Origin of the sequence: Sphingosinicella humi (assembly GCF_003129465.1) — a bacterium.
In the GTDB taxonomy this organism is placed as follows: domain Bacteria; phylum Pseudomonadota; class Alphaproteobacteria; order Sphingomonadales; family Sphingomonadaceae; genus Allosphingosinicella; species Allosphingosinicella humi.
In genome coordinates this window covers 1146484-1202286 of record NZ_QFFF01000001.1, presented here as the reverse complement: position 1 = coordinate 1202286, position 55803 = coordinate 1146484, and the positions used below count along the sequence as shown (strand labels likewise).

55 protein-coding genes (2 of these 55 cut by a window edge) are annotated in these 55803 nt (G+C 66.7%); 23 read left to right on the top strand and 32 right to left on the bottom strand.

The genetic code is table 11. The annotated features are described in order from the left end of the window. Together DF286_RS05865 and ctrA are read right to left on the bottom strand one after the other, a co-directional pair. Positions 1–740, bottom strand: partial view of a proteasome-type protease gene (locus tag DF286_RS05865; protein ID WP_109270582.1) — the 5' portion only. It extends 46 nt beyond the left edge of the window; 740 of the gene's 786 nt are visible here — the first part of the coding sequence; it begins with the start codon at positions 738–740; its stop codon lies off the left edge, out of view. 125 nt (positions 741–865) lie between these two features. Beyond that, complete coding sequence (ctrA, locus tag DF286_RS05860; RefSeq protein WP_109270581.1) at positions 866–1567, bottom strand: response regulator transcription factor CtrA; 702 nt, start codon at positions 1565–1567, stop codon at positions 866–868. Positions 1568–1739: 172 nt separating this feature from the next. Between ctrA and DF286_RS05855 the strand changes: the two genes are divergently transcribed. From DF286_RS05855 to DF286_RS05840, 4 genes are all read left to right on the top strand, one after another. Continuing rightward, positions 1740–2414 (top strand): RluA family pseudouridine synthase, encoded by a 675-nt coding sequence (locus DF286_RS05855; protein ID WP_243444736.1) that lies wholly within the window; start codon positions 1740–1742, stop codon positions 2412–2414. Continuing rightward, positions 2401–2814, top strand: a complete 414-nt coding sequence (gene arfB, locus DF286_RS05850; protein ID WP_109272041.1) for an alternative ribosome rescue aminoacyl-tRNA hydrolase ArfB — start codon at positions 2401–2403, stop codon at positions 2812–2814. The genes DF286_RS05855 and arfB overlap by 14 nt, the downstream gene beginning before the upstream one ends. Positions 2815–2839: 25 nt before the next feature. Beyond that, the gene (locus DF286_RS05845; protein ID WP_109270580.1) at positions 2840–3349 is read left to right on the top strand and encodes a GAF domain-containing protein; all 510 of its coding nucleotides are present in this window, start codon (positions 2840–2842) and stop codon (positions 3347–3349) included. Between the two features lie 63 nt (positions 3350–3412). Continuing rightward, positions 3413–4348 (top strand): RcnB family protein, encoded by a 936-nt coding sequence (locus DF286_RS05840; protein ID WP_146193570.1) that lies wholly within the window; start codon positions 3413–3415, stop codon positions 4346–4348. Position 4349: 1 nt separating this feature from the next. Here DF286_RS05840 and DF286_RS05835 read toward each other — a convergent pair whose 3' ends face one another. Next, on the bottom strand, positions 4350–4805 hold the full coding sequence (locus DF286_RS05835; RefSeq protein ID WP_109270578.1) for a universal stress protein: 456 nt from the start codon (positions 4803–4805) through the stop codon (positions 4350–4352). 184 nt (positions 4806–4989) lie between these two features. Between DF286_RS05835 and DF286_RS05830 the strand changes: the two genes are divergently transcribed. From DF286_RS05830 to DF286_RS05805, 6 genes are all read left to right on the top strand, one after another. Further along, positions 4990–6300 carry a pyruvate dehydrogenase complex dihydrolipoamide acetyltransferase gene (locus tag DF286_RS05830; RefSeq protein WP_109270577.1) on the top strand — a complete coding sequence of 437 codons (1311 nt, stop codon included), beginning with the start codon at positions 4990–4992 and terminating at the stop codon, positions 6298–6300. Between the two features lie 104 nt (positions 6301–6404). Beyond that, on the top strand, positions 6405–6794 hold the full coding sequence (locus DF286_RS05825; protein ID WP_243444735.1) for an endonuclease domain-containing protein: 390 nt from the start codon (positions 6405–6407) through the stop codon (positions 6792–6794). Further along, positions 6787–8181: a dihydrolipoyl dehydrogenase gene (gene lpdA / locus DF286_RS05820; protein ID WP_109270575.1), complete on the top strand. Its 1395-nt coding sequence runs from the start codon at positions 6787–6789 to the stop codon at positions 8179–8181. Before DF286_RS05825 ends, lpdA begins: the two co-directional genes overlap by 8 nt. Before the next feature lie 13 nt (positions 8182–8194). Next, complete coding sequence (locus DF286_RS05815) at positions 8195–8455, top strand: hypothetical protein (protein ID WP_109270574.1); 261 nt, start codon at positions 8195–8197, stop codon at positions 8453–8455. A gap of 92 nt (positions 8456–8547) precedes the next feature. Next, positions 8548–9159 carry a DUF4142 domain-containing protein gene (locus tag DF286_RS05810; protein WP_109270573.1) on the top strand — a complete coding sequence of 204 codons (612 nt, stop codon included), beginning with the start codon at positions 8548–8550 and terminating at the stop codon, positions 9157–9159. 104 nt (positions 9160–9263) lie between these two features. Then, complete coding sequence (locus tag DF286_RS05805) at positions 9264–10532, top strand: Xaa-Pro dipeptidase (RefSeq protein WP_109270572.1); 1269 nt, start codon at positions 9264–9266, stop codon at positions 10530–10532. On the opposite strand, the gene egtD is transcribed toward DF286_RS05805, so the two are convergent. From egtD to gluQRS, 5 genes are read right to left on the bottom strand one after another with little or no spacing between them, the layout of a single operon-like run. Next, entirely contained in the window at positions 10529–11473 is a 945-nt protein-coding gene (gene egtD, locus DF286_RS05800) for an L-histidine N(alpha)-methyltransferase (RefSeq protein WP_243444734.1), read from the bottom strand. The genes DF286_RS05805 and egtD overlap by 4 nt on opposite strands. Next, positions 11473–12720, bottom strand: coding sequence for an ergothioneine biosynthesis protein EgtB (gene egtB / locus DF286_RS05795; protein ID WP_109270570.1), 1248 nt, complete (start codon positions 12718–12720; stop codon positions 11473–11475). The genes egtD and egtB overlap by 1 nt, the downstream gene beginning before the upstream one ends. A gap of 56 nt (positions 12721–12776) precedes the next feature. After that, positions 12777–13352: a cob(I)yrinic acid a,c-diamide adenosyltransferase gene (locus tag DF286_RS05790; RefSeq protein WP_109270569.1), complete on the bottom strand. Its 576-nt coding sequence runs from the start codon at positions 13350–13352 to the stop codon at positions 12777–12779. A gap of 4 nt (positions 13353–13356) precedes the next feature. Continuing rightward, the gene (locus DF286_RS05785; RefSeq protein ID WP_109270568.1) at positions 13357–13563 is read right to left on the bottom strand and encodes a twin transmembrane helix small protein; all 207 of its coding nucleotides are present in this window, start codon (positions 13561–13563) and stop codon (positions 13357–13359) included. A gap of 9 nt (positions 13564–13572) precedes the next feature. Continuing rightward, positions 13573–14442 (bottom strand): tRNA glutamyl-Q(34) synthetase GluQRS, encoded by an 870-nt coding sequence (gene gluQRS / locus DF286_RS05780; protein WP_109270567.1) that lies wholly within the window; start codon positions 14440–14442, stop codon positions 13573–13575. A gap of 186 nt (positions 14443–14628) precedes the next feature. Here gluQRS and DF286_RS05775 point away from each other — a divergent pair, with 186 nt between their 5' ends. Then, the gene (locus DF286_RS05775) at positions 14629–15195 is read left to right on the top strand and encodes an HNH endonuclease (protein WP_109270566.1); all 567 of its coding nucleotides are present in this window, start codon (positions 14629–14631) and stop codon (positions 15193–15195) included. 28 nt (positions 15196–15223) lie between these two features. On the opposite strand, the gene DF286_RS05770 is transcribed toward DF286_RS05775, so the two are convergent. Genes DF286_RS05770 through argH form a run of 5 tightly spaced genes read right to left on the bottom strand, consistent with a single transcriptional unit; the run spans position 15224 to position 18928 of the window. Next, complete coding sequence (locus tag DF286_RS05770) at positions 15224–15517, bottom strand: HNH endonuclease (protein WP_109270565.1); 294 nt, start codon at positions 15515–15517, stop codon at positions 15224–15226. Next, positions 15484–16440, bottom strand: a complete 957-nt coding sequence (locus tag DF286_RS05765; protein WP_109270564.1) for a zinc transporter ZntB — start codon at positions 16438–16440, stop codon at positions 15484–15486. The genes DF286_RS05770 and DF286_RS05765 overlap by 34 nt, the downstream gene beginning before the upstream one ends. After that, a complete protein-coding gene (gene galU, locus DF286_RS05760; protein WP_109270563.1) occupies positions 16437–17297 on the bottom strand; it encodes a UTP--glucose-1-phosphate uridylyltransferase GalU in 861 nt (286 codons plus the stop codon). Before galU ends, DF286_RS05765 begins: the two co-directional genes overlap by 4 nt. A 21-nt stretch (positions 17298–17318) precedes the next feature. Then, a complete protein-coding gene (locus DF286_RS05755) occupies positions 17319–17555 on the bottom strand; it encodes a hypothetical protein (protein ID WP_109270562.1) in 237 nt (78 codons plus the stop codon). Continuing rightward, positions 17552–18928: an argininosuccinate lyase gene (gene argH, locus DF286_RS05750; protein WP_109270561.1), complete on the bottom strand. Its 1377-nt coding sequence runs from the start codon at positions 18926–18928 to the stop codon at positions 17552–17554. Before argH ends, DF286_RS05755 begins: the two co-directional genes overlap by 4 nt. Positions 18929–18944: 16 nt before the next feature. On the opposite strand from argH, the gene DF286_RS05745 reads away from it, so the two are divergent. Together DF286_RS05745 and DF286_RS05740 are read left to right on the top strand one after the other, a co-directional pair. Continuing rightward, a complete protein-coding gene (locus tag DF286_RS05745) occupies positions 18945–19523 on the top strand; it encodes a TlpA family protein disulfide reductase (RefSeq protein WP_243444733.1) in 579 nt (192 codons plus the stop codon). Then, on the top strand, positions 19523–19951 hold the full coding sequence (locus DF286_RS05740; RefSeq protein WP_109270559.1) for a VOC family protein: 429 nt from the start codon (positions 19523–19525) through the stop codon (positions 19949–19951). Before DF286_RS05745 ends, DF286_RS05740 begins: the two co-directional genes overlap by 1 nt. Here the strand turns inward: DF286_RS05740 and DF286_RS05735 are convergent. The 3 genes from DF286_RS05735 to DF286_RS05725 all read right to left on the bottom strand — a co-directional run bounded on the left by DF286_RS05735 (position 19935) and on the right by DF286_RS05725 (position 22439). Further along, on the bottom strand, positions 19935–20861 hold the full coding sequence (locus tag DF286_RS05735) for a DMT family transporter (RefSeq protein WP_109270558.1): 927 nt from the start codon (positions 20859–20861) through the stop codon (positions 19935–19937). The two genes, DF286_RS05740 and DF286_RS05735, sit on opposite strands and share 17 nt — an antisense overlap. A gap of 82 nt (positions 20862–20943) precedes the next feature. Further along, positions 20944–21771, bottom strand: a complete 828-nt coding sequence (dapD, locus tag DF286_RS05730; RefSeq protein WP_109270557.1) for a 2,3,4,5-tetrahydropyridine-2,6-dicarboxylate N-succinyltransferase — start codon at positions 21769–21771, stop codon at positions 20944–20946. Then, on the bottom strand, positions 21768–22439 hold the full coding sequence (locus DF286_RS05725) for a pyrimidine 5'-nucleotidase (protein ID WP_109270556.1): 672 nt from the start codon (positions 22437–22439) through the stop codon (positions 21768–21770). The genes dapD and DF286_RS05725 overlap by 4 nt, the downstream gene beginning before the upstream one ends. A 109-nt stretch (positions 22440–22548) precedes the next feature. Between DF286_RS05725 and DF286_RS05720 the strand changes: the two genes are divergently transcribed. Beyond that, on the top strand, positions 22549–24825 hold the full coding sequence (locus DF286_RS05720) for a S8 family peptidase (RefSeq protein WP_109270555.1): 2277 nt from the start codon (positions 22549–22551) through the stop codon (positions 24823–24825). Here the strand turns inward: DF286_RS05720 and DF286_RS05715 are convergent, their stop codons facing one another. From DF286_RS05715 to DF286_RS05680, 8 genes are all read right to left on the bottom strand, one after another. Beyond that, a complete protein-coding gene (locus DF286_RS05715; RefSeq protein WP_109270554.1) occupies positions 24826–25185 on the bottom strand; it encodes a HesB/IscA family protein in 360 nt (119 codons plus the stop codon). A gap of 115 nt (positions 25186–25300) precedes the next feature. After that, entirely contained in the window at positions 25301–25756 is a 456-nt protein-coding gene (locus DF286_RS05710) for an SUF system Fe-S cluster assembly protein (RefSeq protein WP_109270553.1), read from the bottom strand. Next, positions 25753–26949 carry a cysteine desulfurase gene (locus DF286_RS05705; protein ID WP_109270552.1) on the bottom strand — a complete coding sequence of 399 codons (1197 nt, stop codon included), beginning with the start codon at positions 26947–26949 and terminating at the stop codon, positions 25753–25755. The genes DF286_RS05710 and DF286_RS05705 overlap by 4 nt, the downstream gene beginning before the upstream one ends. Positions 26950–27002: 53 nt before the next feature. After that, positions 27003–28142 carry a SufB/SufD family protein gene (locus tag DF286_RS05700; RefSeq protein WP_109270551.1) on the bottom strand — a complete coding sequence of 380 codons (1140 nt, stop codon included), beginning with the start codon at positions 28140–28142 and terminating at the stop codon, positions 27003–27005. Between the two features lie 40 nt (positions 28143–28182). Then, positions 28183–29019, bottom strand: a complete 837-nt coding sequence (gene sufC / locus DF286_RS05695) for a Fe-S cluster assembly ATPase SufC (protein ID WP_109272040.1) — start codon at positions 29017–29019, stop codon at positions 28183–28185. 37 nt (positions 29020–29056) lie between these two features. Further along, positions 29057–30529 carry a Fe-S cluster assembly protein SufB gene (sufB, locus tag DF286_RS05690; protein ID WP_109270550.1) on the bottom strand — a complete coding sequence of 491 codons (1473 nt, stop codon included), beginning with the start codon at positions 30527–30529 and terminating at the stop codon, positions 29057–29059. Between the two features lies 1 nt (position 30530). Beyond that, positions 30531–30938, bottom strand: a complete 408-nt coding sequence (locus DF286_RS05685) for an RrF2 family transcriptional regulator (protein WP_109270549.1) — start codon at positions 30936–30938, stop codon at positions 30531–30533. Positions 30939–31191: 253 nt separating this feature from the next. Beyond that, on the bottom strand, positions 31192–33030 hold the full coding sequence (locus DF286_RS05680) for a DUF885 domain-containing protein (protein WP_109272039.1): 1839 nt from the start codon (positions 33028–33030) through the stop codon (positions 31192–31194). A gap of 101 nt (positions 33031–33131) precedes the next feature. Between DF286_RS05680 and DF286_RS05675 the strand changes: the two genes are divergently transcribed. Continuing rightward, complete coding sequence (locus DF286_RS05675; protein WP_109272038.1) at positions 33132–34163, top strand: quinone-dependent dihydroorotate dehydrogenase; 1032 nt, start codon at positions 33132–33134, stop codon at positions 34161–34163. Position 34164: 1 nt separating this feature from the next. Here DF286_RS05675 and ggt read toward each other — a convergent pair whose 3' ends face one another. Next, positions 34165–35868, bottom strand: a complete 1704-nt coding sequence (ggt, locus tag DF286_RS05670) for a gamma-glutamyltransferase (RefSeq protein WP_109270548.1) — start codon at positions 35866–35868, stop codon at positions 34165–34167. 161 nt (positions 35869–36029) lie between these two features. Between ggt and DF286_RS05665 the strand changes: the two genes are divergently transcribed. Beyond that, entirely contained in the window at positions 36030–37823 is a 1794-nt protein-coding gene (locus tag DF286_RS05665) for an AMP-dependent synthetase/ligase (RefSeq protein ID WP_109270547.1), read from the top strand. On the opposite strand, the gene DF286_RS05660 is transcribed toward DF286_RS05665, so the two are convergent. From DF286_RS05660 to DF286_RS05650, 3 genes are read right to left on the bottom strand one after another with little or no spacing between them, the layout of a single operon-like run. After that, positions 37820–38221 (bottom strand): DUF6491 family protein, encoded by a 402-nt coding sequence (locus DF286_RS05660; RefSeq protein WP_109270546.1) that lies wholly within the window; start codon positions 38219–38221, stop codon positions 37820–37822. The two genes, DF286_RS05665 and DF286_RS05660, sit on opposite strands and share 4 nt — an antisense overlap. Before the next feature lie 49 nt (positions 38222–38270). Then, the gene (gene gloB / locus DF286_RS05655; protein WP_109270545.1) at positions 38271–38993 is read right to left on the bottom strand and encodes a hydroxyacylglutathione hydrolase; all 723 of its coding nucleotides are present in this window, start codon (positions 38991–38993) and stop codon (positions 38271–38273) included. Beyond that, positions 38987–39403: a VOC family protein gene (locus tag DF286_RS05650; RefSeq protein ID WP_109270544.1), complete on the bottom strand. Its 417-nt coding sequence runs from the start codon at positions 39401–39403 to the stop codon at positions 38987–38989. Before DF286_RS05650 ends, gloB begins: the two co-directional genes overlap by 7 nt. A gap of 92 nt (positions 39404–39495) precedes the next feature. Here DF286_RS05650 and DF286_RS05645 point away from each other — a divergent pair, with 92 nt between their 5' ends. After that, positions 39496–40197, top strand: coding sequence for an SIMPL domain-containing protein (locus DF286_RS05645; protein WP_109270543.1), 702 nt, complete (start codon positions 39496–39498; stop codon positions 40195–40197). 67 nt (positions 40198–40264) lie between these two features. On the opposite strand, the gene DF286_RS05640 is transcribed toward DF286_RS05645, so the two are convergent. Together DF286_RS05640 and DF286_RS05635 are read right to left on the bottom strand one after the other, a co-directional pair. Beyond that, on the bottom strand, positions 40265–41014 hold the full coding sequence (locus tag DF286_RS05640; protein ID WP_109270542.1) for a tetratricopeptide repeat protein: 750 nt from the start codon (positions 41012–41014) through the stop codon (positions 40265–40267). After that, positions 41011–41751 (bottom strand): alpha/beta fold hydrolase, encoded by a 741-nt coding sequence (locus tag DF286_RS05635; protein ID WP_109270541.1) that lies wholly within the window; start codon positions 41749–41751, stop codon positions 41011–41013. The genes DF286_RS05640 and DF286_RS05635 overlap by 4 nt, the downstream gene beginning before the upstream one ends. Positions 41752–41963: 212 nt before the next feature. Here DF286_RS05635 and DF286_RS05630 point away from each other — a divergent pair, with 212 nt between their 5' ends. The 5 genes from DF286_RS05630 (at position 41964) to DF286_RS05610 (ending at position 51026) form a co-directional block, all read left to right on the top strand. Further along, a complete protein-coding gene (locus DF286_RS05630; protein ID WP_109270540.1) occupies positions 41964–43178 on the top strand; it encodes an alpha/beta hydrolase in 1215 nt (404 codons plus the stop codon). A 78-nt stretch (positions 43179–43256) separates the two neighbouring features. After that, positions 43257–45257, top strand: a complete 2001-nt coding sequence (gene thrS / locus DF286_RS05625) for a threonine--tRNA ligase (RefSeq protein WP_109270539.1) — start codon at positions 43257–43259, stop codon at positions 45255–45257. 121 nt (positions 45258–45378) lie between these two features. Further along, positions 45379–45909 (top strand): translation initiation factor IF-3, encoded by a 531-nt coding sequence (gene infC / locus DF286_RS05620; protein WP_109270538.1) that lies wholly within the window; start codon positions 45379–45381, stop codon positions 45907–45909. A 282-nt stretch (positions 45910–46191) separates the two neighbouring features. Next, the gene (locus DF286_RS05615) at positions 46192–49011 is read left to right on the top strand and encodes a TonB-dependent receptor (protein WP_109270537.1); all 2820 of its coding nucleotides are present in this window, start codon (positions 46192–46194) and stop codon (positions 49009–49011) included. A gap of 176 nt (positions 49012–49187) precedes the next feature. Further along, complete coding sequence (locus tag DF286_RS05610) at positions 49188–51026, top strand: cation:proton antiporter (protein WP_170303940.1); 1839 nt, start codon at positions 49188–49190, stop codon at positions 51024–51026. On the opposite strand, the gene DF286_RS05605 is transcribed toward DF286_RS05610, so the two are convergent. Further along, positions 50993–53746 carry a [protein-PII] uridylyltransferase gene (locus tag DF286_RS05605; protein WP_109270536.1) on the bottom strand — a complete coding sequence of 918 codons (2754 nt, stop codon included), beginning with the start codon at positions 53744–53746 and terminating at the stop codon, positions 50993–50995. The two genes, DF286_RS05610 and DF286_RS05605, sit on opposite strands and share 34 nt — an antisense overlap. Before the next feature lie 79 nt (positions 53747–53825). Between DF286_RS05605 and DF286_RS05600 the strand changes: the two genes are divergently transcribed. Next, complete coding sequence (locus DF286_RS05600) at positions 53826–55010, top strand: aspartyl/asparaginyl beta-hydroxylase domain-containing protein (RefSeq protein ID WP_109270535.1); 1185 nt, start codon at positions 53826–53828, stop codon at positions 55008–55010. Here the strand turns inward: DF286_RS05600 and mutS are convergent. Beyond that, on the bottom strand, positions 54964–55803 hold the end of the coding sequence (gene mutS, locus DF286_RS05595; protein WP_243444732.1) for a DNA mismatch repair protein MutS. 1782 nt of this gene lie beyond the right edge of the window; the window shows 840 of its 2622 coding nt (coding positions 1783–2622); its start codon lies beyond the right edge, outside the window; the stop codon is at positions 54964–54966. The two genes, DF286_RS05600 and mutS, sit on opposite strands and share 47 nt — an antisense overlap.

Below are 55803 nucleotides of genomic sequence, written 5' to 3'. Positions count from 1 at the left end.
ACCATGAAGGGCGGGTCGGGAATGGTCAGGGTGGCCTGATGCAACATGCGCGCCCAGCGCAAGGACATGTCGTTGAAATATTCGTCGTCGGGCTCGATCCGGCGGGTGAGTAGCGGCAGCGATCGATCTCGCGCCATCACCACCATGTCGAGCGGCCGGGCGACGCCGAGATTGGAGCGCATGGCCGAATCGAAGGAAAGGAAGGCGATCTTCACCGCGTCGGGAAGCGGCATCTCCATATCGACGCTGCGATCGAGGATCGGCCGGCCATATTTGGTCTCGCCGATCTGGAGGAACGGCGAATCGGGCTGGCATTCGATGAAGTTGCCGGCCGCGTAGATCAGGAACAGCCGCGGCGACTCCTCGCCTATCCGACCTCCGAGCAGGAAGGAGACCGAGCTGTTGATGTGGATCGCCTCCAGGGCGGCGCCCACCTTGCGATTGATGATCTGGACCGCTTCGCCGACCAGTTGAGCGGCCCGGAACATGGAGGTGACGGCGGCAAGCCTGCGCGGCGCCTCCTCCTTATCCTCGGGTGGGAGCCCCTCCTCCAGCAAGGCGATCACCGACTGGCTGACCGAGAGGCTGCCCGAGCTCGCCGCGAAGACCTGCCGGTCCGGGCCTTCGGCGAGACAGTGCAGCTTCTTGTAGCAGGAGAAATTGTCGACGCCCGCATTGGTCCGCGTGTCGGCGATCAGCACCAGGCCGGCATCGAGCAGCATTCCGAGGCAATAGGTCATCACGCGTCCCGCTCGTCATGGCGATCGGATCACCAATGCACGAACGCGCTGGCGGCTCCCAAAAAGAAGGCCGGCCCCGTCGGGGCCGGCCGTCACAAACACTGCGATGGACACTCAGGCGGCGATCAGGCGACCTGAACCTGTTCGACCTCCTCCGGATCGCGCAACACATAGCCGCGGCCCCAGACGGTCTCGATATAATTGTCGCCGCTACAGGCGAGCGACAGCTTCTTGCGGAGCTTGCAGATGAAGACGTCGATGATCTTCAGCTCCGGCTCGTCCATCCCGCCATAGAGATGGTTCAAAAACATTTCCTTGGTGAGGGTCGTGCCCTTGCGGAGCGACAGCAGCTCCAGCATCGCATATTCCTTGCCGGTGAGGTGCACGCGGGCGCTGTCGACCTCGACCGTCTTGGCGTCGAGGTTCACGGCGAGCTTGCCGGTCTTGATCACCGACTGGCTATGCCCCTTGGAGCGGCGCACGACCGCGTGGATGCGAGCGACCAGCTCGTCGCGGTGGAAAGGCTTGGTGACATAGTCGTCGGCGCCGAAGCCCAATGCGCGAACCTTCGAATCCATCTCGCTGACGCCCGAGAGAATCAGGACCGGGGTTCCGACCTTGGCGGTGCGCAGCTTCTTCAGCACGTCGTAGCCGTGCATGTCCGGGAGGTTCAGGTCCAGGCAGATGATGTCGTAGTCATAGAGCTTGCCGAGGTCCAAGCCCTCTTCGCCCAGATCGGTCGTATAGACGTTGAAGCCTTCGGCGCTCAGCATCAGCTCGATGCTCTTGGCGGTCGTCGGCTCGTCCTCAATCAGCAGCACACGCATAGGTTTACCCCCTCGCTCGCGGCTCCGACCCAAAGGCCCATGGAACCCGGTAACCTTGGTTAACCACGCGATAAATGAAGTTAAAAGGTTAATTCGCCGTAAACGGCATTGTTTCAGGTTTCGCCGCGGCCTCCGTTGCGCCCTTGCAACAGCCGTGGCAGGGGCGGAAGCCATGCAGGACAAGGCGGCTATGTGGGACAAATATGTCCTGTTCATCGACGGCGAGGCGATCGTCATCGACAAGCCGGCGGGCCTGGCAGTCCACCCGGGCACGCGGACGCGCGAGAGCTTTGAGGATTATCTGAAGCATTTCCGCTTCGGCTTCCGGCGCGAGCCGCTCCCCGTCCACCGGCTCGACCGGGACACGTCCGGCTGCCTGCTCCTCGCCCGCAACCCCAAGGCGCACAAGCGCTTCCAGCGCGCCTTCGAGGAGAAGAAGGTGGCGAAGACCTATGTGGCAGTGCTCGACGGGGTGCCGGAGGCGAGCGAGGGCACGGTCGACATGCCGCTCGGCAAGGTGTCGAGCGCCGAGGAGGGCTGGAGGATGGTGAACGATCCTAAGGGGCGGCCTTCCCTCACCCGCTGGCGGGTGGCCGAAGTGCGGGACGGGCGGGCGGTGGTGGTCTTCACGCCCGAGACCGGGCGCACGCATCAGCTCCGAGTCCATGCGGCCGATGGGATCGGGATTCCGATCGCGGGCGATCCCGTCTATGGCGCCGGCAAAGGGCCGATGCTGCTCCATGCCCTGTCGCTGCGCGTCGAGCGCGACGGAAAGGCGCCGATCGAGGCGACCGCGCCGCTGCCGCCGACCTTCGTCAATGCCGGTTTCGGCGATGTCCAGCTCTGAACCCTTCCGCATCCCGGAAGAAGCGCTGAGCGAAAGCTTCATCGCCGCCAGCGGGCCGGGCGGGCAGAATGTCAACAAGGTCGCCACCGCCGTCCAGCTCCGCTGCGACGTGTTCAAGCTCGGCCTGTCGCCTTACGCCTATAATCGCCTGAAGGAACTGGCCGGGAGCCGCATGAACTCGGCCGGGGAGGTCGTGATCACCGCCCGCAGCTATCGCACGCAGGAGGCAAATCGCGAGGATGCCCGGGCGAGGCTGGCGGAACTGATCGCCAAGGCCCATATCCGGACCCCCAAGCGGATCAAGACCAAGGCCAGCCGCGCCGCCAAGGCGAAGCGGGTGGATGCCAAGACCAAGCGCGGCGCCGTCAAGGCCGCTCGCGCCAGGCCGAGGCTGGACTGATCCTCATCGCGTGGAGATTGGAAAAGTGTTCGATTTCAAGATCGCCGCCTCGGACAAGAGCGAGCTCTACCACCAGCTTCACGATGCGGCCGACGCGCTGACGGCCGGCGAGCCGGATCCGATCGCCAATATGGCGAACGTGGCGGCGCTTCTCTGGGAGGGGCTCCCGGACCTCAACTGGGCGGGCTTCTATCGCGCTGTCGATGGTGAGCTGGTGCTCGGGCCGTTCCAGGGCCGGCCGGCCTGCATCCGCATTCCCCTCGGCAAGGGCGTCTGCGGCACCGCCGCCGAGACCCTGGAGCCGCAATGCGTCGAGGACGTGAACGCCTTTCCCGGCCATATCGCCTGTGACAGCGCCTCCGCTTCGGAGCTGGTCGTGCCGATCGTGCATGACGGACGGCTGATCGGCGTGCTCGACCTCGACAGCCCCCGCACCGGCCGTTTCGACGCCGAGGACCTCGAAGGCTGTGTCAAAGTGGTACGGATGCTCGCGCCGCGACTGGCCGGCGCGACAAAGGCGACCGCTTCCCTTTAAAAAAGTGTAAACTGCTCCTCGCGCGCCCGCGGGGGCGGCTTCGCACAAGCAGGGGACGCGAGGATGACGAAGCTGGCGATTCTTTCCTTGGCCGCGGCCGGGCTGGCCCCGGCGAGCCTGATGGCGCAGACGGTGGCGCCGCCCGAGCCTTGGCAGGACGTTCCGGACGTGGAGCTGGAAGTCCCCGCGACTCCTCCCGTCAATCCCGTGGCCCCCCCGCGGCCTTCGCCGCCGCCGGGGGTGACGTGGCAGCGCCCGGTCGCTCCGGCGCCTATCCCGGTTCGCCCGGCGCCGACACCCGCGCCGCAGGCTCAGGTCGCTCCGCCGGCACGAGTGGCTCCGGCCCCGGCTCCGCCTGCTCCGGCGCGCGTGGTATCCGTTCCAATGCCGCCGCCAGCGGTGGCGGTGCGGACCGCGCCTCCCGCGCCCGTGGCCCCGCGGGTGCCGCGGGTCGAGCGAGGCTTCATCATGCCGCCTTATTGGATGGACCCGCAGTTCGATGTGCGCGCGTGGGACGCCTACGGCTTCGCCGCGCCCGCGCCGGACCAGCGCTGGCTACGCTATTATGACCAGGCGCTGCTGGTCGATCGCTACGGCCGTGTCATCGACGTGCGTCATGACGTCGATTGGGGCCAGCGCCGCGAAGCCTGGGCCTATGATCCGCGCGGGGTGCCGGTCTATGTCGGCGATGGCGACTTCTACCCGGACGCGGACGACTATACCTATGTCGACGGCTACGACGACGACCCCTATGACTATGTTTACGGCGGAAGCTGTGAGGCGACCTATGGTCCCGGCCCTTATCCGCCTCCTGCCTGCTTCCAGGGCGGCTATCCTCCTTATGGCTACGGCTATGGCTGGGGCGGCGTGACGATCACCGAGACGACCGTCACCACCCAGGGCTGCTGCGCCGAGCCGCAGGTGGTGGTGAAGGAATATCCCGCCAGGAAGGTTCGCCACTACAAGCGCAAGCGCGCGCCCCGGGGCGAGAAAGGCTGAGCTAGCTCAGCCGGTCGAGCGCCTCGTCGCTGAGCTGGCCGGGGACGATCACCAGCGGACAAGGCAGGCTGCCCGCCGCCGCTCCGGAGAAGTGGCTAACGAGCGGCCCCGGCGCGCCTTCCGCCGCCGCGCCGAGGACGAGCGCCGCGATATCCTCACGCTCCTTGAGCAATTGGGTGACGGCTTTCACCGAATCGCCTTGGCGGACGGTGATGGAAGGGGTGAGGCCGGCCTCCTCGACGATCGCGCCGGAGGCTTGCGCCACCATCGCCTCGGCGCGCAGCTTGGCTTCCTCCTCCATCGCCGCCTGCACGCCGCCCCATTGCGAGAACTCCTGGGGCGGAATCAGGGCCAGCAGCTCGATCCCGCCGCCGGTGCGCGCTGCCCGCCGCGCCGCATAGCGCAATGCCGCGCGCGATTCCCGCGTTTCGTCCATGACCACGAGATAGGTCCGCATCAGCCCTCCTGCGAAACGGGACGGTGCGTCATAACGGCGGATCGCGCAACCCCGCGGCTGGGTCCATCAAAGGGCAGGCTCCAGCCGACTGCCCGGCAGGCCGGCCGCCAAGGTCGGGCTTGACCCCGCGCGTCCGCTGCTGTTTGGACGGGGCGCCCCGCACAGCAGAGGAAAGCCGCTTCCCATGCCCATCGAGCTTAAGATGCCCGCCTTGTCCCCCACGATGGAGGAGGGGACGCTCGCCAAATGGCTGGTCAAGGAGGGCGACACGGTCTCTGCGGGCGATCTCCTGGCGGAGATCGAGACGGACAAGGCGACGATGGAGTTCGAGGCGGTGGATGAGGGCACGATCGCGAAAATCGTGGTGCCGGAGGGGACGGACGGCGTGAAGGTCGGCGAGGTGATCGCCGTCATCGCGGGCGAAGGTGAAGACGCCGGCGCGGCCGCACAGGCGCCGAAGGCGGCGAAAGAACCTGTTGCCAAGGAAGGCGGCGAGACGGGGGCGGGTCAGCCGGCGAAGGAAGAAGCCGCGCCAACTCCGAAGGCCGAAGCCAAGCCGGCTCCGCAAGCGGCTCCCAAGGCCGACACCGGCGATCGCGTGAAGGCGAGCCCCCTCGCCCGGCGGCTGGCCGAGCAGAAGGGCGTGGATCTTTCAAGCCTCACCGGCTCCGGCCCCGGCGGCCGGATCGTGAAGGCGGACATCGACGCCGCCACCGGCGCGCCGAAGAAGGCGGCAGCGCCCGCAGCGGCTCCCGCAGCCGCGCCGACCCCTGCAGCAGCTCCCGTCGCAGCGTTGGAGACAGAAATTCCGCACGAGGCGATCAAGCTTTCCAACATGCGTAAGACGATCGCGCGCCGCCTCACCGAGTCGAAGCAGCAGATCCCGCACATTTACCTCACCGTCGACATCCAGCTCGACGCACTGCTGAAGCTCCGGAGCGAGCTTAACGAGAGCCTCAAGGGCCGGGGCTTAAAGCTCAGCGTCAACGACATGCTGATCAAGGCGCTCGCCGTGTCGCTGATGGAAGTGCCGGAGTGCAACGTCTCCTTCGCGGGCGACCAACTCTTGAAGTTCCAGCGCGCCGACATTTCGGTCGCCGTCTCGATCCCGAACGGCCTCATCACGCCGATCATCGTCGGCGCCGACACCAAGGCCTTGTCCGCCATCGCCACCGAGATGAAGGACCTGGCCGGCCGCGCCAAGGAGGGCAAGCTCCAGCCCCACGAATATCAGGGCGGCACGGCGTCCATCTCCAACATGGGCATGTTCGGCATCAAGGCTTTCGATGCGGTGATCAACCCGCCCCAGGCGATGATCATGGCGATCGGCGCCGGCGAGAAGCGGCCGTACGTGGTGAATGACAGCCTCCAGATCGCCACCGTGATGAGCGCCACCGGCAGCTTCGACCACCGCGCCATCGACGGCGCCGACGGCGCCAAGCTGATGCAGGCGTTCAAGCGGCTGGTCGAAAATCCGCTGGGGATGCTGGCCTGATGTACGATGGAGATCCTCGCCCCTCCCCCCTCGTGGGGGAGGGGTTGGGGAGAGGGGGGCGCTCGGCTGCGCAGCGGGCGAGCGCGCTTGGCAGAGCCAAGCATATGCGGAGCCACCCCACAGATGCCGAACACAGGCTGTGGCAAATCCTTCGGGCCAAGCGGCTCGCCGGTTGGAAATTCCGGCGTCAGCCGCCGATCGGTCCCTACACGCCGGACTTCGTCTGCCACGCGGCCAAGTTGATCGTCGAAGCCGATGGAGGGCAGCATAGCGAGGAGAAGGACGGGCGCCGCGACGCCTGGCTGAAGTCTGAAGGCTTTCGCATCCTAAGGTTCTGGAACAACGACATTTTCAACAATGAAGAGGGTGTACTGACGGCGATCCTGTCTGCGCTCGAAGCGTCCGACGCGGCATCGAGCCGCGACGGCCGCACCCCTCTCCCCAACCCCTCTCCCACAAGGGGAGAGGGGCCAGATGGAGCATCTCATGCCTGACACTTACGACCTTATCGTTCTCGGCTCCGGGCCCGGGGGTTATGTGGCGGCGATCCGCGCCTCCCAGCTCGGCATGAAAGTCGCCATCGTCGAGCGCGAGAAGCTGGGCGGTATCTGCCTCAATTGGGGGTGCATTCCGACCAAGGCGCTGCTGCGCACGTCCGAGATCAACCATTATCTGACTCATGCGTCGGCCTACGGTCTCAGCGCGGAGAAGACCGGGTTCGATCTCGCGAAGATCGTCGATCGCAGCCGCAAGGTCGCCGGGCAGCTCAACATGGGCGTCAAGGGGCTCATGAAGAAGAACAAGATCGCTGTCGTCGACGGCGACGGCAAGATCACGGGCAAAGGCAAGCTGAGCGTCGTCAAGGACGGCAAGACCACGGAGGTGGCCGCCAAGCATATCATCATCGCGACCGGCGCGCGGGCGCGGGACCTGCCGTTTGCCAAGGCGGATGGGGACAAGATCTGGACCTATCGGCATGCGATGGTGCCGAAGGAGATGCCGACCAAGCTGCTCGTCATCGGCTCGGGCGCGATCGGGGTCGAGTTCGCCAGCTTCTATTCGGACATGGGCGCGGAGGTGACCATCGTCGAGATGCTCGACCGCATCCTGCCGGTGGAGGACGAGGAAGTCTCGGCCTTTATGCTCAAGGCGCTTACCAAGCAGGGCATGAAGATCCATGTCGGCGCGGGAGTGGAGAAACTGGAGGCCTCAAAGGCCGGCGTGAAGGCGTCGATCAAGGGCCAGGACGGCAAAGTCGTGCAAGACGACTTTTCCCACGCCATCGTCGCCATCGGCATCGTGCCCAACAGCGAGAATATCGGCCTCGAGGCGCTGGGCGTGAAGACGGAGCGCGGCCATATCGTCGTCGACGGCTATGCCCGCACCAATGTCGAAGGCCTCTACGCCATTGGCGACGTCACCGGCCCGCCCTGGCTGGCCCACAAGGCGAGCCATGAGGGCGTCGTCTGCGTCGAAGCCATAGCAGGCAACAAGCCGCACCCGTTCGAGACCGGGAACATCCCGGGCTGCACCTATTCCCGCCCACAGGTCGCCTCCGTCGGCCTGACCGAGGCGAAGGCGAAGGAAGCGGGGCACAAGGTGAAGGTGGGCAAGTTCCCCTTTATCGGCAATGGCAAGGCGATCGCGCTCGGCGAAGCGGAGGGCTTCATCAAGACCGTATTCGACGAGACCAGCGGCGAGCTGCTCGGCGCCCACATGGTTGGCGCGGAAGTGACCGAGCTCATCCAGGGCTACGCCATCGCGCGCCAGCTCGAGACGACCGAGGAAGACCTGATGCACACCGTCTTCCCCCACCCGACCTTGAGCGAGATGATGCACGAGAGCGTGCTCGACGCTTACGGCCGCGCGCTGCACTACTGACGGCGCAGAGGCGGTGGAGTTCGACGACCAGCTGCGCCGCTATTTCGGGACCGCGGACCTTTCCTCGGTCCCGCCCCCGGCGCTCGCGGCGGGGATCGAACGGATGCAGGTCGATCTGGGACTGGAGAAGGACCGCGGCCGCCGCTTTGCCCTATGGGCCCTGTTGCACATGTTCGGCGCCGCGCCGGACCTGGACGTGGCCTTTGAGGAGGAGGCGGACCGGGGGGCGGCGCGCAGCTTCATGGAACTGGCGGAAAAGCCACCGGAAAGCTGAACGGGCCATTTTCGGCCTCGATTTCACCCAGTCCCGCCGGAACGGCCGGTAATGCTCTCTCGTTGTCGCGTACCCATGATGGGAGAGGAAGCATGACAATCCGGATCCTGATGGCCTCCGCGGCCGTGTTGACGCTCGGAGCTTGCGACGGTGGCGGCGGGGCCAACGAAAATATTGCGACGGATACCATTGCCATCGACGACGGCAACAACATGGCGATGAACGACATGGCCATGAACGACATGGCGCCGGCCGCCGGCGTGCCCGCCTCGGGCCAGGACTATGCGGCCATGGCGGCGGCGAGCGATCTCTACGAGATCGAAGGCGCGCGGCTGGCGATGGAGAAATCGGAAAATGCCGACATCGACGCGCTCGCCGAGATGATCGTCACCGACCATGAGAAATCGACGACCGACCTCAAGACCGCGCTTGGGCAGGCGCAGCCGCCGATCACGGTCACGCCCGAGATGAACGCGGAGCAGCAGGCCAATATGGAGGCGCTGAGGGCGGCGGACGCGGCGATGTTCGACCGCACCTATCTCCAGCAGCAGGTGATGGCGCACCAGAGGGCGCTCGACATGGCGCGAGGCTATGCCCAGAGCGGCGAGGTGCCCGCGCTTCAGCAGCATGCGACGAGCGTGGTCGGGCCGATCCAGCGGCATCTGGATCGGGCGCGTCAACTGCTGGAGCAGGCGCCGCAGTAAAGCTCGTTGGCCCCGTCGCCGGGCGGAAATTGGAATCTCTCTTCCCTCGGCGGGCGGAAGGTGAAAAGAGACTCCAGCTTTCGCTGGGATGACGGGGGAAAACCATGTTTCGATATGTTGCCGCGGCGGCGCTCGCCACGCTTCCAGTTGCCGCCGAGGCCGAGACCGTGCTTGTCACCGCCGATCGGATGATCGACGTGCTGGCCGGCCGCGTCGTCGAGCAGCCGGTGATCACCATCGTCGATGGGCGGATCACGCGGGTCGACACCGGCGCGGCGGCGGCGACTCCGGAAGGGGCGAGGCGGATCGATCTGGCGGGCAAGACGATCCTGCCGGGCCTCATCGACATGCACGTCCACCTCGACAGCAACCCCGAATATGGCGGCTATTCCAGCCTGCAGTTCACGGACCTGTTCTGGCCCGTCCAAGGCGTCGGCAATGCGCGCGACATGCTGCAGGCCGGCTTCACGACGATCCGGAATGTCGGCGCGGACGGCTATTCCGACGTCGCCTACAAGCAGGCGATCGAGGAGGGGCTGATGGAGGGGCCGCGGATCGTGCCGGCGGGACATGCGCTGTCGGCAACCGGCGGGCACTGCGACCAGACCTATTTGCCGCCCTCCTTCGAGGCGGTCGGCAAGGCCGTGGGCGACGGGCCGCAGGAACTGCGGAAGCGAGTGCGGGAGCAGCGCAAATATGGCGCCGAGGTGATCAAGGTCTGCGCCACCGGCGGCGTCTTCTCGCGCAATACCGAACCAGGCCAGCAGCAGCTCTCCGAGGAGGAGCTTCGGGCGATCGCCGACGAGGCGCATCAATGGGGCCTGAAGGTCGCCGCCCACGCCCATGGCGCGGCCGGCATCAAGGCGGCGATCCGGGCCGGAATCGACACGATCGAGCATGCCTCGCTGATCGACGCCGAGGGCATCCGCCTGGCGAAGGAGCATGGCGCCTGGCTGGCGATGGACATCTTCAACACCGAATATACCCAGGCCGAGGGCGCCCGGAATGGCGTCATGGAGGATAATCTCCGCAAGGACCGCGAGATCGCCCAGATCCAGCGCGACAATTTCCGCAAGGCGCACGCGGCGGGGGCGAAGATCGTCTTTGCGACCGACGCCGGCGTGATGCCGCACGGCACCGCCGCAGGGCAGTTCCGGGTGATGACCGAATATGGAATGACCCCGATGGAGGCGATCCAGGCGGCGACCACCAGCGCAGCGCAGGCGCTGGGGCGGACCGGCGACGTCGGCGCCATCGCCGTCGGCCGCTATGGCGACATCATCGCCGTCGACGGCGATCCGCTGGCCAATATCCGCGAGCTCGAGGATGTCGACGTGGTGATCAAGGGCGGCGAGGTCGTGAAAAACGACTAAGGCGCGAACCTCGGCGCTTCGGCGACGGCCAGGATAAGGGCGAACTGGTCGGCTTCGTCGGTCCATTCCTCCACCACGCCCCAGCCGGCGGCGCGTAGGAGGAGGCGGGAGTCGCGCAGGCCGTATTTGTGGCTGTTCTCGGTGTGGATGGTGTCGCCGGCCCTGAAGGCGAAGGGCTGGCCGTCGACCGTGAACTCCACGTCGCGTACCGCCTCCAGATGCATTTCGATGCGGGCGGCCCGGTCGTTCCAGATTGCGCGGTGGCGAAAGGCGTCGACGGGGACGGTGCCGTTCAGCTCCGCGTTGATGCGGTGGAGGAGGTTCAGATTGAACTCGGCCGTGACGCCCGCCGCATCGTCATAGGCGCGGATGAGGACGTCGACGTCCTTCAGGCGATCCATGCCGATGAGGAGATAGGCGCCCGCGCCGAGCGTCTCCTTCATCACCCGCAGCAGGTCCACGGCGGTGCGGGGCACCATGTTGCCGATCGTCGAGCCGGGGAAGAAGCCAAGCTTGTCCATCCCGGCGATCTCGGCGGGAAGCGCGATCGGTTTCATGAAGTCGCCTTCCACAGGATAGATGGGAAGGGCCGGGAAACGCTGCTGCAGCGCGGCGGCGGAATCGCGGAGGAAGGCTCCCGATATGTCGATGGGAACATAGGCGGCAGGGTCGACCGCCTCCAGCAGGATCGGCGTCTTGGTCGAGGAGCCGGAGCCGAACTCGACCACCGCATCGCCCTGGCCCGCGATTCGAGCGACTTGGCGGCAATGACGCTCGATCAGAGACCGTTCGATGCGGGTGGGGTAATATTCGGGAAGCTTGGTGATCCTCTCGAACAGCTCGGACCCGCGCCGGTCGTAGAGCCAGCGGGCGGGGATCGCCGGGATGGCTGCGGCGAGGCCGGCGAGGACGTCGGCGCGGAAGGCGGGATCGGCGCTCATCAAAGATCCTTCGCCAGGCGCAGTCCCGTGAACTGCCATCGCTGATGGGGGTAGAAGAAGTTGCGGTAGCTGGCGCGGCTGTGGCCGCGCGGCGTCGCGCAGCTGGCGCCCTTCAGCACCATCTGCCCGCTCATGAACTTGCCATTATATTCGCCGACCGTGCCCTCGGCGGGGCGAAAGCCGGGATAGGGAAGAAAGGCGCTCATTGTCCATTGCCAGACGTCGCCGAACAGGCCTGACCCGCCGAGCGGGCGCACCGGCGCCGCCGCGTCGAGCTGACTGCCGGCAGCAGGATCCGCCTCGCTCGCCGCCGCCTCCCACTCCGCCTCCGTCGGCAGGCGCGCGCCGGCCCAGCGGGCAAAGGCGTCGGCCTCATAATAGCTGATGTGGCAGACCGGCTCGGCAGGATTGACGCCCCGAAGCCCATCGAGGCCAAAGCGCATCCACCCTTCGTCGGTGAGACGCCAGTAGAGCGGCGCCTCGACCCGATTGTCCTGCACCCACGCCCAGCCGTCGGAAAGCCAGTGCGCGGGCTTGGTATAGCCGCCCGCCTCGATGAATTGGAGCCACTCGCCATTGGTCACCAGCCGATCGGCCAGCGCGTGGGGATAGAGCAACAGCTCATGCCGGGGCGTTTCGCAATCGAAGGCGAAGCCGTCGCCGCCATGGCCGATTGGCACGGCGCCGCTTCGTCCTTCGATCCAGCGGACCGGCCCCGGGAGCGGCGCGGGTGACGAGGGCTTCCTTTCCCACGCCGCCGGGAGCAGCGGATTTTCAGCGAGGGCGGCGAGCATGTCGGTGAGCATCAGCTCCTGGTGCTGCTGCTCATGGTTGAGGCCGAGCTCGACGAGCTCGAGCGCGCGGGGCGAAAGCGCCGGCAGCGCCGCGTCCAGGGTCGCGTCGACATGATCGCGCCAGCCGAGCAGTTCGCCCAGCGACGGGCGGCTCAGCATGCCGCGCCGGGGCCGGGCGTGGCGCGCGCCTTCCCCCTCATAATAGCTGTTGAAAAGGAAGGGCCAGCGCTCGTTGTAGAGGCGGTAGCCGGCAATGTGGTCGCGCAGCACGAAGGTTTCGAAAAACCAGGTCGTGTGCGCCAGATGCCATTTGGCGGGCGAAGCATCCGGGTGCGGTTGAAGGGTGGCGTCGGCGTCGGAAAGGGGCGCGGCGATGGCGCGGCTCAGCGCCCGCGCGGCTTGGAAACGGGCTGCGAGGCCGGCTCGCTGACGCAGCCGTGTCTGTGTCGCCATCCTGTCCTCCGCGATCTCATTTACAGGAACTGCCCGCGCCGCGAAACGCACAGAGGCTATAATTGCCGAGTGGCTCCGGGTTTCCACAGGACGTCGCCACCCTCCGCCTTCGCGACCAGCCGGGCCAGCACGAACAGATGGTCCGAGAGGCGGTTGATATAGGCGAGCGCCAGAGGATTGAGCGGCACGGCAGCCGCCGCCGCGACCGCCGCTCTCTCGGCACGGCGGACGACGCCGCGGGCGAGATGGAGATGCGCCGCGCCCGCGCCGCCGCCGGGCAGGATGAAGCTGCGGAGCGGTTCCAGCTCGCCATTCATCGCGTCGATCTCGCGCTCCAGCCGGTCGATCTGGTCCTGGACGATGCGGAGCGTCATCTCGGTAGGGGCGAAATCCTTGCCCGGGGTGGCAAGATCGGCACCGAGATCGAACAGCTCGTTCTGGATGTTCGACAGCATCGCGCGATGACGTTCATCGGCCAGGTGCAGCAGGGCCACGCCGATCACGCAATTGGCCTCGTCGACCTCGCCGATCGCACCCATGCGCGGATCGGCCTTGGACACGCGCGAGCCGTCGACAAGACCCGCCTCGCCGGCATCGCCGGTGCGGGTGTAGATCTTGTTGAGCTTGACCAGCGCGCTATTTCCCGCCGGTGCCGGCGAAGACCAGCAGCAGGATGACGAGGATGATCGCCAGGGCCTGGAACATGACGCGCTTGCGCATCAGCTCCTGGCTGCGCTGACCGGTGATGTCCCTGCCCTGGGCCATGCCGATGACGCCCTTGACGAGCACGAACAGGGTCGCGCCGGCCGCGAGCACGATGAGGATGATGAGAAGGGTCTGCATGGGGCCTCTCTACGCTTCGGCGGCGGAATATCCAGCCGGCAATGTGCCGGCGCGCAGATTGGCGACCAGCTCGGCCGGGTCGGCCCCCGATGCGCGAAGGTCCGCCAAGGTGCGTGCGCCGTGCCTTTTTGCCAGGCGCTGACCTGACGCGTCCGTCAGCAGGGGATGGTGGCGATAGCGCGGCGTAGGCAGCTCCAGCAGCGCCTGCAGCAGGCGATGGATGTCGGTGGCGGCGAAGAGGTCGCGGCCGCGTACCACGTCGGTGACGCCCTGGTCGGCATCATCCACCGTGACGGCGAGATGATAGCTGGTCGGCGCGTCCTTGCGGGCGAGGACGACGTCGCCGAACCGCTCCGGCTCTGCCTGCACTTCGGTATGATCATCCTCCCAGTAGAGCGAACCGGCCATCGCCGCGGCCCGGGCCACGTCGAGCCGCCAGGCGTGAGGCTCCGCCTCCAGACGCCGCGCAGCCTGATCGGGCGCCAGGGTTCGGCAGGTGCCGGGATAGAGGGGGCCGTCGGGGCCGTGCGGCGCTTCGGCGCTTGCGGCAATCTCCTGGGCGATGTCGGACCGGGTGCAGAAGCAGGGATAGGCAAGCCCCCGATCCTTCAGCCGGCTGAGCGCGTCCCGATAGAGGGGGAAGCGCTCGGACTGATAGACGATCTCGCCGTCGGGCTCGAGGCCGAGCCAGATTAGGTCCTCGATGATGCCGTCGACGAATTCGGGTCGCTTGCGCCCCAGATCGATGTCCTCGATCCGGAGCAGGAAGGTTCCGTCGTGCTGCCGGGCATAATCATGGGCGAGCAGCGCCGAAAAGGCATGGCCGAGGTGCAGGCGCCCGGTAGGCGAGGGAGCGAACCGAGTGACGATATTTTTCATGAAATCGGCTCTTGACCGCGAGTCTCGACTGATGTTGTCATGACGCCGTCACGCAACGCAGCCAAGAGCGTGACCGAACCAGGAGAAGAAGGCTCCGCGAGCCCCACTCTCCGGCGTTGAGTGCGACAGGGTCGGGGCGGCGGTTTCGGGGAATTCTTCCCACGAAACGGGAGCCTGCGCCGGTCCATGTATCACCCCGATCTCCTTCGGCATCCGGACAGTTGCCCCGCGCTGGTGCTGAACGCGGACTATACCCCGCTCAGCTACTACCCTTTGAGCCTGTGGCCCTGGCAGACCGCCGTCAAGGCGGTCTTTTTGGAACGGGTCGACATCGTCGCCAGCTATGCGCGCGAGGTGCACAGCCCGACCCGGACGATGCAGATCCCGAGCGTTATAGCGCTCCGCCAATATGTGAAGCCGTCCGAGCATCCGGCCTTCACCCGTTTCAACCTGTTCCTGCGCGACCGCTTCGTCTGCCAATATTGCGGGGATCCGAGGGAGCTCACCTTCGACCATGTCATCCCGCGCGCCCAGGGCGGGCGGACGACCTGGGAGAATGTCGTCGCCGCCTGCGCGCCCTGCAATCTCAGGAAGGGCGGGCGCACGCCGGCCGAGGCGCATATGAACCTCAACCGCCGCCCGATCCGGCCGACCAGCTGGCAGCTCCAGGATCATGGCCGCAGCTTCCCGCCCAACTATCTGCACGATAGCTGGCGGGACTATCTCTATTGGGACATCGAGCTGGAGGCGTGATCCGCCCCTGCGGAATCTCGCAGCGTAATTAACGGCGCCTCCGCGTCGGTGCGTGGAAGTCGGGCGGCTTGTTCCGCACCCATTCCAGGAACTTTGCGATGTCCGGATGCGCCTTGAGTGCAGCGGGCGTGGCGTAGTCCCGCTCCAGATCCTTGTTGTCGATGACGGCGTGGATCGTGCGGTGGCAGATCGGGTGGATGGGCACCGTCTCGCGGCCGCCGCGGCTCTTGGGGACGGGATGATGCCACTCGACCCGCCGGCCGAGCGGGCGCCCGCACAGGAAGCAGTCTAGCGCCTCAGCCAGTGCAACCTCGCGAACCAGCCGGCGATGGCGAGCGCCACGGCGATGCAGAAGCCCGTGACGCCCCAGAAAGCCCAGGGCTCGTCGGCATAGGGTATTCCGCGGACGTTCATGCCGAGGAGGCCGGTGATGAATGTCAGAGGCAGGAAGATGAGCGCGACGATCGAGATGAGGAGCGCGCGGCCGTCAATCTGTTCGGCGCGCATGTCGATCAGGTGCTCGTGCAGCAAGGCGGCACGCTCCCGCACCGCCTCCAACTCCTCGGCCATGCGCGCGAAGCGATCGGCGGCCTCGCGGATGTGGAGCCGGTCCTCATCGGCGAGCCAGTCCACCTCCAGGCCCGAGAGGATCGATAGCGCGTCGCGATCCGGCGCGACGAAGCGCCGGAAGGCAATCGCCTCGGAGCGGATGGCGGCAATGACCCGTCGCAGCCGATAGATGTTGTGCGGCTCCAGTTCGGTTTCGCAGTCGTCGAGCCTGTCGCCGAGATCCGCGACCTGCGGGTCGAGCTCCTTCGAGATGGCGTTGGCGAAGGCGGCGATAAGATCGCCCGGATCGATGATCTTTCCCTCCTCCGCCAGCTGCAGCACCGGGCCCATGGCAGCGAGCGGACGGCGGGTTACCGAATTGACGCGGCCGGAGCGCAGCCAGAATCGCATCGACACCAGCCGGTCCGCGACCTCGCCCTTCCGGGCGGCGTCGCCGCGCAAATTGACGATGGCGCCATCGTCGATCCGGTCGCAGCGGGGGCGCGTCTCGCTGGCGACAAGGGCGTTGCCTGCGATGAGCGGCATGTCGTCATAGGCGCGGAGCGCTTCCAGGTCACTCGGCGCCATGCCGTCGACATGAACCCAGACGAAGCCGGGCCCGTGATAGTCGACCGCCTCGCCCGGGCCGATAGGCCTCAGTGGACCGTCGCCAACGAGACGGCCGACGCAGGTCATTTCAGATCGGCGACGAACGCGCGCACGGCCGGACCGACATCATCGCGCTCCAGGGCGAGGGCGATGTTGGCGGTGATGAAGCCGGCCTTGTCGCCGCAATCGTAGCGGACGGCGTCGACGGTGAGGCCGTGGAAGGGCTGCTCTCCGATCAAGGCCGCCATGGCGTCGGTCAGCTGGATTTCGCCGCCCGCGCCCTTCTCCTGCGTATCGAGGATGCGCATCACCTCGGGCTGCAGGATGTAGCGGCCGACGACGCCGAGGGTCGAGGGCGCTTCCTCGGGCCGGGGCTTCTCGACCAGGCCTTTTACCTCGGTCAACGCCCCGTCCACCGCGCCGGGCGTGATGATGCCGTAGCTGGACGTCTTCTCGCGGGGCACGTCCATCGCGCAGATGATGTTGCCGCCGACATTTTCGTAAGCCGCGACCATCTGCGCGAGGCAGCCGGGCTTTCCCCACATCAGGTCGTCGGGGAGAAGGACGGCAAAAGGCTCGTCGCCGACGATGTCCCGCGCGCACCACACGGCGTGGCCGAGCCCGAGTGGCTCCTGCTGGCGGACCGAGGCGACGGCGCCGGCGGGGAGCCGCGTCGGCTCCAGCGGCGCCAGCGATTTGCCGCGCTCGCGCATCGTCGTCTCGAGCTCGTAGGCAATGTCGAAATAGTCCTCGAGCGCACCTTTGCCCCGCCCGGTGACGAAGATCATCTGCTCGATCCCCGCCTCGCGCGCCTCGTCGACCGCATATTGGATGAGCGGCTTGTCGACGACCGGCAGCATTTCCTTGGCGAATGCCTTGGTGGCGGGGAGGAAGCGGGTGCCGAGGCCCGCGACGGGGAAAACTGCCTTGCGGACGGGTTTCATTCTGTCTCCCGATGAAGGAATTTATTGCGGCGGCAGGTCGAAGCGATCGTCCTCGCGCTCCTCGGAGCGCCGCAGGAGTTCGTCCACCCGCTCGGGTCGCGCAATGGGTGGCGGCGTCAATAGTTCCTCGGTGGTCGGCGGCGCCGATGCCTGGGCGGGGGGCGGTGGCATGCTCTCGCCGGGGGCCGGGCGGAGCGGCTGGCGATCGCCGCAGGCGGCGAGCAGGAGCAGACCCGCGCTCAGGATCAAAAGCCTCATTCGTCCATCTCCAGCGCCGCCTTCGCCTCCCTGATCCGCTCGCGCACCGCTTGTGGAGCGGTGCCGCCATGGCTCGTCCGGCTTTTAACAGAAGCGTCGAGCGAGAGGACATCGAAAACCGACGCGTCGATGCGGGGATCGATGGCCTGCAGGGCCTCAAGGGGCAGTTCCCAGAGCGCCACCGCCTGTTCGTCGGCGAGGCGGACCACGCGGCCGGTGACGTGGTGCGCCTCGCGGAAGGGGATGCCGGCGACGCGCACCAGCCAGTCGGCGAGATCGGTGGCCGTCGAATGGCCGGTCTCGGCGGCGGCGCGCATGCGATCGGCATTGAAGGTCGTCGTCTCGACCATGCCGGCCATCGCCGCGATGGAGAGGGCGAGGAGGTCGTGCGCCTCGAAGACGGGCGGCTTGTCGTCCTGCATGTCTTTCGAATAGGCGAGCGGCAGGCCCTTCATCGTCATGACGAGTGACGTCATGGCGCCGGCGATTCGTCCCGAATGGCCGCGCACCAGCTCGGCCGCGTCGGGATTGCGCTTCTGGGGCATGATCGAGGAGCCGGTGGAGTAGGCGTCGGGCAGGGTAATGAAACCGTAGGGCTGGCTCGCCCAGATGACGAATTCCTCGGCCATGCGCGAAAGGTGCAGCGCGCACTGGGTGGCGGCCATCAGATAATCGAGCGCGAAGTCGCGGTCGGAGACGCTGTCGAGGGAGTTGGCGGTGGGACGGTCGAAGCCCAGCGCCGCAGCGGTCGCGTGCCGGTCGATCGGAAAGCTCGTCCCGGCGAGCGCGGCCGCGCCGAGCGGACATTGGTTGAGCCGCGCCCGCGCGTCGGCGAAACGCGACCGGTCGCGGCGCAGCATCTCGTACCAGGCCATGAGATGGTGGCCGAGCGTCACCGGCTGGGCGACCTGAAGATGGGTGAAGCCGGGCATCACCGTTTCCGCCTGCTCCTCGGCGCGGCGGACCAGCGCGCGCTGCAGCGCGGCAAGACCGGCATCGACTTCGTCCAGCGCGTCACGGACCCAGAGCCGGAAGTCCGTCGCCACCTGGTCGTTGCGAGAGCGGGCGGTGTGAAGCCGCCCCGCCGCCGGGCCGATAAGCTCGGCGAGGCGATGCTCGACATGCATGTGGATGTCTTCGAGGGCGGCATCCTCCGGCACGCCCTTGGCCTCATATTCGGCGGCGATACGATCGAGGCCGTCGCTGATGGCGGCCGCGTCCTCCTTGGAGACGATGCCTTGCGCCCCCAGCATCGCGACATGCGCCTTGGACGCGCGGAGGTCCTGGCGCCATAGGCGCTTGTCGAAGCCGATCGAGGCATTTATCTCCCGCATCAATGCGGAGGGGCCTTCGGCGAAACGGCCGCCCCACATGCTGTTGGAGTTTCCCGTGCGGCTGATAGCTCTTCTCCCCGGCCTCATGCTCGGCCTCGTTCTGGTCGGCTGCGATAGGCAAAAGGCGGATGCCCCGCAAGGCGGCGGCGCGCCCAGCGAATGGGCCGGCCCGCGCACGGCCGCGAGCCAGCCTACCGGGCGTCTCGATCGCTCCCACGCCGGCACGCCCGCGCCGGGCGCTGCCTTCCAAGATCCGGAAGGGGAACCGGCGACGCTCGCCGACTTCCGCGGCAAGCCGCTGCTGGTCAATCTCTGGGCGACATGGTGCGCGCCCTGCATCCAGGAGATGCCGACCCTCGACGCCCTCGCCGCTCAAGACGAGACCCTCAAGGTCCTCACCGTCAGTCAGGATCTGGACGGCCGCGACAAGGTGGAAGCCTTTTTCGAGCAGGGCCGGTTCTCGAAGATCGAATCCTATCTCGATCCGGAGATGGCGCTGATGATGGAGCTGAAGGTCGACACCCTACCGACCACCATCCTCTACGACGCCGAGGGCAAGGAAGTCTGGCGGATGACCGGGCTCGCCGACTGGACCGGCGAGCGCACCGCGGGGCTGCTCAAGGAAGCCGGCTGATGGAGCGGCGGCTCAGCCTCGTCACCCTGGGCGTGGCCGATCTCGCGCGGTCGATCGCCTTCTACGAGGCCTTGGGTTGGAAACGCTCCGTGACGGCGGCCGAGGGCGTGGCCTTCTTCCAGCTGGGGCCGATCGCCCTCTCGCTCTTTCCCGATCCCGACCTGGCCGAGGACGCCGGCCTTGCTGTCCGCGCCTCGGCCGATTTTCGGGGCATCAGCCTCGCCCATAATGTTCGGGAGCGGGGCGAGGTCGATGCCGTCGTCGCGCTCATGGAGAGAGCGGGCGGGACGGTGTTGAAGCGGCCGGAGGAGAAAGCCTGGGGCGGCTATGGCGCCTATGCCGCCGATCCGGACGGCCATGCCTGGGAAATCGCCTGGAATCCCGGCTTTCCGATCGCCGAGGACGGCGCACTCACTCTGCCGGACTGAGCTGCCTCGGCCGCAACAGGCGCCCATCGATGGCCGCGAGGCCTAAGCCGATCAGCGCCATGCCGGCGAAGTGGCGCGGCTCCAGCATCTCACCGAGGAACAGCGCACCCAGGAGAATGGCGCTGATCGGAATGAGGAAGGTGACGAGCAGCGCATTGGTCGCGCCGGCCGAGGCGATCAGGCGGAAGTAGAGGATGTAGGCGAAGCTGGTGCAGAAGAGGGCGAGCGCGACCATCGCGGCCCAGGCTTCAGCGGGCGGAGCGGCGGTCTGCGAGAGCGGCTCGAACAGCAGCACCAGCGGCAGCATGATGAGGGCCGCGGCCGTGAACTGCCCGGTCGATACCGCCGCCGGCGGAATTCCCATGGTGCTGAAACGACGGCCGTAGACGCCGGCCAGCGCATAGCAGAGGGTGGCAGCGAGGCAGGCGAGCTGCGCCCAGACGCGCGTGCCGATCTCGCCGAGCAGGTCGACTCCGATCAGCACCGACACGCCGCCGAAGCCCAGCAGCACGCCAACCACCTTGGCCGGGGTCATCCTTTCGTCCCGGGTCCAAAGATGGGCGACGATGACCCCCCAGACCGGCGTCATCGCGTTGAGGATCGAGCCGAGTCCGGCGGTGATCGTCTTCTGCGCCCAGGCAAAGAGGATGAAGGGCAAGACATTGTTGAGCAGGGCGATGACCAGAAAGGCCAAAAGCGCGCCTGGCGGCAGCGGCAGCTTCTGCCCCCGTGCGAGCAGATACAGCCACAAGGCGGCAGCCGCGATCGCGACCCGAATCAGCACGAAGGTGAGCGGCGGCACCGTCTCCACCGCAATCTCGATGAACAGGAACGACGCGCCCCAGAGGAAGGAGAGGAACAGCAGGATCGTCCAGTCCTGCCCGCTCATCGATCTGGGAAGCGTGCTCATGACGCCGACATAGGGCCTTCCCGCCCGAATGCGTCACGAAAGCTGCGGTGAAAGCGATAAGGCAGGCTTATGGTTCTGCCAGTCAGTCCCTCAGCAGCTCATTGATGCTGGTTTTCGAGCGCGTCTTGGCATCCACCCGCTTGACGATGACGGCGCAGGCGAGGCTTGGACCCTTGCCGTCCTTCGGCGGCAGGGCGCCGGGAACGACGACCGAATAAGCCGGGACGCGCCCCATAAAGATCTCCCCGCTCTCGCGGTCGACGATCTTGGTGGAGGCGCCAAGGAAAACGCCCATGGAGAGGACCGCGCCCTCTTCGACAATCACGCCTTCTGCAACCTCGGAGCGGGCGCCGATGAAACAATTGTCCTCGATGACGACGGGGCCGGCCTGGAGCGGCTCGAGCACACCGCCGATGCCGGCGCCGCCGGAGATATGGACGTTGGCGCCGATCTGGGCGCAGCTGCCGACCGTCGCCCAGGTGTCGACCATCGTCCCTTCGCCGACATAGGCGCCGATATTGACGAAGCTCGGCATCAGCACCGCGCCCTTGCCGATGAAGGCGCCGCGGCGGACGATGGCGCCGGGGACCGCGCGAAAACCGGCCGCGGTGAAGTCGGCCGCGTCCCAGCCGCTGAACTTGGAGGGCACCTTGTCCCACCAATGAGCGGCGCCCGGCGCGCCGGAAATGGGCTCCATCGGATTGAGACGGAAGGAAAGCAGCACCGCTTTCTTCAGCCACTGATTGACGCGCCAGCCGTCCGCACCCTTCTCGGCGACCCGCGCCGCGCCCGAGTCCAGCGCCGCCAGCGCCGCGTCCACCGCCTGGCGCACCGGGCCTTTGGTCTCGGTGCCAATGGAGTCGCGGTCTTCCCAGGCCTGTTCGATCGTGGCCTGCAGCGCTTCGGTCATGCGTCTTTCCCCAAAATTTCTGTAAGCCAGCTGCCGATATCCCCGATCCGGTAGTCGATAAAGGAGGGATCGGCGCCGTGGCCGCCGCGCTCCGAGCCATTGTCCACCCAGACCGTCGTCATCCCGAGCGCCTTGGCAGGCTCAAGGTTACGCGCCATGTCCTCGACGAACAGGGCCCTGCTCGGATCGATGCCGTGGCGGGCGCACATCGCCGCATAGGCATTGGGATTGGGCTTGGGCACATAATCCATTGCGTGGATGTCGTGCAGGCCATCGAACGCATTGGCGAGCCCGAGCTTATCTAGCACGCGGCTGGCATAAGCCTCGTCGCCATTGGTGAAGACGAACTTGCGCCCGGGCAGGCGATCGAGCGCGGCGACCAGGGCCGGATCGGCGGAGATGCGAGCCAGGTCGATGTCGTGGACATAGGCGAGGAAGTCGTGCGGGTCGACGCCGTGCGCCGCCATCAGGCCGGCGAGGGTGGTGCCATGTTCGTGGAAATAGCTTTTCTGCACCCGCCGCGCCTCGACCGGATCGCAGGCCAGCAGGCGCTGGATATACTCGCCCATGCGGATATCGATCAGCTCGAACAGATTTGCCGAGGCCGGGTAGAGGCTGTTATCGAGATCGAAGATCCAGCAGTGGACATGGCGGAGCGCGGCAAGCATGCGCGCTCCCTTAGGCCGAAGGGATCCCTTCAGCAAAATGAAAGGATTGCATGGCTAGGACGATTAAGCAAATTCCTTAATCAATGTAATGCCTTGCGGGGGATCCGAGATGGGCGGGCAGACGTATCGCAAAGCTATCATCTTGTCGGTGTGCGTCGCCGCCTTGGCGCTCGGCGGTTGCGGCGGCGGAGGCGGTGGTCCCCGCCCTGCCCCGGCGCCGGCCGCGCCTCCGCCGCCGCCACCGCCGCCGCCACCGCCGCCACCTCCGCCGCCGCCCATCGATTACGACGATGCCGAATATCGGCGGTCGAATGCGGCCGTGGCTGCGCGCGCCCTCACCGCCTATGAGGACGGGGCGACCGGGCAGGGCGTGAAGATCGCCGTCATCGACAGCGGCATCAATCCGACCCTGGCCGAGTTCTCAGGGCGGATCGATCCCGCCAGCCAGGATGTCGCCGCCAATCGCGGCGTCACGGACACCGAGGGCCATGGCACGTCCGTGGCCGGCGTGGCCGCGGCCGGGCGGAACGGGCGCGAGATGCTGGGCGTCGCCTTCCAGTCGACGATTCTCTCGTTCAACTCGTCGAATCCGGCGGATTGCAGCGAGGAGGACGGCTGCGTCCATTATGACGCCGATATCGCCGAGGGTGTCGACCTCGCCCGGACCAACGGCGCCAAGGTGATCAACATCTCCCTTGGCGGCTCGGCGCCCAGCAGCGTGCTGGTGAACGCCATCAGCCGGGCCACCCGGGCGGGAATCGTCGTGGTGATGTCGGCGGGCAACGAAAGCGAGGCCAATCCCGGCGAACTCGCCCTTTCGTCGGCGCAGCAGGCGGGGAACGGCGCCTTCATCATTGCCGGCGCGCATGACGCCAACCGCAGCATGGCGGACTTTTCGAACAAGGCGGGAGCCGGCGCCGCTTATTATCTGACGGCGCTCGGTGACCGCGTGCTTTCGTTCGATCACACCGGCGAAGCTTTCCTCTTCTCGGGCACCTCCTATTCGGCGCCGGTCATCAGCGGCGCCGCCGCCCTGCTGGCGAGTGCCTTCCCCAATCTTACCGGCGCGCAGATCGTCGACCTGCTGCTATCGACCGCGGACGATGCGGGCGCGGGCGGCCGCGACGCCGAGTTCGGTAACGGCATCCTCAACATCGCGCGGGCCTTCGAACCCCAGGGCCAGACCAGTCTTGCCGGCAGCGCCGAGCCGGTGTCGCTCAGCGACAACGGCCAGACGTCCGGCGCGATGGGCGATGCGACCGGGCAGATGACCGGCGCGATCATCCTAGACGGCTATTCGCGCGCCTATGCCATGGATCTCGCCCAGACCCTCGCGCGAGCGCCCCAGGACAGGCCGCTGGCCCAGGCCCTTCATGGCCATGCTCGCTCGGCCGTCGCGGCCAAGGGCGCCACGGCGGTGACGGTCACCGTCAACCGCGAGATGCAGGGGCAGCAGCCCTGGGTGGGCCTGGCGCAGATGGGCCTCACCCGCGACGACGCCCGGCAGGCCAAGGTGATCGCCGGTTCGGCGCTGACGCGCCTGACTCCGGAGACGGCGGTGGCCTTCGGGATTTCGGAGAGCGGCCGGACATTGCAGCAGCGCTTGTCCGGTCATCAGGACAATGCGTTCCTGGTCGCCCGGGATCCGCTGGCGCGTAGCGGCTTCTTCGCCGATGCCGGCACGAGCCTTGCCGTCCGCCAGGATGTCGGCCCGGTGGCGCTCACGGTCACTCACGAGACGGGCGAGGTGTGGCAGGCGAATTCTCTCCGCGATGTCGATCAGCCCGGCTACAGCATCGCCGCGGTGACGGCGGACCGGACGATCGGCCCCGCCACCCTCTCGCTCGGGGCATCGCGGCTCAAGGAGGAGGCGACGGTGCTCGGCGGCCGCTTCAGCTCGGCTTTCATGAGCGGCGGCGCCACCAGCTATTTCCTCGACGGCACCGCCTCGTTCGACCTCGGTCGGGGCTGGGGCGCCTTCGCGAGCTATCGCCGCGGCTGGACGGGCCTTCCCGGCACTGGGGCGCTGGTCGACGGCGGGCGGCTCTCCAGCGACGCCTGGGCCCTCGACCTGTCGAAGCGCGGCGCCTTCTTCGGCGGCGACAAGGTGGCGGTGCGGGTGATGCAGCCGCTGCGCGTCCGCTCGGGCGGCTTCGACCTGACTCTCCCCGTCAGCTACGATTATGCGACCGGCGCGGTGGGCTATGACCAGCGCTTCTTCAATCTCGCCCCCACGGGCCGCGAGGTCGATTTCGAGGCGGCCTACAGCGTCGGCGTGCTAGACGGCGAGCTCGGCCTCAACGCCTTCTACCGGACCGAGCCCGGCCATATCGAGGCGGCGACGGACGATCTCGGCGCGGCCATCCGCTACACGCTCGGCTTCTGATCAGACGGTGAAGCTCTCGCCGCAGCCGCACATGCCCTTGGCGTTGGGGTTCTCGAAGACGAATCCGGCGGTGAAATCGTCCTCCTTCCAGTCCATGCGGCTGCCGATCAGGTAAAGGACCGAGGCGCTGTCGATGTAGAACATGCCGCCGGGCGTCTCGATCGCCTCGTCGAATGGCTTGGCCTCGTGGACATAGTCGACCGAGTAAGCCAGGCCCGAGCAGCCGCGCCGCGGCGTCGACAGCTTGACGCCGATCGTGCCCTCGGGCGCCTTGCCCATCAGATCGGCGATCCGCGCCTCCGCGGCAGGCGTCAAGGTCAGCGCGGCGGGGCGGGCGCGGGTCTTGGTTTCGGCGTTCATGCCAGCTCCCTCACTCGTTCGTCCGGAGCGTAGTCGAGGGGCGTGTGTGATGAGTCCGTGCCGGCGCCCCTCGACTTCGCTCGGGACGAACGGAGGTGGTTACAGCCCGTCATCGTCACAACATCCCCAGTTCAAGCTTGGCTTCATCCGACATCTTCTGCGGGTCCCACGGCGGGTCCCAGACCAGCTCCACTTCGGCGTCGCCGATGCCCGGCACCGCGCCGACGCGAAGCTCGACCTCGCCCGGCATCGATTCCGCGACGGGACAATGCGGCGTGGTGAGGGTCATGATCACCTTGGCGTGGTTTTCCGGACTGATCTTCACGTCGTAGATGAGGCCGAGGTCGTAGATGTTGACCGGGATCTCCGGGTCGTAAATCTCCTTCAGCGCGTCGATCACGGCTTCGTAGAGGTCGCCGCCCGGCTCGACCGAAGACTCCTCCTCTGGCTCTTGCGACAGGAAGCCGGCGAGATAGTCGCGCTTCCGCTCGAATGTGTCGGAGACGCGCGCCTTGGGCGGCTTCACCGCCGCCTCGACTTCCTCGATCTCGATCTTGCGCTGCTCGTTCATCCGAAAATTCTCGTCACTCGCTCGATGCCGCGGACCAAAGCCTCGACATCCTGTCTGCCGTTATAGACCCCGAAGCTCGCCCGCGCCGTGGCGTCGACGCCGAGATGCGCCATCAGCGGCTGGGCGCAATGATGGCCGGCGCGGATCGCCACATGGCTCTCGTCCAATATGGTGCCGACATCGTGGGGATGAACCCCCTCGACCGCGAAGCTGACGATGCCGGCCGAATCCTCCGGCCCGAACAGGCGGACGCTGTTGAGGGCGGAGAGGGCCTCGCGCGCCTCGCGGACCAGGGCGGTCTCGTGGGCGTCGATCGCCGGAAGGCCGATGGCTTCGACATAATCGATCGCGGCGTGGAGCCCGATCACGCCCACCACATGCGGCGTCCCTGCCTCGAAGCGGGCGGGCGGCGGAGCGTAGGTGGTGCGCTCGAACGTCACCTTGTCGATCATCGCGCCGCCGCCGTGCCAGGGCGGCATCGCTTCGAGGATATCGCTCCGTGCCCAGAGCACGCCGATGCCGGTGGGGCCGTAGAGCTTGTGACCGGAGAAGACGTAGAAATCGCAGCCGATCGCGCCGACGTCGACGGGCATGCGGGGCACCGCCTGGCAGCCGTCCAGGAGCAGCTTCGCGCCGACCTTGTGGGCGAGCGCCGCGGCGCGGCGGGCATCGACGACGGAGCCCAGAACATTGGAGACATGGGCGAGGGCGACGAGCTTGTGCCGCTCGGTCAGCAGGGCGGCCATGGCGTCGAGATCGATGCGGCCGTCCGCCGTGAGCGGGGCGACGTCGATCACGGCGCCGGTGCGCTCGGCGATGAGCTGCCAGGGCACGATGTTGCTATGATGCTCCAGCACCGACAGCATGATGCGATCGCCGGCCTTGAGATTGGCGCCGCCCCAGCTTTGCGCGACCAGGTTGATGCCTTCGGTCGCCCCGCGCACGAAGACGATCTCCTCGGGCGCGGCGGCGCCGATGAAGTCGGCGACACGGCGGCGCGAGGCCTCGAAGGCGATCGTCATCTCGGCCGATCGCTGGTAGACCCCGCGATGCACGGTCGCATAGGTCTCGCCATAGGCGCGGGTGATGGCGTCGATCACCGCCTTGGGCTTCTGCGCGGTGGCGGCGGTGTCGAGATAGGACCAGCCCTCCGGGATGGCCGGAAAGTCGCCGACGCGGTCGAGGGGCTGCATCTCCCCTCCCGCTTGCGGGAGGGGCCGGGGGAGGGCTTGTGAGAGGATAGAGGTCATTCGACAGCCCCTCCCCTAGCCCCTCCCGCAAGCGGGAGGGGAACCGACCCGAACCAATTACCCGCGTCCGCGTGGAACGCCTCGCGTACCACCTCCTCGCCGATGCGATCGATCGCGTCGGCGATGAAGGCGCGGGTGAGGAGGGCTTTGGCTTCCTCCGGCGGCACGCCGCGGCTGGCGAGATAGAAGAGGGCGGCCTTGTCGAGTTCGCCTACGGTGGCGCCATGCGCGCATTTGACGTCGTCGGCGAAGATTTCGAGCTCCGGCTTGGCGTTCACCGTGGCGGTTCGGGCGAGGAGGAGGCCCTTCAGCGATTGCTCGCCGTCCGTCTTCTGCGCGGCGCGCTCGACCTCGACTCGGGCCGCAACCGAGCAGGTGGATCTATCGTCGGCGACCGAGCGCCAGAGCTGGCGGCTCATCCCGCCCACCGCCTCGTGGCGGACGACGAAATTGGCGTCATGACGCTGCCGATTGCGGGCGAGCAGGGCGCCGCCCGCCTCTACGAACGCCGCCTCGCCGGTGATGGTCGCCTCCCCGTCGAGACGGCTGTCGGTACCGCCGGCCGCAAGGGTAGTGAGGGTAAAGCTGGCGCCTTCGCCGATCTCGGCGCGGTCGGTAAGGCTGACGAATCCGCTGGTGCCGAGGAGCCGCCGCGCCAGCATCAACCGCGCGCCTTTGGCCAGCGACATCTGGGTCAGGCGGTTGGCCCACCCGTCGCCCATATAGGTTTCGACGATCGAGGCCTGAGCATCGACGTCGAGCACGATCTCGGCGGGGAGATGGTCGGCGGCGCCGGTCGAGACGTGGACAATCTGGACGAGGCCCGCGGGCGCATGGTCGCGGTCAAGACGCAGGGACCAGCCCGAAGCGCCGGCAAGCGCCGCGAGCGGGTGGCCGCGGGGGTCGACGTCGACGGCGCCAACGGAGAGCGGGCCGAGCTTGCTGCGCGACTCATCGAGCTTGCCATCGACGAACAGGAGGCGCGGGCCGTCGAGCGCGCAGTCTAGCCACGAATGTTCCCAATGTTCGCGGTCGCCATGGGCGGTCTGCGGCGTGGCGGCGGCGAGCGCGGGAAGCGCCGACAGGTCGCTCCAGCGCCAAGCCTCCTCGCGGGTAGAAGGGAGATTGAGCAGCATCAGGCCACTCTGCCACACGGGCGGGGCTGTAGGAAAATGATCACGCCGCCATGGCTCCGTAGCCTTCGCGCTCCAGCTCTCGCGCCAGTTCTATGTCGCCCGATCGCGCGATGCGGCCGTCGACCAGGACGTGGACGAAATCGGGCCGGACATATTCCAGCAGCCGCTCATAGTGGGTGATGAGGACGACCGCCTTGTCGGGCGCGCGCATGATGCGGTTGATGCCGTCGCCGACGATGCGGAGCGCGTCGATGTCGAGGCCGGAATCGGTCTCGTCGAGCACGGCGAGGCGGGGCGAGAGGATGCCCATCTGCACCATTTCGTTCCGCTTCTTCTCACCGCCCGAGAAGCCGACGTTCACCGGCCGCTTCATCAGGTCCATCGAGATTTCGAGCTTGTCGGCCTGCTCGCGGGCGAGTCGGAGGAAATCGCCCGCGGAGATTTCGTCCTGGCCGCGCGCGCGGCGCTGGGTGTTGAGGGCGGTGCGAAGGAACTGGACGTTGGAGACGCCGGGAATCTCGACCGGATACTGGAAGCCGAGGAACAGCCCGGCGGCGGCGCGCTCGTCGGGTTCGAGGGCGAGGAGATCGATTCCCCCCTCATCGTCATTCCCGCGAAAGCGGGAATCCCGCTCTTCTTCCTGCGCATGAGAAGCGGGACCCCCGCTTTCGCGGGGGTGACGAGCGGGGGTGAACATGACCGAACCCTCGGTCACCTCATAGCCGGGGCGCCCGCCCAGCACATAGCCGAGCGTCGATTTGCCCGCGCCGTTCGGCCCCATGATCGCATGCACCTCGCCCGCATTCACGGTGAGGCTGAGACCCTTCAGAATGGGCTTGCCATCGATTTCGGCGTGGAGATTTTCGATTTTGAGCATCATTGCAGTTCCAAAAGTTCGTTCGGAATGAGTGTATCTACCCAACGGAACCCTCCAGGCTGATGCCCAGCAGCTTCTGCGCCTCGACCGCGAACTCCATCGGGAGCTGCTGCAGCACTTCCTTGGCGAAGCCGTTGACGATGAGGGCGACGGCGTCTTCCGCGTTCAGCCCCCGCTGCTGGGCGTAGAACATCTGGTCGTCGCTGATCTTCGACGTGGTCGCCTCATGCTCGATCTGGGCCGAGGGGTTCTTGACCTCGATATAGGGGACGGTGTGGGCGCCGCATTGGTCGCCCAGCAGCAGGCTGTCGCACTGGGTGAAGTTGCGGACATTCTCGGCGCCGGCGTTCACCCGCACCAAACCGCGATAGGTATTGTTCGAGCGGCCGGCGCTGATGCCCTTGGAGACGATCGTCGACGTGCTGTTGGCGCCGATATGGATCATCTTGGTGCCGGTGTCGGCCTGCTGGAAATTGTTGGTGAGCGCGACCGAATAGAATTCCCCGACGCTGCTCTCGCCCTTCAGGATGCAGGAGGGATATTTCCAGGTGATGGCGGAGCCGGTCTCGACCTGGGTCCAGCTGATCTTCGAGCGGGCGCCGGCGCACATGCCGCGCTTGGTGACGAAATTGTAGATGCCGCCCTTGCCCTCGGCGTCGCCCGGATACCAGTTCTGGACGGTCGAATATTTGATCTCGGCATCGTCGAGGGCGATCAGCTCGACCACGGCGGCGTGGAGCTGGTTCTCGTCGCGCTGGGGGGCAGTGCAGCCTTCGAGGTAGGAGACGTAGCTGCCCTTGTCGGCGACGATCAGCGTGCGCTCGAACTGGCCCGTATTCTCGGCATTGATGCGGAAATAGGTCGAAAGCTCCATCGGGCAGCGCACGCCCTCCGGGATGTAGACGAAGGTGCCGTCGGAGAAGACCGCGCTGTTGAGGCACGCGAAATAATTGTCGCGCTGCGGCACTACGGAGCCGAGATATTTGCGGACGAGGTCGGGATATTCGCGGATGGCTTCAGAGATGGAGAGGAAGATGACGCCGGCCTTCTTCAGCTCCTCGCGGAAGGTGGTCGCGACCGAGACGCTGTCGAACACGGCGTCGACCGCCACCTTGCGCGCGCCCTCGACGCCGGCGAGCACCTTCTGCTCCTCGATCGGGATGCCGAGCTTCTCATAGGTGCGGCGGATTTCCGGATCGAGCTCGTCTAGCGAGGCGAGCTTCGGCTTCTGCTTGGGCGCGGCGTAATAATAGGCGTCCTGGAAATCGATGGGCGGGATGTCGAGCTTCGCCCAGGTGACCTCCTCCATGGTGAGCCAGGCGCGATAGGCCTTGAGCCGCCAGTCGAGCATCCACTCGGGCTCCTGCTTCTTGGCGGAGATGAAGCGGATCGTGTCTTCGTTCAGGCCCTTGGGCGCGAACTCCTGCTCGATGTCGGAGGTGAAGCCCCATTCATATTTGGAGGCGCGCTCGGCCGCCTCGAGAGCTTCGCGGTTGCGGACGTCGGTCACGTCAATTCACCTCCACCAGGCTGGCCAGGCTCACGCCCGCAAGCGCGCCGCGCACGGCGCCGTTCACGGCGTGGAGATGCGGCTTCACCTGGCAATTTCCTTCAATGGCGCATTCGTGGCCGCCGGCCTCGATGCAATTGGTCATGGCGATCGGCCCTTCGACCGCCTCGATGATGTCCGCAAGGGTAATTCCGTCCGCGCCCCGCGCCAGGCGGAAGCCGCCGCCCGTCCCGCGGGCCGAGCTGAGCAGGCCGGCGCTGGCGAGCCGCCCCATCAGCTTCTGCGCCGTCGGCAGCGGCACCCCGGTCTCCCCCGCCAACAGCGCCGCCGACAGCCTCGCCTCCCCGCCGTGGCGGGCAGCGGCGGCCATCATCACGACGGCATAGTCGGCAAGAGAGGTAAGGCGCATCGGCTCCAATCAGACTGATTCGTTCCGATTGGGCATGTGGGGGCAAGCGGGAGGGAGGTCAAGCCGCTATTCCCCTCTCCCTTGGATGGGAGAGGATATGGAGCCTTAGCGACGAAGGAGCTTAGGCGGAGTTGGTGAGGGTGACACCGGTCGACAATAGCCCTCCGACGCTGTCACCCTCACCCAGCTACGACTAGGCAGCAAGCTGCCAAGCCTCCGCAACCCTCTCCCATCAAAGGGAGAGGGGCGATCATCAGCTCGCCTGCTGCTCAGCGACCCATTTATCGATGTTGCGCTCGAGTACGTCCAGCGGAACCGGGCCGGAGAGCAGCACGGCGTCATGGAACGCCTTGATGTCGAACTTGTCGCCAAGCTTCGCCTTCGCCTCCTCGCGTAGCTCCATGATCTTCAATTTGCCGATCATGTAGGCGGTCGCCTGGCCAGGATAGACGATGTAGCGCTCGATGCCCTTTTCGATGTCGCCGATCGGGTTGGGGGTGTTCTGCTTGAGCCATTCGATCGCCTGCTCGCGGCTCCAGCGCTTGTGGTGGATGCCGGTGTCGACGACGAGGCGGGCGGCGCGCCACAGCTCCATGCCGAGCCGGCCGAAATCGGAATAGGGATCGGTGTAGAAGCCCATGTCCTTGCCGAGCTCCTCGGCATAGAGGCCCCAGCCCTCCGTATAGGCGGTGACGCCCCCGAACTGGCGGAAGGGCGGAACCTTGCCGCCGAGCTCGGTCTGGATCGCGCGCTGGAGATGGTGGCCGGGAATGCCCTCATGATAGACGAGCGCCTCCAGCTCCGTCTTTGACATGTCGCGAAGCTCGTAGAGGTTCACATAATAGGTGCCGGGGCGGGAGCCGTCCGGGGCCGGGCTCTGGTAGAAGGCCTTGCCTGCCGATTTCTCGCGGAACGGCTCGACCGGCTTCACCACCAGCGGCGCCTTGGGCAGCGTGTTGAAATATTGCGGCAGGACGGCCTGCATTCCGTCCACCTTGCGCTGCACGTCGGCGAGATAGGCTTCGCGAGTGTCGTAGTAGAAGCGGTCCTCGGTGCGCAGGTGCTCGAAGAAGTCCTGTAGCGTGCCCTCGAAGCCGACCTGCTTCATGATCTCGCGCATCTCGCCGTGGATACGCTCGGTTTCGCGAAGGCCGATATTGTGGATCTGCTCGGCCGTGTAGTCGGTCGTGGTGTAGTAGCCGAGCCGCTCGTTATAATAATCGGCGCCGTCGGCGAGGCGCCAGATGCCGTCGTCGGTGGGCGCTTGCTTTTGCTGCGCCTCCATGAGCGCGATGAGGCCTTCATAGGCGGGCTTCACATTCTCGACGAGCGCGGCGCGGCCTTCGGCGATGAGGCGCTGCTTCTCAGCGTCGGAAATGGAGAGCGCGTTCACCTTCTTCTTGAGGTCCGCGAACAACACCGAGTCATCGCCCGGGCCGAAGGGAGCGCCGGTGATCACGTTTTTCGAATCGCTGATGACATAGGGGAAGACCCAGTCCGGCGGCATCACGCCCAGCGCCTGGCGTTCCTTAGCCTGGGCGACGAGCTGGGCCATCACCTCGTCGATGCCACGCAAGCGGCTGACATAGGCTTCGGCGGTGGCGAGGTCGGTGACCCGATGGATGTTGATGAGGAAGGCGGGGAGCTGGCTCTGCGCGCCGTTCATCTGGTCGAAGATGTAGTGGTTCTTGCGGAAGTTGAACGCGCCTTCGCTGCGCATGACCATATTCTCGAACAGGTCGTAGGAGAGCCGGTCGCCCGGTGAAAGCGCGTCGCGATCGAACTTGGCCTTTAGATCGGCGAGATAGCGCAGGTCGAGCTCATGCTCCTTGACGGCGGCCGCATCGCTGAAGTCGCCCCAAGTGCCGTAATCCGCGTCGACGATGCCGCGATAGGCCTTGGACATCAGCGACAGCTCGAGCTGCGCCTGATCGTAGGCTTCGAAGAAAGCGGCGAGCTCGGCGCTGTCCTCGGCCGGCGCGGCGAGGGCGGCTTCCGCCGGCGCCGCGGAGGCCGTTTTGACCGGAGGCGTACGGGCGGTTGTGCAGGCGACCAGAAAGGCCGTGGAGGTGAGCAGAAGCAGTCGGGTCATCGACAAAGGCATCCCTGTTTTTTTGTGAATCGTTGGGGGCGCACCCTAAAGAAACGAAACCCGCTTTGACCAGTCTTGCGGCCGGTGTCATAGCGCCCGCGATGGCGCTTTATCCCCTCCTTCGCCCGCTAATTTTCGGCCTCGATGCCGAGCGCGCGCACCGATTGACGCTGGCGGCGCTCAAGACGCTTCCGGCCGGCAATCCGCCGAAGCCGGATCCGATGCTGGCGGTTCAAGTCGCCGGGCTCGACTTTCCCAATCCGATCGGCCTCGCCGCCGGCTTCGACAAGAATGCCGAAGTGTTCGCCCAGATCCTGCGCATGGGCTTCGGTTTCGCCGAGGTCGGCACGCTGACGCCGCGGCCGCAGGCGGGCAATCCCAGCCCGCGTCTCTTCCGCCTCGTCGAAGACCGGGCGGTGATCAACCGCATGGGCTTCAACAATGCGGGCCAGCAGGCGGCGCTTCCGCGGCTTCAGCATCGGCGGCGCGGTGGCGGCATCGTCGGCGTGAATATCGGCGCCAACAAGGACAGCGCCGACCGGATCGCCGACTATGCGGCCGGCGTGGTCGCGATGATGGGAGTGGCCGACTATCTCACCGTCAACATCTCCTCGCCGAACACGCCCGGCCTGAGGGCGCTTCAGGACAAGGCGGCGCTCGACGAGCTGCTGGCGGCGGTGACGGAGGCGCGGGGCGCGGGGCCGCCCCTTTTCCTGAAGGTCGCGCCGGACCTCGAGCCATCGGAGATCGGCGACGTCGTCGACGTGGCGATGGCGCGGCGGATCGATGCCATCATCGTCTCCAATACGACCATTTCGCGCCCGCAGCTCGAGTCCAGATATCGCGGCGAGACCGGCGGCCTCTCCGGCGCGCCGCTCAAGAAGCTGGCCTTGCAGCGGCTCAAGGATTTCCGCGCGGCGGCCGGCCCCTCGCTGCCGCTGATCGCCGCCGGCGGGATCGAGAACGGTGTCGATGCCTATAACCGCATCCGGGCGGGGGCGAGCCTCGTCCAGCTTTATTCGGCGCTGGTTTATCAGGGGCCGGGCCTCGCCCGCTCCATCGCGAGCGAATTGAAGCGCCTGCTGAGGCGGGACGGCTTTCGCACCATCGGCGAGGCGGTCGGCGCCGATTAGCTCAATCGGCCGTCGTCCTGGCGACGCCCTCCCGTCTCGGATCGGCGCCTCCGTCGAAGCGGCCGTTGCGGATCAGCACGCCGTGCAGGCCCGAATCCTCGCCCTGGCCGGGCTTCACCTCGATGCCTCGCGCCCGCAGGCCCTCACGCACCCCTGAGGGCATGTCGTTGACTTCGCCCTGGAAGCGGCTGCCCCTGGCGATGAGGTTGGGCAGGGCGAGCGCCTGCTGCATGGGCAGGTTCCAGTCGAGCGCGCCCACCAGCGACTTTCCTACATAGGCAAGAATCGCGTTGCCGCCCGCCGAGCCCAGGGCGCCGACGAACTGCCGGTCGGTATCGAGGATGATCAGCGGCGTCATCGACGAGCGCGGCCGCTTGCCGGGCGCCACCGCATTGGCTGCGGGCCGGCCTTCGGCGTCTCGCGGCTCGAAGGAGAAGTCGGTCAGCTCGTTATTGAGGAAGAAGCCGTCGACCATCCGGCCGGAGCCGAAGAGCGACTCCACCGTCGTGGTCATGGAGACGACATTTCCCTCGGCATCGCCCACGACGAAGTGAGATGTGCCGACCGGCTCCAAGGTCCGATCGGCGCCGGCGGCCGGCGCGCCCGGCGGCGTGCCCGCCTCGGGAGGCGGTCCGGCCCGGGTCCCGATCAGCGCCGCCCGTCGGGCGACATAGCCTGGCTCGAGCAGGCCTTCGACCGGAACCTCGACAAAGGCCGGATCGCCCACATAGCGGTCCCGATCGGCATACATGAGGCGGCTCGCTTCGGCGAACAGGAACCAGGCCTGAGGATCCTGCGGCCCGCGCGAGGCGATGTCGGTCCTTTCCAGCATGAGCATCAGCTGAAGAAGGGCCACCCCGCTGGACGGCGGCGGCGGGACGCAGATCAGGTGCACGCGGTAGGTGCGGCAGAGCGCCTCGCGCTTGACCGGCTTGTAGCCGGCGAGGTCGGCCAAAGTGATCGATCCGCCGTCGGCGCGGGTGCGGGCGACGATCCGCTCGGCCGTGGCGCCGCGGTAGAGAGCGTCCGGACCTTCGGCGGCGAGGCGGCGCAGGAAATCGGCATAAGCGGGATTGCGGAGGCGATCGCCCGCTTCGACGAGCGTGCCGTCGGCTTCGGTGAAATAGGCGCGAGCATCGGGCGCCTTCGCCTGCGGGGCATTGCCGTTGACAAAGCGCGACAGGCGCGGGCTGACGACAAAGCCTTCCCGCGCCGTGCGCTCGGCGTCGGCGAACAGCGTCTGCCAGGGAAGCTTGCCCCGCTCGTCATGGGCGAGTTTCAGCATCTGGACCACGCCCGGAACGCCGGTGGACGGGCCGCTCAGCACCGCCTCGACGAACGGAATCGGCTCGCCATTGTCGTCCAGGAACATGTCGGAAGTGGCACCGGCCGGCGCCGTCTCGCGGCCGTCATAGATGGTGAGCTGACGGGTGGAGGCGTCGTAATAGTTGAGAAAGGCGCCGCCGCCGATGCCCGAGCTTTGCGGCTCGACCAGGCTCAGCATCGCCTGCACGGCGATGGCGGCGTCGACCGCGCTTCCGCCGCGCCGCAACACCGCCAAGCCCGCCTCCGCCGCCAGCGGGTTGGCGGCGACGACGAAGGCCTGAGCGCGCGCCGGCTCCTCGATCTGCGCCGCGGGCGGCGTCGTGCAGGAGGCGAGGCCGAGACCCGCCAGGAGCCCGAACAGGGCGTGAAACAATTTCATAAGCGGAGCCTCCTGCAGAGGCGAGCGGGTTAGCCAATGCGCGCGGCGCCGTCCATGCGTGCGACCCGCATCGATCGTTCCGGCAGTGCTGGCGCGGCGGCGGAACGGAAGCTAAGACCATTCGGGTCGACGCCGCAAAGCTGCGCGACAAAGGGAGGAACATGGCGCGTCAGCTCGAACATTTTTCCAATCTGGTCGCGATGTTCTTCGCCCGCGCGGCGGAGAAGGGGGATGCGCCGTTCCTCTGGGCCAAGAAGGAAGGCGAATGGCGCTCGACGAGCTGGCGCGAGGCCGCCGAGGCGGTCGCGTCGCTGGCGGCCGCGCTGAAGGCCATCGGCCTCAAGCCGGGTGACGGGGTGATGCTCGTCTCCGAGAACAGGCCGGAATGGTGCATCGCCGATCTCGCGATCATGGCGGCGGGCTGCGTGACGGTGCCGACCTACACGACCAATACCGAGCGCGATCATCAGCATATCCTGGACGACAGCGGCGCCCGGGCCGTCATCGTCTCCACCGCCAAGCTGGCGAGGCCGCTGCTGCCGGCGGTGCTCAGAAGCTCGGTTTGCGAGCATGTCATCGGCATCGAGCCGCTCGCCATCGGCCAGAGCGGCACCGCCCATTTCCACGACTGGAAGAAGCTGATCGAAGCGCATGCGCCCGACGTCGCCGCCTGCGCCGCCGACGCCACTTTCGGCCGCGACGATCTCGCCTGCCTCATCTACACCAGCGGAACGGGTGGAGCGCCGCGCGGCGTGATGCTGCACCACGGCGCCATACTCCACAATGTCGAGGGCTGCGCCGATCTGATCTCCGAGGATTTCGGTTGGGGCGACGAGATATTCCTGTCCTTCCTGCCCGCCAGCCACGCCTATGAGCATTCGGGCGGGCAGATGTTCCCGATCGGGCTCGGCGCCCAGATCTATTATTCCGAGGGGCTGGAGAAGCTCGCCTCCAATATCGAGGAGGTGCGCCCGACCATCATGGTGGTTGTGCCGCGCCTGTTCGAAGTGCTGCGCCAACGCATCCTGAAGGCGATCGAGAAGCAGGGCAGGGTCGCCAATCTCCTCCTCGACCGGGCGCTGGACATCGGCGCCAAAAGCTATTCCGGGCCCGTCCCGCTCCTCGAGCGGCCGATGGATTTCGTGCTGGAGCGCACGCTGCGGCCGAAGATCCGAAAGCGCTTCGGCGGGCGGATCAAGGCGATGGTGTCGGGCGGGGCGCCGCTCAACCCCGAGGTCGGCATCTTCTTCCACTCGCTGGGGCTCACCTTGCTCCAGGGCTATGGCCAGACCGAGGCGGCGCCGGTGATCAGCTGCAACCGACCGAAGACGGGTCTCAAGATGGACACGGTCGGCCCGCCGCTGAAGAATACAGAGGTCCGGATCGGCGACGATGGCGAGATCCTGGTCAGGGGCGAGCTGGTGATGAAGGGCTATTGGCGCAATCCGGCCCTGACCGAACGAACCGTCGTCGATGGATGGCTGCACACGGGCGACGTCGGCCACATCGACGAGAAGGGCCGGATCGTCATCACCGATCGCAAGAAGGACCTCATCATCAACGACAAGGGCGACAATGTCGCTCCGCAGAAGGTGGAGGGGATGCTCACCCTCCAGCCGGAGATCGTCCAGGCGATGGTCTATGGCGACCGGCGGCCGTACATTGTCGGCCTCATCGTTCCCGACTGCGACTGGACAGCCGAATGGTGCGTCGCCAACGGCAAGCGGGTCGACTTCGCCGAGCTCGGCCGCGACCCTGAGTATCTGCGCGCGTTGTCAGCCGCCGTGGACCGGGTCAATGCCGACCTGTCGGTGATCGAGAAGGTCCGCCGCTTCATCCTCGCCGACGAGCCCTTCACGGTCGAGAACAAGCAGCTGACGCCGTCGATCAAGATCCGGCGCCATGTGCTGAAGGAAATCTATAACGAGCGCCTCGAGGCGCTCTACAAGCGCTAGTCGGCCGCGCGATAGGGCGTGAAATCGCCCAATATGCAGGAGCCGTAGCTGCCGCCGCTGACGGACTCGACCACGCTCGCCACCTCGCCCGAGCACAGCCGCGAGCTGGTCGTGCGGAATACCAGGGTGCGGCCGTAGTTGAGGTTCGGGCAGCCACCCTGCGGATGGTTGAGATAGTCGACACGGCCCTTGCCCTGGAACAGGATCAGCCCGTCGCCGACCGCCTCATGGCCGCGCACGTCGCGCTGGCTGATGCAGGACACCGACTCGCCCGCCACCCGGCCCTCCAGCTTGTCAATCTGCTCGGCGTCCGCGCGGGCGCTGCGTTCGACGGGACCGGACGCGGCGCAGGCGAGCAGCGTCGACAGGGCAAAGGATGATAGCAGGAGCTTATTCATGGCGACCTCCTCTTCTGCTCAACGGTTGAGCTTTCGAGTCGCCCCCGAACTAGAAATTATCCTTCGCGCGCCGCCGCTCCGCAAGCTCTTCCGCCGTCTCGGCCCGCATGAAGGGATTGGTCGCCCGCTCCAGACCGATTGTCGTCGGCACCGTCGCATCCCCAGCTGCCCGCTTGGCTTCGACCTCCGCCATGCGCTCCCGCAAGGCCGCATTGTCGGGCTCCACCGTCAGCGCGAAGCGGCCGTTGGAGAGCGTATATTCGTGCGCGCAATAGACTTTCGTTTCCTCCGGCAGCTTCGCGAGGCGCTGGAGATTGGCGTGCATCTGCTCCGCCTCGCCTTCGAAGAGCCGTCCGCAGCCCATGGCGAACAGCGTATCGCCTACGAAGACGATCCCCTCCGACGGCAGATGGTAGGCGATGTGGCCGGCGGTGTGGGCCGGGACCTCCATCACCGTCGCCTGGATCGCGCCGAGGGTGACGGTATCGCCTTCCGACACCAGCCGGTCGAGAGTCGGGATGCGCTCCGCCTCGGCGGCAGGGCCGGTTACCGTGCAGCGAGTCGCGGCCTTGATCGCCGCGTTGCCGCCAGTGTGGTCGGCGTGCCAATGGGTGTTCCAGATCTGGGTGATCCGCCAGCCCCGCGCGTCGGCTTCGGCCAGGACCGGATCGGCGACGGCGGGATCCACGACCATCGTCTCGCCCGAGTCGGCGTCGTGGACCAGCCAGACATAATTGTCGCTGAGCGCGGGAATGCGGACGATCTCTACCATGTGCCGACATTCTCCATCGTTGCCCAAGGCTCCGCAGGCGGCAGGGGATCGCCCGCCTGGAGCAGCTCGATCGAGATCGCGTCGGGCGTGCGGACGAAGGCCATATGGCCGTCGCGCGGCGGGCGGTTGATGGTGACTCCGGCGTCCATCAGCCGCTGGCAGGCCTCGTAGATATTGTCGACACGGTAGGCGAGGTGGCCGAAATTGCGACCGCCGTCATAGCCCTTCTCGTCCCAATTATGGGTGAGCTCCACCTGCGCCTGCTCGTCGCCCGGCGCGGCCAGGAAAATGAGGGTGAAGCGGCCCTTCTCATTGTCCATCCGCCGTATCTCGCGAAGGCCGAGCAGCTCGAAGAAGCGGATCGTCTCCTCCGGATCGGAGACGCGGATCATGGTGTGCAGATATTTCATTCCGGCTCCTCAATCGTTCAGCTGTCCGACAGCGTGGCCAGCGCTTATTATGGGGACGAGGCGGCGCCTTCGCCACCTCTAGGGGATCATGAATGGATCGAAGCTCCAGCCTCATCGCCGCCGGCATCCTCGCCCTCGGCGTCATCATCGGCGGCTATCTTCTGGGAGACGGCCTCAGGCGGGCGCGGATGGCGGATCGCTCCGTCACGGTGCGCGGCCTGGCCGAGCGCGACGTCACGGCGGACCTTGCCACCTGGACCATCGCCTATTCGGAACAGGGAACGGAGCTCGGCGCCGTGCAGGCGGCGATCGGCGAGGATACGCGGGCGATCACCGACTTCTTCCGGCGCGCGGGCTTCAAGGACGAAGAGGTGACCAGCGCCGGGGTGGGCGTCAACCAGTGGTATGACAGCAATCGCGGCGTCAACACCGTCACCGTCCGCCGTAGGCTGCAGCTTCGCACCAATGACGTCATGAAGGCGCGGGCCGCCTTCGGCCGGCAGTTCGACCTCATCCGCGCCGGCGTCGCGATCGAGGAAGGGTCGGGCATGATCTACAGCTTCACCAAATTGAACGAGGTGAAGCCGGCGATGATCGCCGAGGCGACCAAGGACGCGCGTCGCGGCGCCGAGCAGTTCGCCGAGGATTCGGGCGCCGACGTCGGCGGCATCCGCCAAGCGACCCAGGGCTATTTCTCGATCGGCGCCCGCGACGGCGAGGACAGCGGTTCGGGCACCGACTCGCCCTTCCAGAAGGTGCGGGTGGTGACGACGATCGACTTCTATCTCGATTGATGCTCCCCTGCGAACGCCGGGGCCCAGTGCAGAGTCCCTACTGGACCCGGCTTTCGCCGGGGAACGACTATCGTTTGTCGGGCGTGGGCGTCGCGTTCGCGGCGAGCGCGGCGCGAGCCGCCTTGGCCGCTTCGGAGTCCGGCGCCAGGCGAATGGCCTTGGCGTAGAGGCCCCTGGCCGCTTCGACCTCGCCCGAAATGCCGGCGACGTTGCCCGCGTGGACCAGCAGGTTCGGGTCTTCGGGCGCGAGCCGCACCGCCTCGGCAATGTCGTCCTGGGCGCGGGCGAGGAGCCCTTCCTTCAGCGCCAGGGCCGAGGAGATATACCAGCCGAATGGATCTTCCGGCACCAGCTTCAGGCCCTGATTGATGTCCGAGCGCGCACCGGCGATGTCGTTCAGGAGGACGCCGGCGCGGCCCCTGTCTAGATAGACCTCGCCGCGCAGCTCAGGCGTCAGCAGCGCCGTGGCGAGCGCCTTGTCGAAAGCTTCGCGTGCCTTGATGCCCTCGCCGGCGGCGAGCCAGGCATTGCCAGCCTGCACCCAGAAGTCCGCGCGGCGCGGATCGACGTCGGTCTCCGCCGCCCGGGCGGCCTCGGCGAAGGCGGAAGCCGCCGCCTCCCATTGCCCCAGTGCGACATGGGCTTGGCCGGCGCATTGGCGGGCGAAGATGCCGCCGCCCTTCACCAGCCAGTCATTGGCGATGGCGACCGCCTGCTGGGCGTCGCTCGTCACCAGCGCCGTGCATTTGGCATAGGCTTCCTGGTCGGAAAGAGGCTGCGCCTGAACGGCGGCCAGCGCCAGCAGCAGAGATATCACAGGGCCTCCAGCAGTCCGTTCACCGTCGCGATCAGCAGCGCGATATCCTGGTCGCGCGACAGGCGGTGGTCGCCGTCCTTGACCAGCCAAGCCTGCACGTCGGCTGAACGCAGGCGGTCCATCAGCGCAAGCGACTGGCGCCAGGGCACGTCCTCATCGGCCTGGCCGTGGAGCAGCCGGACGGGGCAGTCGATGGCGATATCGGCGTGCAGCAGACACAGCCTCTCCCCGCTTTCCCAAAAGCCGCGGGTGGTGACATAGGGTGCCTCGCCATAGGGCGACGCCTCCGCCAGCCGCCCTTCGCGCAGGATCGTCAGCTTCTGCTCGCCGGTGAAGCCCCAGCTGGTGAAATCGGGCGCCGCGGCGATGCCGACCAGGCCCGCGACCCGCTCCCGTCGGGCCAGCGCCGCCAGCAGCATCAGCCAGCCGCCCATCGACGAGCCGACCAGCACCACCGGCCCCTCGGCAACGCGATCGATCATGGCGAGCACATCGTCACGCCATCCGTCGAGTGTCTGGTCGTCGAAGGCGCCGTCGCTCGCCCCGCAGCCGGCATAGTCGAAGCGCAACATGGCGCGGCCCTGGCTCTCAGCCCAAGCGTCGAGCGCCGTCGCTTTGCCCCCCTCCATGTCGGACATGTAGCCGGGCAGGAAGAGGATCGTCGGCCCGCGCCCGGGGCGGTGACGATAAGCGAGTCGGAGATCGGGACCGGTTTCGAGGTGGCGGATATCGGTCATGTGTGGCCAAGAGATGCGATCATGGCCGCCGCTTAGCACGGCAAAGGGGCTGGAGGACAAGGGCCGGGCCAAAAGCCTGGAAAGGGCACCGGTCTTGGCGCCGCTGCCCGTCTCTTGTTGGCAAATCCTTGCGGTTCTCCCAAGCGGTGGTAACCGCGCCCGACGCGTCGGCACGGGCGGACCGATAGCGATACTTTGGGGGGATCAGGGAGTTGGACAGAGTTCAGAAGATCGCGCGATGGTCGGCCTTGATCGTCGGCGGGACCATGGCGGCGGCGTTGGCGCTTCTCCTGCTCGGCGCGCATTTCTACTCCATTGCGTATCTGTCGCCCTACGCCTCGATATTTCTCAACTGGTTCAGCCCCTGGTTTGTCGTGCTGCCGCTATTCAGCGCCGCGCTTATCTGGATCGCGGGTCCCAGGAACAGGCGCGGGCTGCGAAAGACACTGAGCCTCATTGCGGTTGCCGTCGCGGTGATCGGGGCCGTTGCGGTCGGACGAATGATCGCCGTGGCGCACGAAAACGGCGTGTCGATCGATCTGGTCCGCGCCCTCGGGAGCCATCCGCCACTGCCTGACACCCCTGACCAGGACGTCGTCTACTCTCGCTTTGAAGGCGAACCCCTCGGCCTCGTCCTCTACAAGCCGGCGCCTCAAGAGCAGCCATTTCCTGCACCCGTCTTGGTCTATATCCACGGGGGCGGCTGGGTCGCCGGTGACAGGTTCGCGGGAGGCGAGAACCTCCGTTGGTTCGCGCGACGCGGGTGGCTGACGATCTCCATCGACTACCCGCTCTCGTCGCGCGACCAGCATCTATGGGCCGAGACGATCGAACAGGTCGGCTGCGCGCTCGCCTGGGTGCAGGCGAACGCCCATCGCTTCGGCGCCGATCCGACGCGGATTTCCCTGATGGGCGATTCGGCGGGCGGCAACCTGGTGCTCATCGCGGGCTACAGGGCGAACTCAGGCACGTTGCCCTCCTCTTGCGGCGGCAATGTGCCTCGCGTGGCCGCGATCTCCGCAATCTATCCCGCGGTCCATGTTGCCGAGGTCTATAGAAACGAATTCCCACAAATAGGCGACATGGCGCGCGGATTTGCGGATGCTTATGTGGGCGGGTCGCCGGATCGGTTTCCGGATCGCTACACCTCCATCGACCCGGCTTCCTACATCGCTCCCGAGTCGCCGCCGACGCTCCTTATCGTGGGCGAGAACGATCATCTGCTACCCCCGGACCTCACCTATCGGTTTGCGGCGGAAGCGAAGCGGGGCGGCGTGGATGTCGAACTCGTTCGGTTTCCCTATGGCCAGCATCTCTTCGACCAGTCGACGAACAGCATCGGCAACCAGTTGGTGCTCGGCGCTACGCGGCGATTCCTGGAAGCGCATGGGCAAGGACCGGCGCGCGAGGATCGAGCTTTACCGTAGCTCTTAGTCGGCACTCGTCTGCATCGAGCCGTCAACAGGGGCTGGAGCATAGGCGCCGGGCTCGCTACATGCGCGGCTATGACGCAGCACTTCAAGATCACCCTTCCCGACGGCTCCGTGCGTGAGGTGGAGCAGGGAACCACACCCGCCGATGTCGCGGCGGCGATCGGGCCGGGCCTCGCCAAGGCGGCGATGGCGGCGCGGATCAATGGCGAGGTGCGCGATATCGGCCGGCCGTTCGAAAGCGATGCCGAGCTTGCGCTGATCACGTCCCGCGACGAAGCGGAGGCGCTGGAGCTGGTGCGGCACGATTATGCCCATGTGCTGGCCGAGGCGGTGCAGAATCTGTTTCCCGGAACGCAAATCACCTTCGGGCCGGCGACCGAGGACGGCTTCTATTATGATTTCGCGCCCAATCCGGAGCGCGGCCCCTTCACCGAGGAAGACCTGCCGGCGATCGAGGAGGAGATGCGCCGGATCATCGCCCGGGATGAGCCGCTGGTGCGCGAGGTGTGGACACGCGACGAGGTGCGCGGATTCTTCGTGAAGAACGGCGAGACGTTCAAGGCGGAGTGGGTGATGGAGCTCCCTGCCGAAGAGACGATCACCATGTATCGCTCGGGCCAGTGGGTCGATCTTTGCCGGGGCCCGCACCTGGCCTCCACCGGAAAGCTCGACCCCCAGGCGTTCAAGCTGACGCGAGTCTCGGGTGCCTATTGGCGCGGCGACCAGAAGAACGCGATGCTCTCGCGCATCTACGGCACGGGCTGGCTGAACAAGAAGCAGCTCGACGCCCATCTCGTGCGGCTGGAGGAAGCGGCCAAGCGCGACCACCGCAAGCTGGGCCAGGAGATGGACCTGTTCCACCTCCAGGCCGAGGCGCATGGCTCGGTCTTCTGGCACCCGAACGGCTACATCATCTGGCGCGAGCTCGAAGCCTATATGCGCCGCGCGATCGACGAAGCCGGCTATCAGGAGGTGAAGACTCCGCAGGTCATGGACGCCCGCCAATGGGAGCAGTCCGGCCACTGGGGCAAGTATCGCGAGAATATGTTCGTCATTCCCGACGAGGTGCCCAATGTCGAGGACGAGGGGCCGATCGTCTCCGGCGATGCCGACTGGATGGCGCTGAAGCCGATGAACTGCCCGGCGCACGTTCTGATCTTCAAGCAGGGCATCAAGAGCTATCGCGACCTGCCCCTGCGCATCTACGAGAATGGCTGCTGCCACAGGAACGAGCCGCACGGCGCGCTTCACGGCCTGATGCGCGTCCGCCAGTTCACGCAGGACGACGCCCACATCTTCTGCCGCGAGGATCAGATCGTCGAGGAAGTGCGCGCGTTCTGCGAACTGTCCGACCGCATCTACAAGGATTTCGGCTTCAGCTATGCGATCAAGCTCGCGCTCCGTCCGGACAAGCGCTTCGGCAGCGACGAAGTCTGGGATCTGGCCGAGGCGGAACTGCGCGACGCGGTGATGAAAGCGGGCTTCGCGACCGAGCAATATGGCTGGGAGGAGCTGCCGGGAGAGGGTGCCTTCTATGCGCCCAAGCTCGAATGGCATCTCACCGACGCGATCGGCCGCACCTGGCAGGTCGGCACGATCCAGTCGGATCGCGTGCTGCCCGACCGGCTCGATGCGACCTATGTCGGCGAGGACGGCGAGCGCCACCGCCCGATCATGCTCCACCGCGCCATCTTCGGCTCGTACGAGCGCTTCATCGGCATCCTCATCGAACATTATGCCGGCAAGCTGCCGCTCTGGCTGGCGCCGGTGCAGGCGGTGGTGGCGACGATCGTCTCCGACGCGAACGATTATGCGCGCGAGGTGGAGGCGAAGCTTCGCGCCGCCGGGATCCGGGTGGAGGCCGATCTTCGCAACGAGAAGATCAACTATAAGGTGCGTGAGCACAGCCTCGCCAAGGTCCCCAACCTTCTCGTCGTGGGCAAGCGCGAGGCGGAGGAGCGGACGGTGGCGCTGCGACCGCTGGGCGCCGAGGCGCGGCAGGAAGTGATGGCACTCGACGAGCTCGTCGAGCGGCTCCGGACCGAGGCGCTGCCGCCGGATCTGCGCGGCTGAGCCGCAACACGACGCCGCAAAATGAGCGGTCCGCCGCCGCTCCATCTTTCATTTGGCCGCGCAATTCACTAGGTGAAGGGCGCATCCAGGCACATTAGGAGAAGCTGTTATACGTCCCCCATTGAATCGGCGCCCATCCGCGCCGCCCCTGTCCGGCCCCCGCTACAACGAATTCATCTCATCGCCCAAGGTGCGCGTGATCGATGAAAATGGCGAGAATCTAGGGGTCATGCTGACCGCCGAGGCCATCGAACAGGCGGCCGAGGTCGGTCTCGATCTCGTCGAGGTTTCTCCGAACGCCGATCCGCCCGTCGCCAAGTTTCTCGACGTCGGCAAATATAAGTATGAGGCCCAGAAAAAGGCCAATCTCGCCCGCAAGACGCAGAAGACGCAGGAGATCAAGGAGATCAAGATGCGTCCGAACATCGACGACCATGATTACGACACCAAGATGAAGAAGGTATTCGCCTTCATCGAGGAGGGCGACAAGGTGAAGGTGACCTTGCGCTTCCGCGGCCGTGAGCTCGCCCATGGCCAGCTCGGCATGCAGCTGCTGCAGCGCGTCCAGGAGAATGTCGCGGAGATTGCCAAGGTCGAGCAGCATCCGCGCATGGAAGGCCGCCAGATGCTGATGGTGCTCGCGCCGAAATAAGATCAGGCAAGCCGAAAACGGCTCAAAGATGGGAGCGGCTGGTGCTTTGCGGCGCCGGCCGCTTTTTGTGCCGGATGCGGCGCCTGCTTGTTCTCCAGCTTTCCGTAGCGGCAAATCGAAACCGGCAGCGCACCCGAGTTTCGTTGTGCAACGGGTTTGTTGCGGAATTGCAATGAGCCCTCGAAACCTAGAGAAACCGGGGCTTTTTGGGCTGGAGGTCGCCGACCCTTTTGGGCTAGCCTTTACGCAAACGTAAATCACAAGAATTGGGGAGGGGATGAAATGCGTAAGTCGTTCTGGTTGATTTCGGCGGGCATCGCTGCGCTCGCGACTCCGTCTTTCGCGCAGGGCCAGGTGCCGCCCGTCGGCGAGGCCACCCCCACCCAGGAAGCCGCCTCGGTGGACGACGCCGTCCAGAACCAGGCCCGCCGCGGCACGGAGGACATCATCGTCACGGCCACCCGCCGCAACGAGGCGCTCTCCGACGTGCCGCTCGCCGTGTCGGCGATAACCGCGCAGTCGCTCGAGAATTCGGGCGCGGCCGACATCCGCCAGCTGCAGCAGCTCTCGCCGTCGCTCCTCGTCTCCTCGACCCAGTCGGAAGCCGGCGCCAGCAGCGCCCGCATCCGCGGCGTCGGCACGGTCGGCGACAATCCCGGCCTCGAAAGCTCGGTCGCGGTCTTCATCGACGGCGTCTACCGCTCGCGCAACGGCACGGCGCTGACCGAGCTCGGCCCCGTCGAGCGGGTCGAAGTGCTGCGCGGCCCTCAGGGGACCCTCTTCGGCCGCAACGCTTCGGCCGGCATCATCTCGGTGATCACCGCCGCCCCGAAGTTCGAACATGAAGGCCGGGCCGAGGCGAGCATTGGCAATCACGACTATCGCCGCTTCGAACTCGGCTTTACCGGCCCGCTTTCGGACACGTTCGCCTATCGGCTGGACGGCGTCTATCTCAAGCGCGACGGCTTCATCGAGGACGTGATTTCCGGCCGCGAGGTCAATGACCGCGACCGCTATCTCATCCGCGGCCAGCTGCTGTTCGAACCGAGCGACACGCTGTCGGTGCGGGTGATCGGCGACTATGCCAACCGCGACGAGGAGTGCTGCGGCGCCGTCTATCTGCCGACCCAGGACGCCGTGACCGATGGCGCCGGCGGCGTCACCTTCGCGCCTTCCTCCTTCGTCCCGCTGATCCAGGCCTTGGGCGGTGTCGTGCTCGACGATCCCTTCGAGCGGCAGATGGCGATCACGCCGGGCCGCAGCTACCGCCAGGACGTCGAGGATTACGGCCTGTCGGCCGAGGTCGTCTATGATCTGGGCGGCGCCGAGTTGACCTCGATCAGCGCCTGGCGCGGCAACGACTATGTCCGCGGCCAGGATGCGGACTTCAACAATCTCGACATCCTCTATCGCGACGACGATGGCGGCAACCAGCAGAAGTTCCGGACGTTCACGCAGGAGCTCCGGCTCCAGGGCGAGGCCTTCGAGGGCCGTCTCGACTGGCTGGTCGGCGGCTATTTCGCCCATGAGAAGCTCACCGTCCGGGACAATCTGAGCTTCGGAACGGACTATCAGCGCTATTCCAACTGCGTCCTGGCGGCGAACGTCAGCCAGCAGCTGAGCGCGGCCTTCGGCGCGCCGATCAATCTCACCCAGCCGATCGGCGGGGTCGGCTGCTTCAACCAGACGGTCGCGGGGGCGATCGCCTCCAATCCGCTGGTGCCGGCGGCGCAGCGGCAGCTGATCGCCCTGCTCGGCGGCCTGGCGCCGGGTGTGCCGCTCGGCGGCTATGACGCGATCGGCGCCGTGCTGGGCGCCGGACTCGGGCTTCCGCCGCTCTCATTCAACAATGCCCAGACCAGTGACCGCTTCAAGCAGACGAGCCGCAACTTCGCCTTCTTCACCCACAATATCTTCGAGGTCACCGACCGGCTGAACCTGACGGTCGGTCTTCGCTATACGAACGAGAAGAAGACGCTCGACGCGACGTTGACCGACAACAACCTCTTCTGCCAGGCGATCGCCGGCTCGCCCTTTGTTGCCCTGACACAGCTCCCCTGCGTTGTGCCAGCTGTCCCGGGCGGCACCTTCACTCGAGAGAATGTGAGGAACAAGGAGGACGAATTCAGCGGAACGGCCGTCTTGAGCTACAAGGTCACCGACGATCTGCTGACCTACGCGAGCTATTCGCGCGGCTACAAGGCAGGCGGCTTCAACCTCGATCGTTCGGCGCTGGCGCGATTTGTGGTTCCTGGTGTGGGGCCGGTCGGACCGGTGCTTCCGACGGCGGGCCTAGAAAACCTCATCTTCGAGCCGGAGAAGGTCGACGCTTTCGAGATCGGCGCGAAATATAACGGTCAGGGCTTCGACCTCAACGTCGCCGCCTTCCACCAGGTCTTCGACGGCTTCCAGCTCAACACCTTCAACGGCCTCTTCTTCGAAGTCGAGAATGTGAACGCCTGCAAGCAGGACCTGGGCGGCCTCGACACGGACGACGACAGCACGAGCGGGGCGTGCCCGGGCGGCACCAAGGGCGGCGTCAAGAGCATGGGCGTCGAGGTCGAGGCCTTCATGCGGCCGATCGAGAATGTTGGCCTCAACCTCGGCGGGAGCCTGATCGATACCCAGTATCGCCGCAATCTCGTCGGCGTCGACGGCGCTCCGCTCTCGGACTCGCTGTTCCAGCTTCCGGGGCGGCGCATCTCGAACTCGTCGCTGTGGACGCTGACCGGCGCCCTCACCTACACGCCGCCGATCGGCAACAGCGGCCTCAGCGGGCTTTTCTACATAGACGCGCGCTATCAGAGCAAGTTCAACACCGGCTCGGACCTCGATCTCGAAAAGGTGCAGGACGCCTATTTCGTCACCAATGCCCGCATCGGCCTGCGCGGTCCTGACGACCGCTGGGGCATCGAGCTTTGGGGGCGGAACCTGCTCGACGAGGATTATCAGCAGGTCGCGTTCGACATGCCGATCCAGGGGGCAACGGGAACCACGATCCGCGGCGTCCAGCAGGGATTCTATCCCCGCGCGACGCAGCTGTTCGGCTCCTTCCTCGCCGAGCCCCGCACCTATGGCGTGACGGTGCGCACGCGCTTCTGACCAGCGACGGGACGTAAAGTCCCGTCGTCTTTGCCTCGCTATGCTCCTCGCAACGGCAGGGAGCCAAGCGCGGCTCAGGCATAGGCGTCCGACGGAACCAGGAGGGGCTCTCGCCGGTAAAGGGCGGGGGCCCCTTCCCGTTTGCGCCGCCGGCGCCCCAGCGGCATGGAGACGCGATGCTTTTCGTCGACTCGCTGATGGTGAAGATCGCCCTCATCGGCGTGCTCGGCGTCGGCGCGCAGTGGATCGCCTGGCGCACGGGGCGTCCCGCCATCGCGCTGATGCTGCTCACCGGCCTCATCGCCGGGCCGGTGCTCGGCATCATCGATCCGGAACGCGATTTCGGCGCCCTGCAGGAACCGATCATCAAGCTCGCCGTCGCCGTCATCCTGTTCGACGGCGGCCTCAGCCTCAACTTCCGCGAGCTGCGCCATCATGCCGGCCCGGCGGTGCTGCGGCTCGTCATTTTAGGGGTGCCGATCGGCTGGGCGCTCGGCACCGCGGCCGCCTATTATGGCGCGGGCCTCTCCCTGCCCGTCTCCGCGCTGTTCGGCGGCATATTGGTGGTCACCGGGCCGACGGTGATCGGGCCGATGCTGCGGACGCTCCGCATCGGACAGCGGCCGGCGAACATCCTCAAATGGGAAGGCATCGTCAACGACCCCATCGGCGCGCTGCTCGCCGTCTTCATCTTCGCCTACATCACCTATCAGGGCGAGCAGGTCAGCGTCGGCGCCATCGCGCTCGACGTCGCCCTTTCCTCGTTGCTGGCCGGCCTGATCGGCTTCGGCCTCGGCTATGCCATCACCTGGTTGTTCCCGCGCGGCTTCGTGCCCGAATTCCTGAAGGCGCCGGTCCTTCTCGTCTTCGTCATAGGTGGCTTCATCGTCGCCGACCTCATCCAGCACGAGACTGGCCTCGTCACCGTGACGGTGATGGGCATCACCCTCGCCAACCGGCCGATCTATTCCTTCCAGGCGCTGCGCCGATTCAAGGAGGATTTGGGGGTGCTGCTCGTCTCGGGCGTGTTCATCATCCTCCCCGCCACGCTCGATTGGGAGACGCTGCGGGCGTTCGAGGCGCGTTTCCTCGTCTTCCTCATCCTGCTCCTGTTCGTCGTGCGGCCGGTGACGGTGCTCGTCAGCCTGTTCCTTTCCAAGGTGCCGTGGCGGGAGCGCCTGTTCATCGCCTGGATCGCGCCCCGCGGCGTGGTCGCCGTCGCCATCACCGGCCTCTTCGCGCTGCGCCTCACCGAATTTGGCGTGGCCGACGCCGACGCGCTCATTCCCCTGTCATTCGGGGTCGTCGTCGCGACCATTTTCGCCCATGGCTTCACCGCCCAGAAGCTCGCGGAACATCTCGGCATCGACCAGGGGCCGGGGCGCGGCGTGCTGCTGATCGGCGCCAATAGCTGGACGATCGCCTTTGGCCGGATACTGAAGCAGCTCGAAATACCGGTTACCGTGGCCGACACGAGCAAGCTCGCGCTCCGCACTGCCCGCAGGGCCGAGCTCGACGTCTATCGCGGCGACATATTGGACGAAGTGACCCAGGATCACATCGACATGAAGCAGTTCCAGCAGCTGGTCGCCGCCACCGACAACGACGCCTATAACGCGCTCGTCTGCGCCGACCTCGGGCCGGAACTCGGCTTCGAGGCCGTCAGCCAGATCGGCGCCGACCAGGAACGGGGCCCGGTTCGTGGCCGCGTGCTGATGCCGGGCGGCCCCTCGATCGAGGAGCTGGTGACGCGTCAGGCCGCCGGCTGGCAATTCAGCCGCACCCGGCTCAGCGAGGAATTCGGCCTGAAGGACCATCTCGCCGCGCGGCCCGAGGGCGCCGAGAGCCTGGCCGTGCTGAAGCCGAGCGGCCGGCTGCTCTTCTTCTCGACCGACGCACGGCCGGTGACCGAAGCCGGCGACACGGTGATCAGCTATGTCCCGCCCGAAAAGGCGGCGCAGCGGCGCGAGAAGAAGGCGGCTCAGGCGGCGGCGCGGCCCGCCGCCACCTCATAGTCGGCGGCCTTCAGCAGCCGCTCGCGAATGGCCTTCAGCCGCGCCGGCCGCTCGATCTTCCCCTCGTGAAGGTCGGTTATGTAGAAGACGTCGACGGCACGCTCGCCGTAGGTGGCGATATGGGCGGAATGGATCGTCGCCTTCGATTGCGATAGTGCGTGGGCCAGGCCGCTGAGCAGCGCGGCCCGGTCGCGCGCATTGACCTCTACCACCGTATAGCGGTTGGACGCCTTGTTATCGATGAAGACGGCGGGGCGGATCGGGAAGGCCTCGGCGCGCGGCAGCGGCAACGCCTTCGCCTCCAGACGGTCCATGCGCGGCTCCTGTCCGGCGACGGCGGCGGTGACCGCCTCCTCCAGCCGCTCCAGCTGGTGCGAATCGTCGAAGGGCAGGCCGCGCAGGTCCTGAACGAGGAAATTATCGAGCGCCATGCCGTCGTTGGTGGTGTGGATCCGGGCGTCGATGATGTTGCCGCCGGCGAGGCTGATCGCTCCCGCCACGCGGTAGAAGAGGCCGGGCTGATCCTTGGCGTAGATGGTGACGAGGGTGCCGCCGCGCTCCGGCTGAACGCCCGCCCATAACGGCCCCGTCGTCGCAGGCGCGCGATCGGCTCTGTCGACGAAGCGGGCGTTGGCCTCGAGCACCTCGATCGGTTCGGCCAGCCAGTAGGAATCGGGAAGGCGCCAGCCGAGCCGGGCGAGACGGCTTGCGTCCCAACCGAGCCGGTTCGCCAAATCCTCCTGCGTCGCCTCCACCCGCTGGCGCCGACCCTTCTGCTTGTGGCCGAGCCGGAGCAGTTCCTCCGCCGCTTCGAACAGCTCGCGCAGCAGCTGGCGCTTCCATTCGTTCCAGACGCCGGGCCCCACGGCGCGGATGTCGACCACGGTGAGCAGCAGGAGAAGGCGCAGCCGCTCCAGGCTTTTCACCCGCCCGACGAAGTCGGCGATGGTCTTGGGATCGGCGAGATCACGCTTGAAGGCGGTGGCGGACATCAGGAGATGCCAGCGCACCAGCCAGGCGACCGTCTCCGTCTCTGCATCGTCGAGGCCGAGCCGCGGGCAGAGCTGGTGGGCGACTTCGGCGCCAAGGATGCTGTGGTCGCCGCCGCGACCCTTGGCGATGTCGTGGAGCAGCACCGCGACGTATAGGGCGCGGCGCGACGAGATCTGGTGGATGATCGCCGTCGAGATCGGGTGGTCGGCCTTGAGCTCGCCGCGTTCGATCTTCGCCATCAGGCCGATCGCGCGAATCGAATGCTCGTCGACCGTGTAATGGTGGTACATGTCGAACTGCATCTGCGCGACGACACGGCCGAAGTCGGGAACGAAGCGGCCGAACACGCCGGCCTCGTTCATCCAGCGCAGCACCGTTTCGGGATCGCGTGGGCTGGTCAGCACATCGAGGAAAAGCGCGTTGGCGCGCGGATCGTCGCGCACGTCATTGTCGATCAGCCGCGCGTCGCGGCTCGCCGCGCGCATCGCCAGCGGGTGAATCTCCAGTTGGTGACGGTCGGCCAGCGCGAACATCTGGAGGAGGCGGACCGGATCCTCCTCGAAGAATATATCGTTCGGCAAGGCGAGACGGCCCCGGTCGAGCACGAAGCCTTCGAGCTTGCGCGGACGGCGGCGCAGCGCCGGCAGGCCGAAGCGGCGGCCGCTTCCGGCGAACTGCTCGTCGAGATGAGCGAGGAAGACGCCCGTGAGGTCCCCGACCGCTTTGGCGTGGAGGAAATAATGCTGCATGAAGCGCTCGACGGGCGATTTGCCGGGCCGGTCCGCATAGTTCATGCGCTCGGCGATCTCGCGCTGATAGTCGAAGGTGAGCCGATCCTCGGCGCGACCGGCGACGAGATGGAGGTGGCAGCGCACTGCCCACAGGAAGCGCTCCGCCTTCTGGAACTGGCGCAGCTCGTCGAGAGTGAGGAGTCCTTTTTCGACGAGCTCCGGCACCGACCGCACCCGATAGACATATTTGCCGATCCAGAAGAGGGTGTGGAGGTCGCGAAGGCCGCCCTTCCCTTCCTTGACGTTGGGTTCGACCACGTAGCGGCTGTCGCCCAACCTCTTGTGGCGGGCGTTGCGCTCCTCGAGCTTCTCGGTGACGAAGGCGCGGGCGCGGCCGGCGACGACTTCCTTCCAGAAACGCCCCTGGGCCTCGTCGAACAAGGCCTCGTCACCCCAAAGATAGCGCGATTCGAGGATGGCGCTGCGAACGGTATGATCCTCGGCCGCGATGCGGATCATGTCGTCGACCGAGCGGCTGGAATGGCCGATCTTCAGCCCCAGGTCCCAGAAGAGATAGAGCAAAGCCTCGATCACCTGCTCGGCCCAGGGTGTCGGCTTCCAGGGCGTGACGAAGGCGATGTCGACGTCCGAACAAGGCGCCATCTCGCCGCGGCCGTAGCCGCCGACCGCCATCAGGGTCAGCCGCTCCCCCGCGGTGGGATTGGGGCGCGGATAGAGTTGCTGGGTGACGTAATCATAAGCGAGGCGGACGACCTGATCGGTAAGAAAGGCATAGGCCGTCGCGGTCTCGCGCCCCTGCCACGGCTTCTCGGCAAGGCGCCGGGCGATCTCGGCGCGGCCGTCGGCCAGGGCCTGCTTCAGCAGCTTGGTCACCCTGGCCTTGCCGCGCGCGCCGAGGCCGGCGATCTCGTCGGCCAGCGCCCTACGGTCGACGATTGCGCGGCGCTGGCTGAGGGCGGCGAAGCGGGAGTCCATAGTGCGAAGATAGGGAAAGCGGGGTCGCCCGTCACCTGGCGCATTGCGGGCGGCGCAGGTGCGGTTATGATCCTAAGCCATGGTAGGGGGAGACACTCAGCTCAGTCCACTGGAGCAGGCCGGTTTCGAGGCGCTGCGCCGGGGCGACGTGGCAGGAGCGCGCGCGGCGCTGGAGAGGTTCACGGGCACGGGCAACGCTCCACCGCGCGCCTGGATGCTGTTCGCCCGCACCTGTGAGATGCAAGGGGATGCGGCGGCTGCGGAGCGGGCGCTGGACCAGGTGCTCGCCGCCGATCCGCGGAACCTGCGCGCCAACCTGATGAAGGGCGACCTGCTGACGCGGAGCGGCGAGGACCGCGCGGCCGTCTCCTGGTACAAGCGGGCGCTCAGTCTCGCCCAGGGTGCGGGACCGCTGCCGAACGACCTTGTGGACGGGCTACGCCGCGCCGAGGCGGCGACCCGCGCCGCGACCGGCCGCTTCCAAGATCATCTGACCGGTCGGCTCGCGTCCGCAGGTATCGATCTTAGCCAAAGCTATGGGCGCTTCGCCGAATCGATCGACATATTGACCGGCGCGAAGGCGCCGCAGCTCCAGCAGCCGACCAGCTTCTATTATCCGCGGCTTCCGCAAATCGCCTTCTACGAGGCCGAGGACTTTCCCTGGCTCGACGACATGCTGGCGGCGCTGCCGGACATGCGCGCCGAGGCCGAGGCCGTGCTGGCGGGCCACGGCGGTGTCGCGCCCTATGTCCAGCGCGCCAAAGACCGTCCGGAGACGACGCACAAGCTGCTCGACGATCCGAGCTGGAGCGCCTTTCACCTGTGGCGTGACGGCGAGCCGATCGCCGAGAACGCGGCGCGCTGCCCGGCGACGATGAAGGCGCTGGAGGCGGCGCCGATGCCGCGCATCAATGAACGATGGCCGATCGCCCTGTTCTCGATCCTCAGGCCGGGGACGCATATCGAGCCCCATTGCGGCATGGTGAACACCCGCCTCATCTGCCACATCCCGCTGATCGTGCCCGAGGGCTGCCGCCTCCGCGTCGGAAACGAGACGCGGGTGGTGGAGGAAGGCAAGCCGCTGCTGTTCGACGACAGCATCGAGCATGAGGCCTGGAACGACGGCGACGCGATCCGCGCCATCCTGCTGTTCGAGGTCTGGCGGCCGGAACTAACGGAGGAGGAGCGGCACGCGCTCACCGTCATGTTCGAGGCGATCAGCGACTATTCGCGTCCGCCGGAGACTCCGCCGACAGCCGCTTGAGCCGGTAGAGCGCGTCCAGCGCCTCGCGCGGGCTGAGCGCGTCCGGCTCGATCTCGCCCAGCGCGTCGCGAAGCGGATCCGTCTTGGGCTCGGCCTCGGCCGCAGCGGCGAAGAGGGGGAGGTCGTCGAGGCCTGCGGCGATGCCGCCGGTGGCGGCGCGGCCTTCCTCCAGTTTGGCGAGGACCGAGCGGGCGCGGGCGAGAACGGGCGGCGGCAAGCCGGCCAGCTTGGCGACGGCGAGGCCGTAGCTGCGATCGGCCGGCCCTTCCGCCACTTCGTGGAGGAAGACGAGCTCGCCCTTCCACTCGCGCGCGCGGACGTGATGGAGGGACAGAGCGTCGAGCCGCTCCGCCAGCCGGGTCAACTCGTGATAATGGGTGGCGAAGAGGCAGCGGCAGCGATTGCGGTCGTGGATCGCCTCGACCACCGCCCAGGCGATGGCGAGGCCGTCATAGGTGGAGGTGCCGCGGCCGACCTCGTCGAGGATGACGAAGCTGCGTTCCGTCGCTTGGGAAAGGATGGCGGCGGTCTCGACCATCTCGACCATGAAGGTCGAGCGGCCGCGCGCGAGATTGTCGGACGCGCCGACGCGGCTGAACAGCCGGTCGACGAGGCCGAGCTTCGCCCGGGCGGCGGGCACATAGGCGCCCGCCTGGGCGAGGATGGCGATGAGGGCATTCTGGCGAAGGAAGGTCGACTTGCCGCCCATATTGGGACCGGTGACGAGCCAGAGACGCCCGTCCTCCGACAGCGCGCAATCGTTGGCGACGAAGCGGTCGCCGCTCGTGCGCAG

Bases quoted from the DNA above. Each gene is read 5' to 3' on its own strand.
- DF286_RS05825 (WP_243444735.1), top strand. From the start codon at position 6,405: ATGCGGAGCCACCCCACAGATGCCGAACACAGGCTGTGGCAAATCCTT.
- DF286_RS05685 (WP_109270549.1), bottom strand. From the start codon at position 30,938: ATGCGCCTTACCTCTCTTGCCGACTATGCCGTCGTGATGATGGCCGCC.
- DF286_RS05725 (WP_109270556.1), bottom strand. From the start codon at position 22,439: ATGCTTGCCGCGCTCCGCCATGTCCACTGCTGGATCTTCGATCTCGAT.
- DF286_RS05615 (WP_109270537.1), top strand. From the start codon at position 46,192: ATGCGTAAGTCGTTCTGGTTGATTTCGGCGGGCATCGCTGCGCTCGCG.
- DF286_RS05675 (WP_109272038.1), top strand. From the start codon at position 33,132: ATGGCGCTTTATCCCCTCCTTCGCCCGCTAATTTTCGGCCTCGATGCC.
- DF286_RS05715 (WP_109270554.1), bottom strand. From the start codon at position 25,185: ATGAACGCCGAAACCAAGACCCGCGCCCGCCCCGCCGCGCTGACCTTG.
- DF286_RS05785 (WP_109270568.1), bottom strand. From the start codon at position 13,563: ATGCAGACCCTTCTCATCATCCTCATCGTGCTCGCGGCCGGCGCGACC.
- DF286_RS05805 (WP_109270572.1), top strand. From the start codon at position 9,264: ATGTTTCGATATGTTGCCGCGGCGGCGCTCGCCACGCTTCCAGTTGCC.
- DF286_RS05840 (WP_146193570.1), top strand. From the start codon at position 3,413: ATGACGAAGCTGGCGATTCTTTCCTTGGCCGCGGCCGGGCTGGCCCCG.
- DF286_RS05735 (WP_109270558.1), bottom strand. From the start codon at position 20,861: ATGAGCACGCTTCCCAGATCGATGAGCGGGCAGGACTGGACGATCCTG.
- DF286_RS05650 (WP_109270544.1), bottom strand. From the start codon at position 39,403: ATGAAATATCTGCACACCATGATCCGCGTCTCCGATCCGGAGGAGACG.
- DF286_RS05830 (WP_109270577.1), top strand. From the start codon at position 4,990: ATGCCCATCGAGCTTAAGATGCCCGCCTTGTCCCCCACGATGGAGGAG.
- sufC (WP_109272040.1), bottom strand. From the start codon at position 29,019: ATGCTCAAAATCGAAAATCTCCACGCCGAAATCGATGGCAAGCCCATT.
- DF286_RS05680 (WP_109272039.1), bottom strand. From the start codon at position 33,030: ATGACCCGACTGCTTCTGCTCACCTCCACGGCCTTTCTGGTCGCCTGC.
- ggt (WP_109270548.1), bottom strand. From the start codon at position 35,868: ATGAAATTGTTTCACGCCCTGTTCGGGCTCCTGGCGGGTCTCGGCCTC.
- DF286_RS05660 (WP_109270546.1), bottom strand. From the start codon at position 38,221: ATGAATAAGCTCCTGCTATCATCCTTTGCCCTGTCGACGCTGCTCGCC.
- DF286_RS05835 (WP_109270578.1), bottom strand. From the start codon at position 4,805: ATGCGGACCTATCTCGTGGTCATGGACGAAACGCGGGAATCGCGCGCG.
- DF286_RS05775 (WP_109270566.1), top strand. From the start codon at position 14,629: ATGTATCACCCCGATCTCCTTCGGCATCCGGACAGTTGCCCCGCGCTG.
- DF286_RS05740 (WP_109270559.1), top strand. From the start codon at position 19,523: ATGGAGCGGCGGCTCAGCCTCGTCACCCTGGGCGTGGCCGATCTCGCG.
- DF286_RS05665 (WP_109270547.1), top strand. From the start codon at position 36,030: ATGGCGCGTCAGCTCGAACATTTTTCCAATCTGGTCGCGATGTTCTTC.
- galU (WP_109270563.1), bottom strand. From the start codon at position 17,297: ATGAAACCCGTCCGCAAGGCAGTTTTCCCCGTCGCGGGCCTCGGCACC.
- DF286_RS05705 (WP_109270552.1), bottom strand. From the start codon at position 26,949: ATGCAGCCCCTCGACCGCGTCGGCGACTTTCCGGCCATCCCGGAGGGC.
- DF286_RS05635 (WP_109270541.1), bottom strand. From the start codon at position 41,751: ATGACCGATATCCGCCACCTCGAAACCGGTCCCGATCTCCGACTCGCT.
- dapD (WP_109270557.1), bottom strand. From the start codon at position 21,771: ATGACCGAAGCGCTGCAGGCCACGATCGAACAGGCCTGGGAAGACCGC.
- DF286_RS05605 (WP_109270536.1), bottom strand. From the start codon at position 53,746: ATGGACTCCCGCTTCGCCGCCCTCAGCCAGCGCCGCGCAATCGTCGAC.
- DF286_RS05720 (WP_109270555.1), top strand. From the start codon at position 22,549: ATGGGCGGGCAGACGTATCGCAAAGCTATCATCTTGTCGGTGTGCGTC.
- DF286_RS05710 (WP_109270553.1), bottom strand. From the start codon at position 25,756: ATGAACGAGCAGCGCAAGATCGAGATCGAGGAAGTCGAGGCGGCGGTG.
- DF286_RS05810 (WP_109270573.1), top strand. From the start codon at position 8,548: ATGACAATCCGGATCCTGATGGCCTCCGCGGCCGTGTTGACGCTCGGA.
- DF286_RS05610 (WP_170303940.1), top strand. From the start codon at position 49,188: ATGCTTTTCGTCGACTCGCTGATGGTGAAGATCGCCCTCATCGGCGTG.
- DF286_RS05855 (WP_243444736.1), top strand. From the start codon at position 1,740: ATGCAGGACAAGGCGGCTATGTGGGACAAATATGTCCTGTTCATCGAC.
- DF286_RS05700 (WP_109270551.1), bottom strand. From the start codon at position 28,142: ATGCTGCTCAATCTCCCTTCTACCCGCGAGGAGGCTTGGCGCTGGAGC.
- egtD (WP_243444734.1), bottom strand. From the start codon at position 11,473: ATGAGCGCCGATCCCGCCTTCCGCGCCGACGTCCTCGCCGGCCTCGCC.
- egtB (WP_109270570.1), bottom strand. From the start codon at position 12,720: ATGGCGACACAGACACGGCTGCGTCAGCGAGCCGGCCTCGCAGCCCGT.
- gluQRS (WP_109270567.1), bottom strand. From the start codon at position 14,442: ATGAAAAATATCGTCACTCGGTTCGCTCCCTCGCCTACCGGGCGCCTG.
- argH (WP_109270561.1), bottom strand. From the start codon at position 18,928: ATGTGGGGCGGCCGTTTCGCCGAAGGCCCCTCCGCATTGATGCGGGAG.
- thrS (WP_109270539.1), top strand. From the start codon at position 43,257: ATGACGCAGCACTTCAAGATCACCCTTCCCGACGGCTCCGTGCGTGAG.
- gloB (WP_109270545.1), bottom strand. From the start codon at position 38,993: ATGGTAGAGATCGTCCGCATTCCCGCGCTCAGCGACAATTATGTCTGG.
- DF286_RS05765 (WP_109270564.1), bottom strand. From the start codon at position 16,440: ATGACCTGCGTCGGCCGTCTCGTTGGCGACGGTCCACTGAGGCCTATC.
- arfB (WP_109272041.1), top strand. From the start codon at position 2,401: ATGTCCAGCTCTGAACCCTTCCGCATCCCGGAAGAAGCGCTGAGCGAA.
- lpdA (WP_109270575.1), top strand. From the start codon at position 6,787: ATGCCTGACACTTACGACCTTATCGTTCTCGGCTCCGGGCCCGGGGGT.
- ctrA (WP_109270581.1), bottom strand. From the start codon at position 1,567: ATGCGTGTGCTGCTGATTGAGGACGAGCCGACGACCGCCAAGAGCATC.
- DF286_RS05645 (WP_109270543.1), top strand. From the start codon at position 39,496: ATGGATCGAAGCTCCAGCCTCATCGCCGCCGGCATCCTCGCCCTCGGC.
- DF286_RS05600 (WP_109270535.1), top strand. From the start codon at position 53,826: ATGGTAGGGGGAGACACTCAGCTCAGTCCACTGGAGCAGGCCGGTTTC.
- DF286_RS05755 (WP_109270562.1), bottom strand. From the start codon at position 17,555: ATGAGGCTTTTGATCCTGAGCGCGGGTCTGCTCCTGCTCGCCGCCTGC.